Genomic DNA, 44,772 nt, shown 5'->3' on the forward strand with positions numbered 1-44,772 from the left:
CAATTGGATTTCTGTAATGGAATCTGTTTTCGATTGAATTCATTCGTAAGGCGCCAAAAGAATAAGTTTGAAAGAGAACAGAGGAAGCTATTTGAACGAAAATGGTTGAACGAATATGTTTTATTTGTGTGCAAAAGGAAGCTGAGACCGGATAAAACGTGACCTGGAAAAAGCCAGGGCAGTAGACAATGGAAGAGATGGCACCATTCATTCGTGAGGGATAGGTGCTTTTTTTCTTGCCAAAAATAAGATGGTGAGTGGATGAACTGTTTTTTGTGTGGAAAGATTGGAAATTGACAACTGTGTCATTATAGGCTATTATGTCAATAAATGATAAAAAAATATGCAAATATTGGCATTTTGGACATGAGGGAGATCAAACATGAGGATTATCAAAAAATATACACTTCTCACACTTGTAGGGATTTTTGCGTTGACTGGATGCGGTAAAGCTGCTCAGAATACTCAGGAAGACGTAAACAGTGCTTCGGATGCAACCCATCTTGATGCGGATTTTAAAAAGAATTTTGATACGATTGAGTTAAATGGAAGCACATATAAACTTCCAATGGAGTATTCCGTTATGGAAGAACTGGGCTTTTCAGATTCAATGGATCCTGCTGCCGAGCTGACAAAGGGAAAACCGGTAGCGACTGTGTTTTCAGATGAAACCGGACGGGAGATTACAGGATATATCGCATATGCAGGAAGCGGAGAATCCGGATATAAAATTGACAGCAAAGTGATCGCGATACTGGCATCAAAAGAGACGGCAAAAGATCTGGGGCTGAAATTCTATAAGGGGATTTCCCTGGACTCAACAGAGGATGAAGTGGCGGCTGTTCTGGACCATATGCAGTCCGGGGACAATGGTGCATTGTACGGGATCCGGATGGGGGATTATGAGTATCTGTCCGTAAGTTTAAAAGACGGATCCGTGAATGATATCATGGTCATCAATGGAACAGACTTCTTTGGTCATGCGCAGAAGTGATCGTGATCATCTGGAAAAACTATGAATGCTCCACTCACATGCGGTGCAGCGGCTCCTATGGACGTAGTACTCTGCCTGAATTTATAGAAATACTGGAGAAATCATCAAAACTGGTTGCGCTTCTTGGAAAAATAAGATATACTGATTATATCAGTTAGTTGTTATTATCGTACAGGGCATATTAGGTCGGAAATAATCTAGGTTATTTCCGACCTTTTTTGTGTGAAAAAACAGGAACTGAAAGAACTGTCCGCTATGCGGACGAAATAATGCACATTACCTGATAGAGGATGTGTAAATAAATACACAAAAGGAGAAAAACATATGAGAGTTGCAAAAGTAACAGAGCAAGAGTGGAGAACGCTCCAGAAAGGCAGAAGGAGAAAAGTTCATAGATATTTGAGATGCCAGAAGTTCTCCAGACTGAATAGGGAATTCTTCCAGTGGTTCAAAGCCTGGGGAAGACCGGCAGTTCAGCGACTGCTTGGAGGGCTTTGCGTTGTCGGCGGCTTAGCAGTGTACTGCATGATGCACGGTCAGCCAGACTGCGGAGAGATTATGTTCTCGGTGGTGGCTGTACTGGCTGTTGGAGTATATGTGCTTTGCACCAGAAAGGAGCTTTTTGTATGATGTGAGTTGGAAAGACCTGCTGCATTGGCAGCAGGTCTTTCTGCGTTTAACAGGAAAAATCTTGTGGTCCAGACATCAACGCCAGGATTATTGTAGGCATATAATCTCAGCCTTATAAAAAAGATCGTGGAAACCCCATTTCTCCCTGAAAAATCACAATTGCATTGATGAAAATCACAGAAAATGATTACACGGTTAATTATGGTTAATTGAGTTAATTCATAATTAAGAATGATTGCATTGACACGGAATATGTGCTATTATATGCTTATAAACACACGGAACGTATAGAAATGGAGAAATGCATATGGCAAACTTTGCAGTTAATTGTCCGGACGAGGTGATCAGCCGTGGAAACGCACTGATCGCTAAAATGGCGGAAGGTACGGATGAAAAAAAGGCGGAAACACTGAATCGCATATTCGCAATCGTTGAGAAAAGCATGGATGATGTGATCATGCAGGAAAATGGAATAGATACAAAGGGATTGGATGCGGCTTTAAACGATATTCGCAGAATGTTCCAGACTGCGTCCAGTAATCGTGAAAGACTTCTCGATGAGAAGGAACAGCAAATTATTAAGCTGAAAATGGAAAAAGCTTCATTAAAAAGTACATTCCAAAATCAGTTGCAAGCTGCTATGGAAGAAAAAGAGGTTGCGATGCAGTCTGCGAAAAAGGCAGAAGAGGATGCTTTAATGGCTAAGAAGCAGGCTGATACAGCTGAATCTTTGGCAGCAGAAAAAGAAAAATTCAACACAATCCTCATGACAAGATGGAAAGAAGCAAAAGAAAAACTTGCTGGATATAATGACTTGAAAGCGTCAGAACAGGCGGCAAAAGAGAAAATCGCGGATTTACAACGTGAACTGGAACAGATAAAAAAGGATCACGCTTCTGAATTATCGACTCAGCAGAAAGATGCAGCGATTGCTTTAAATCATGCCGTAGCAGAAAAAGAGCGAGAAATGCAGGAAAAATATAATGAGCTGGAAGCTTATAATAAAGAACAGAACGAAAAGCTCTTAGATTTGCAAAGGGAAATCGATCAGCTGAAAAAGGAGCATATTTTTGAGATTGCCAGTCAACAAAAAGATGCTGCAATTGCTTTGGAACGTGCCGTAGCAGAAAAAGAGCGTGAAATGCAAGGCAAGATCCAGTCTGCGGAACTTGAGACTGTACGCATGTCTGGGAAGATTGAAGTGCTTGAGGCGAGAATCAGAGAATTGATGGATAAAGATCGGGACGTGAGCATAAGGGGCAAAAAGAATGAGCTTGGGCTATAAAAACAATATCAATGCGGCGATGACTGCTGTTTCCAATATATTTATTGACGAATATATGGAGACCGCCAATGGGGAATATGTAAAAGTATATCTTTATCTTCTCCGTCACGAGGGAGAGAACATGGAAATCCCGGATATCGCGGATACACTGAACCATACAGAGTCTGATGTCCGCCGCGCACTGGCGTACTGGGAACGGGCTGGTGTTCTTGCACCAGAAAGAGAACTCATGGAAGAGGCAGAAAATTCAGGTGCGAAATCCGCAGAAAACCTGCAGAATGCGGGAGCCACATCCAGGCTGGGAAAAATGAATGAACAGAAATCAGGGACAGCTGTTCCGATGGATGAATGGTCATCCCAGAATGTGCCGTCCATGGAAAAAACTGCGATCCCGGATGCAGGAAACAGTTATGACCGGATGAAGCGCCTGTCTGCGGATGAGGAATTCTCTGCGCTTCTCTATGCGGTCCAGCAGTATCTCGGAAAGACGTTCAGCACGATCGAGTGCGAGAAATTCGCCTATTTTTATGATGTGCTCCATATGTCCTGCGAACTTCTCGAATATCTCGCGGAGTACTGCGCCGAGGGTGGTCACACGAGTATCCGCTACATAGAAAAGGTGGCGTTAAACTGGTATCAAGCTGGAATTCATACTCAGGACGAGGCGAGAGAACACTCAATGAAATACTCGAAAGATACGTCCGCTGTCATGAAAGCGTTCGGCATCATGGGAAGAAATGCGGGGACGGCGGAACAGGAATTTATGCGCCGCTGGTTTAAGGAATTTGATTTTGATTCCGCAATCGTCACGGAGGCATGCAACAGGACGCTCACAACCACAGGTTCAGCAAGTTTCCCATACGCGGATAAAATCCTCACCGGCTGGAAGGAAAACGGCGTGAGGACCTTACAGGACGTGGAAATACTGGACAAACGCCGCCAGGAGAAACAGAAGAAATCTGCTGGGACACCGAAACAGAACCGGAATACGTCCGGGAATCGCTTCAACAACTTTGAACAGAGGTCCTATAATTATGACAATTATGTCTGGGCGGATATCAGGAAGAGGGAAAAATCCTAAGAACACTGGACAATTGATCCAGAAAGTCGTATGATGGATGTATCAGTTATGTGAATGATTTGTACGAGGAAAAAAGAGTCAACACCGTTTTGGGTGAATTGGCTCTTTTTTTGTGCAAAAATAGAAAGTATTATAACTGAATTAAATTTAAGGAGAGTGATAAAAAATGTAAGTATTTAAAATGCTTGTATTTGCAAGCAAAAACGTATATGATATCAATAAGGAGGAATATACTATGGCAAATACATCAGTTATATATGCAAGAATCGACTCGGATCTTAAGGACAATGCAGAAGGAATTCTCTCACAACTCGGAATTTCGCCATCAAGTGCAATTCAGATGTTATACAGCCAGATTGTACTAAAAAAAGGAATTCCGTTTGAGTTGCGTCTTCCATCAAAGCATCCAACGATAGACACAATGACGCGGGAACAGCTTGATGCGGAACTTCAAAAGGGCATGGATTCTATTGAAGCAGGAAAAGTATACTCTGCTGCTGAAGTAGAAGCGGCACTTGCAAAGGAGTTTGGCATATGATAAGTAGCTATGAGGTTGGATACTCGACAGACGCATACAACGATTTGCGAGAAATTTATGCCTATATTGCAAACGAACTTCTTGTTCCGGATACTGCTGCCACCCAGCTAAGACGTATCCAGAAGAAAATCTTGTCGTTGGATTTTCTACCATCTCGTTATGCGTTGGTCGAATGGGAACCTTGGCATTCCAAGAAAGTACATCAGCTTCCGGTAGATAACTATATTGTATATTATGTGGTTAAAGAAGAACAAAAGACGGTCACAGTGGTCAGAATATTCTACAGTGGTCAGAATGTTGAGAACATTGTAAATTCGAAAGAAACACTGGACAACTGATGCAGAAAGTCTTATGATATACATATCAGTTATGTGAACGATTTGTGTACGAGGAAAAAAGAGTCAACACCGTTTTTCGCGGTAGGTTGGCTCTTTTTTTGTGCAAAAAAACAGAATAGCGTAGCTGAAATAATAAATGAGGTGAAAAGAATGAAAGAGATGAAAACTAAAACAAGGTTGTCTTGCGGAGAATCGAGCACTACTGAGGCGGGTAACAAAACATTCCCCATTGTAGGCGTACAGTTTTGTGCAGACGATTATCTGACATCTGCCGGAATGCAGAAAATGATGTCACTTTTGAATTCGGACGAATTTGAGATCCGGCAGATAGATGGAAAATGCAATACCATTGCATATTTTCTGATCTCTGCGGAACTTTACGATTCGCTGGAAACAGCAGATGTTCATGAGATGGAGGCATTTATCGGAGTGGTCTTGGATGATGTGGAAGAAGAATCTCCAGATGGAGAGTATACATGGCGTGACCATCGAATGCATCTTGAGTATCAGTAACGTATACAGCCAGGGAACAAGATTCCATGGCGTGAAAAATAAGAGAAAGGAAAAACTACTATGGAAAAAAAGAAAATTAAAACATCAAAACGAGGACTGACATTTTCATTCTCCGGTCTTAAGCGCTTCTCTCCGGGAAGACATTACCGATATATCCTGGATGTAGAGTTCAATAACCTGATCCTTCTTCCGGCAAAGGACGGACTTATGGTTTCGAGGAAGAAGACCAAAAGCGGTCAGATCAAATCCTTGATCGATCTCAGAAACCGAGAGATCCGGAATGCGATCAAGCATGCGGATTTCCTTGAGATCGAGATGAAGGAAGACAGCATCCTGGTATCATCCCTGGAGCGTGAGGATATCCGGAACAGAAGCTTAAAAAACGAGAAGATCATAAGCCTGGATAGATATGTGAACCGGACCTGCGAGATAGAGGTAAGCAAAACGCTTCTCCGGGCAGCAGGAGATACCGGAAACATATCAACAGACTATCACCAGATGAGCTTTGCAGAAATATTTGGGAGCCTGGTAGATCGTGATCCGGATGTACCGAAAAAAGTGTCCAGAGAAATAAAAGACGTGATCCGGGTGATTTCCCTGTTTTCCGGAGCCGGAATGTTAGATTACCCATTTGCCGGGGATAAAAACTTCAAGATTGTGGCAGCCTTTGAACATGATGAGGAAGCGATTCTGACGTACCGGCATAATATCGGGGACCATATCAGGAATGTGGATATCCGATCGTTAAAGGCAAGCGATCTGCCAGAGGCAGATGTTATAATCGGCGGTCCGCCATGCCAGCCTTATTCAAGAGCAAATCCATCCAAAGAAAAACGAGGGATTTATCATGAAGAGGGGGACATGTTCAAGGAATACATTCGGCTGGTCAAAGAGACTGGAATCCGGGTATTTCTTATCGAGAATGTTCCGCAGTTATTGACGGATTCCTACGGGGAAAATATGGATTATCTGCGCGGAGAGCTGGAAAAGGACTACTGCATTGAGGCAAGGGTGATCTGTGATGCGGACGTGGGAGGATATACCACCCGCAAACGGGCGTTTATTCTCGGCATACGGCGGCAGAAAGAACCGCTTTCAAACATCTTCCCCAATCTGCTCCTAAGACCGGTTAAAACGGCTGGTGAAGCGATCAGAAAGGTCACGAAAGCCTGGAAAAACTTCTTTGATGTGAGCATTCCAGGAGCAAGAACGAAGGAGAAAATCGCTCTGGTCCCGGAGGGTGGAAACTGGCATGATCTTCCAGAAGAATACAGGACAAAAAGTGTCCATTCGAACATGTATCGGCGTTTGGATCGGAATAAGCCGAGCATAACGATCTGCAACTGGAGAAAAGCCGTGATCATCCCGCCTCGATTTGATAACAGCGGATACTGGGACCGGATTCTCACGGTGGCAGAAGCAGCAGCCTTATCCGGTCTGGATGAGGAGTTTGAGTTTCTCGGAAGGTTGTCTGCAAAGCAGCAGCAGTGTGGAAACGGGGTCCCGATCGCAATGGGACGATACTGTATGCAGATGATCAAGAAGTATTTTGCTTCACAGCCAGATTATGTCATGGCGTGACAAGCCGCATTCGAACTTTAGTGTGGTTTAGGATGTGGGATAAATCTTGTAGATACAACTTTACTGTGGGATTGAAATATACTATAATGCAGAAGAGGAAATATTTGTAAATATCAAAAGTATGAGTAAAACATTAAGTTTAGCAGATATAACATCATATCGAGAAGAGTCTATAAAATGTGGCAAGTCAGAAGACTATATAACTGCCTTGTCAGATTTAACATTGTTCGCCAAGAATTCCCCCATCTCTATAGGTGGCGGGATGAATTGGCATCAAAACTGAACATTGTATAGAAATTACATTTTAGCCGCATTTTTGCGGCTTTTTGCATTTTCTTATGGATGATTATGAGATTATGGTATTTTTGCTCTATATATGGTATAATCAGAACATACGTTTGATATTGCTTTTTGCATCAAACACATTCAAGCACATTTATTACGACAGAAAGGAGGACCCCCCATGGACAGAAAGAAATCATCCACACCAAAACCTCCAGTGGAACGTATTGCGTATCGTTTCTACGGTGTTCCAACTGCGAATGATGCCGCACTGGAAGCAAAGACCTTTGGCTGTTGCAGGTATTTATGGAACCGGATGCTTGGTGATCGTAATACCCTGTATCAGGAAATCGGCGAAGCTCCGGATAATACACCGGCTGATTACAAAGATCTGGATGAGTGTAACTGGCTGAAAGAAGTAGACTCCCTCGCACTTGCCAATGTCCAGCTCAACCTTGAAACAGCATTCAGCCGTTTCTTCAAGGGTACATCCCGGTATCCGAAATTCAAATCAAAAAAGTTCAGTCGGAAATCGTATACCACAAACGTTGTTTGTGCTAAGAACGGGAAATCCAACATTGTCCTGGATGAGAAAAACGGACTTCTGAAGCTCCCAAAACACAAAGACTGGATCCGGCTGAAGATGCACCGGAACATTCGTCCTGGCGGAGTCATCAAATCTGTCACTGTTACTATGGAACCGGATGAAAAAACGTATTACTCAATCCTGATGGAATATCCAAAAACTGCTGTTGCCAAAACAAAGCCAAAGACTATGATCGGACTGGATATGTCCCTTCCGAATCTGTATGTGGACAGCAATGGCAATACTCCGGATTTTCCAAAGCCATATCGTAAAATCGAACCGGCACTTGTAAAGGAACAGAAACGTCTTTCCCGTAAGAAGAAAGGCTCCAAGCGGTATGAGGCACAGCGTCTGAAAATCGCAAAGCTGCATGCGAAAGCCAAACATCAGCGGAGTGATTTCCTGCATAAGCTGTCTGCATCCCTGACTGATACTTATGACCTGATCGCGCTCGAAGATCTTGATATGTCTGCTATCAGACGTTCCCTGAAATTCGGAAAATCCACATCTGATAACGGATGGGGCATGTTTGTGGAAATGCTGACCTATAAGGCTGAACGGAAGGGAAAACAGCTGGTAAAGATTGACCGCTGGTTTCCGTCCAGTAAGACCTGCTGTCAGTGTGGTCATGTTCATAAGGAGCTGACTCTGTCTGACCGTACCTATATCTGCCCGGTATGCGGGCATGTGATGGACCGCGATAAACAGGCTGCAATCAATATCCTGAAAGAAGCAATCCGTATGCTGCAAATCGCAGCTTAAAGATAAAACGGTGGGTACTCCCGGAATGTACCAGAACCGGTCGGAACACCGGGATTAGCCTGGCTGTACTTTGTTGTATGTAAGGTTCGGATGGTCGCAGTCATCCGGTAAAATTGACTCCTCGTAACCAGGAAAATAGACGTTCTCCGGGACGGAAGCCCCCACTTCAAGTTGTGCAGTGCCTAAGTGGTGGGTAGGTTCACGAATGAAAAGAGGAAAAACAAATGAATAGAAACTCTGATTTGGCATCGAAAATATATGCTATTTTTATAGCCGTAATTAAATGTTTTATTTTAGCTTGTGGCATATCTTTATTATTATTTTTCTTTTATGATAATGAGTTGGAATTTACAAAAGATAATATCAAATGTGTAGTGGGTTCAATACATGCATTATTATTGGCAGTGGTAGGAGTATTGAATTTGCTTAGTGCAAAAATGTGGAGCGTTGAACATTCTTCCACTACCGCTAGTGATGTTATAAAGCCATTTGGAAAAGCTATAATAAGTAATAAAGAAAAAACACATGAATATACAAGAAGGGTGGTTACTGTTCATGAAGCGGGTCATGCAGTAATGGCTTATTTAAGAAACGCAAATACAATCGTTGTGACAGCTTCTCTTTGCAAACCAAATGTGGCAACAGGATATGATACATTTGGGAATGTAGAAGATGTGAAAAGCATGATACTTGTTAAATACGCAGGGGCAATAGCAGAAGAGTTAATATTTGGGCATTATCATATGGGTAGTTTTCTTGGAGATAATTCAGATTTTAAAAGTGCAACGGAATTGATTAAAGGTTATATTACTATGATCAATTCAGAGATGAGCAAAACACTATTAGATAAGGAATTGGAATCTCAACTTATAGATATATCAAAAGCTTTTTACCAAGAAAGCAAGGAACTGCTTAGTTCAAATATAAAATTAGTTGAGCATTTATCTAGCGTATTAACAGATAGGGAAGAATTAACCACAGAAGAAGTATTTGCAATAATAAACGATTTTAAAGACAAGGAAGAGAATGCTAATCCCACAAATTCGTAACATTCTGCAAAATGTGGAATTTTAAAATATCCCACAGTAAAATTCGAATAGCCGTGACAAGCAAAATGTTGACAGTAAGCTCATGGTGCTGTATACTGAAAAAGTAGTATAGTCAACTATTAAATGTCATCGGAGTATTAAGTCACATCAATCCCTTCGGGGATTGTATGTGACTTTTTTTGTACAAAAAAATAAGAATGCGACTCCGATGAAACACCAAAAGGAGGAAAAAATATGATTGCACAGGCAGCAAAGACATGGAACGTGTTACAGTTTGTGAAGATGGTGGAGCATGGAACGATTACGTTCAGCAATATCTACCAGAGATCCTATGTATGGGATAAGGACCGGGAGTGTAAGTTATTTGCTTCACTCGTAGAATCGTTCCCGATCCCGGCGATCAATGCATCCCGGCATACGGCAGAGAAAAAAGGAGATCCTGGAGTCTATGATCTGCTTAATGGTAAACAGAGGGTAACGGCATTGACGAAGATCTTCGGAGGTGAGGTACGGTGTCAGAACTTATGGCGTTTGCGGCTGAATCCGGAAGATCCGATCGATCTTACGGATGAGGAGAAAGAGTTCCTGAAGTATGGGGAAGAGTACGATGAAGGACAGCTTATCCATACGATCGATGTGAACGGGCTGACCTATAATGAATTACCGTTAAGCATAAGAACGGTGATGGCAAGTCGTATGATGCGCATCGAGTATTACGACAATCTCACCAGGGAAGAGGAACGGCGGATCATTATCAATGCCAACTCTGGAAAAGGAATGTCAGCAATCGAACGTACCAGGATCGAGATGCGATCGTTCGAAACCCTCTTAAGGCTTTCCAAACATCCGATTTTTAATTGCTTGTCGGAAAGCGCAATAAAAGGGTATGTGAACGAAGACATCTGCTTAAAGATGTGGATCGTGTTATATACGGAAGATCCGTCTCTGGAAACCAAAGAAGTTCGTCCGCTGGCAAGGACTGCCATCATCACGGAAGAGCAGATGAAGGAGATCTGGTCCATTTTGTGCAGACTGGAGGAGATCGCAAAACGGGTAGACAAGCCGAATGTGAAAAAGCGCATCTTAGCCAGACTTCACATGAGTACGCTCGCTCCGATCGTTAAGCGCAGCATCAATGACCAGATAAGCATCGAAGAGATGACGGACTGGCTGAGTCACTTCTTTAGCGGAACGAAACGTGCTTCTATTAACGAGAAGTATAACGAAGCCGCAAGAATCTCCACGGCGCAGAGAGGAAGCGTGAGAACACGTCTTCATGAGCTGGAAGAGGCATATGAAAACAGGTTCGGCAAAAGAAGTTAGGAGAATATTGACACCAAATACGATACCACATATAATGGAAACAGGAGGTATATCCTATGTCACAATGGGATAAATTGATAGCGCGTATCTGCAACTTATCGAAAGATCTTCGGTTTGATGAGCTGCGAAAAGTGTTGGAAAGTTACGGATATGTGATGGATGCTCCAAGAAGCGGAAGCAGCCATTATACATTTAGAAAACCAGGCTGTATGCCAATCACAATACCAAAGCACGAACCTATCAAAAAGGTATATGTGGAAATGGTAAAACAGGTGGTTGAAAGTGAGGCGAAGAATAATGAAGACAAAGACATTGAGTGATTATATGGCAATGCCCTATCGCATGGAGATTGTAGAGGATAAGGATGAAGGAGGATTTGTTGTTTCCTATCCGGATCTGCCGGGATGTATCACTTGTGGAGAAACGGTAGAGAGTGCAGTAACAAATGCGATTGATGCAAAAAAAACGTGGCTTGAAGCTGCACTGGAAGACGGAGTGGAGATTCATGAACCGGACAGTCTGGAAGATTATTCCGGACAGTTTAAAGTAAGACTCCCGAGAAGTCTGCACAGATCACTGGCAGAACATTCTCAGAGAGAAGGAATCAGCATGAACCAGTATTGCGTATATCTTCTCTCCAGGAATGATGCATTATACTCGAAGAAGTGAACTTACCCACCACGTAGGCACTACATGCCTTGAAGTAAAATTTTTGTTCTGATATGTGAGGACTGCTGCCGGCATTTGCTGGCAGCAGTCCTCTTTTGCATCATGGTTGTAGAACCGGAACTCAATCTGATATTGAATTCGCACTCCGGATATGATATAATGCGGAATATAAAGTTACGGTTGTTATTGTTTTTTGGAGGATGAGTCGCTGAATAAAAAGTTTGGCGGCTTTTTTTGTTGAAAAAAATTGAAATTCGGGAGAAGCTATGGTACACTTAAGACAGTTTAAAGTGTACCTGGAAGAAAAGTCACAGATGTGGAATGCATTTGTGGCTTTTTTTGCGTTTTCCCACAGAGAAAGGGGTAGGCTTATGGCAGCAGAATTAAGAAAAGAAAAAGATGAAAGGATCCAGGGAAACGACCGGATGCTCCTGGACCAGCTCCACAATAAACTGTGGATCCGCTATAATAATAAGCGGATGGTCCCGATGGAAGCGCTGACCGGGAAATATAAGGTTGCCTGGGACCGCTTGAATAAAGAGATCAATGATCTTCTGGTGGCATTCCTTACAGCAAATCTTTACCGGAAAGTGACTCCGGAAGACAATAAATTTTATATGCGGTTTATCCAGCTCCTTTTTGATAAGTATAAGAGCCGGTATAACGCCGCATTAAAATGTATCCCGCTGGAAAGAAGAGAGAAGATCCTTCTGGATATCCGGGATGAGATGGGAGCCTGTGAAAGCTCCTTCTGTGAGTTATTGTTCCAGAAGCGGCAGGCAGGAAAAGAAAAGAATGCGGATGAGAAAACCATACGATTCGAGGTGATCAAAGCCTGGAACGAGGAGATCAATCCACAAACAGGAATAACCGTAGCGTGACAAACGACAGAGGGCGGACAGGATTATTCCTGTCTGCCCTCTGTTATTTTTTATTGATATTATTTTTCTGTCATGCTAATATAAGTGCAGAATTTGATGCTCAGGGGGAGGATGATATTTATGATTTCAAAACCGTTTGCATTCCCCGTTTCGCAATGGGGACTGATCGATGAGAAGCCCATTTCAAGCGATGCGGGGAGAGAGGAGTACCGGGTCGCTATTGGAGAGGTAAAGAATGAAAAGAAAGAGACGATCCGTTATATCGAGGAAAATATATATAAGGATATCTTAAATTGCCTGATCAGCGAGGATGAGAAGGTAAAGAAGCGGTACCGTTTGTACCAGAACTTAAATCAGGTACCGCCGATCATTGTAAAATATGAAAAAGATGTGATCATGCATAACAGCGCGGTCCAGAATTACTATATGAAGATCAAGACGGCACTGGAAGATATTTCCACGGATATTCTGATAAAAGCCATTGCGGAAGCCAAAAGCAGCAGCCGCTGGAGTGCAAAGAAGGGAGACGGGATCCGCGCCCTGGAAGCTCTGGTACGTGCAAAAACCGGCGTAAATTATCACACGGAATTGATCCTGTATACGGTAAAGTGTTCGATCTTAGAGACAGAAGAAGATCCTCTGAAAATTCATACAATCCTTAGCCAGATGACCGAGGATCAGATCGTGGATTTCATTGGAGCTGTAAAAGAATACAGTATCGCAGAAGAGATGAGCAACGAGACGCTTGGAAAGCTTTTGGACACCTACAAAATAGAAGAGATTGAGGCAGAGGTCAACAAGGCAGTGACAACCAGATATTTCCTTGGGCTGCTGGCATGACGTGGTGATAAATTTATGAAAAAAGAAACGATTTTAGGAGCAATCGCGGCATTATGCATTGCTTTTGCAAGTCCAGTCTGTGTGTATGCAGACGCAGCACCAACGATTACGATTTTAAAAGGAAATCCATCCAGTCCGACAGATCCGCCGTATACGTTTACCTTCCGGGTATCGGATTCTGAGGGAATCACATCCATTAAGGTGAACGGACGGGAACTTGGTGCCAACGGAGCGGATGAATATGATATTGACTGGAGTACGTCCTATAATGGTACGTTTACTCTCACGGCAACCAATACAAACGGCGGGACCAGTTCGAAGAATCTGGAGCTGACGAACATCAGGAGCGGAGCAGCGGCTGGGGCATCCAGACCGGCAGAGATCCCCGCAGTAACAGCGGCACCGACTCCTGCTGCCACAACTGCTCCTGCAACCCAGGCACCGCAAACTGCTCCTGCGACCCAGGCGGTCCCGCCAACGACTCGTGCAGCAGCAACGACCCAGGCTGCGCCAACCCAGGCACCAACAGAGACACAGACAGAGCCGGAAAGCACTGCTCCGGAGACAGAATCGAGCTTGGAAGAATATACGGAACCGGAAAGTGAGTCGGCTGAGGAGAGTATGGAGGAGTCCACGGCAGCAGAAGAGACCTTGCCGGAAAGCGAACCTACGACAAAAGAAACAGAGACAGTCGAAGAGACCGAAGAAGAATATCCGCCGGATTCTTACCGCTTATATCCCGGAGGAAAGACCAACCGGACAATCCCGTACCTCTTAGCAACGGCTTGTCTTTTTGTCTCAATTTACTGTGTCATCACGCTCTCTCTCAATAAAAAGAGGCTGAGACTCTATAAAGAGCTTCTGACGGCATTAGAACGCCGGAAGAAACATAAGCGATGGGAATAATACAAAGGACAGCACTGGAGTGAAACCATGGGGAACTGTTCGGAAGAAAAACCAGGATCCTGTATCCCGGCGAATACGGTATACGGACCCTACATGATTTATCCGGATGCCACGATCATCGATATAGGAAAAAAGAAAAAAATCAAGAAGGTTCTCCGGAATGGCAAGTATTATGTAGGACTGCGTCTGCAGAACGAAGAGAATCTGAGATACTACAGCCTATACCGGATCTTATATGAAGCATTTGTGGACCCTTCGATCGGAGCGCAGGATTACATTATTCCGGCAGATGGGGATTATAAAAATCTGGATATTTCAAATTTGAAAAAAGTCAGCGCAAGTGAATTTCATAAGGTACATCCTTCTGGGAGAAAGAAAAAGATAACAAAGAAGGAATATGAAGAGATCTGTGAATTGAGAAAAAACGGATTGTCGTATCGGGCAATCGCGGCAAAATACAGGGTGTCGCATTATGTGATCCAGAAGCTATTGCGAAATGGATTTTATACGAAAGGGGATTGATACCATATGCTTATAAAGCATCAGATAAGAAAGAAAAAGGGAAAACTCCTGGCGATCGGAGTTGCAATGGGGCTTATGTCCTGCACGATTACAGGATGTTCTGCGATTATTCAGCAAGAAGAAGTTGTCCTGGATATTCCGGAATATAAGGAAAGTGATCTGCCGGATGGAGTCTTTTTGAAGGTAGACGATACCTTCTATGCTCCCTATAATGAAGGAAAAACATACGGACAAACAGCAATGAACAGTTCTCCGGACCGGGTAATCTGGTACCTGGAGGGAGAAGAAAAGCATATCCCGACATTCAAAAACGGATATCAGATCGTATACAAAAACAAATCGGAACTGCCGGATCAGTTCAGCCTGGAAGGATTTGAATATGTCTGCGACAGCGTTGGCATAAAGGATATCCGGCTGGATGATAAGGGAAGATATACCTTATATGCAGCCACACTCAAAGAGGGAAGCGATGCGGAAACCGCATTGCAGGATCTGATCGGAGATACATCCGTGATCCTTGACAACGTGGATGGAAATCCCGTAAACAGCAACATCATCACCAGGACCGGATCGATCAATGGATTGGAACTGGGAAAGACTTACACACTGGGCTTTTACATTGGTACGGAATACAGAGAGTGCCAGGTAAAGGCGGACACGCAGATCTATGTATCAAAAAGCGTCAACACGATCGTACATTACGAGCTGACGAAGAGCGGGTACATGATCCTACAGATGCCGGATCTTATGACTCCGGGATATTATGATATCGATAATTCCGGAGTTGTAAATTATACCGGAATCCTGGAGAACGGAGACAAATAGCATGCAGTCAGGGATGATTATTAAGAAAATGGCAGCAGGAAACTTTGGAATAAATGAAGTGATTGCAGCAATCGTGATCCTGATCTTTTTGTACAACATCAGACAGGGATATAAAAAAGGATTCCTGAAACAGGCAGCATTTTACATCAATACGGTGATCGCGCTGGTGCTGGCACCGATTGCAATGCCGGTTTTCATCACAGGCTTAAATGCGTTCGGAATCACGCATGAGCTGGAAAAGATGATTCAAGGGTACATTGATATGTATACATACAGCCATTCCATGGCAGGAGTCAGACTGGCTGAAATAAACGCAAGCAATGCAGCACTGATCTCACAGGATGAGATCACGAAGTACATTGTTGCGCAAAATGGGGGCATCATTGCACGAAATATCGTAAGGACCCTGTCCTATGCGATGGGATATTCAGCGATCCGGTTCCTTATGAATTTTTTGACGGTTTCAACAAAGATAATTACGGCATTCCCGGTGATCCATGAATGCGACAAAGCGTTGGGAGCTGTGGCAGCAGGAATTCTGACACTACTTGTTTTGTGGCTGATCCTTGCAGGAATTTCTGTACTTTCCTTCATTCCGCCGGTCGCATATGTCGATGCTATGTTATCGAACATTCCGATTCTTGCACAGATAAAATTACTTAATCCGCTGCAACTTCTTATGAGCGGATTGGAACATATTTCCCACCATTAACGAAAAAAGAGTCTGATCATTTTATCATTTGTGATCAGACTCTTTTTTCTTCCAGATAGCATAGTCCCGTCTTTTTATACCATCTGATACGCATTACAAGGAGTTTTTTCTGCCAGCTGCTCAAATCCACACATTCTCTATAAATTCAGGCAGAGTACCACGTCCATAGGAGCCGCTGCACCGCATGGGAGTGGAGCATTCATGGAGAATGAGACAAAAGCAGGATAGCAAGTCTTTGGCAATACAGACGCACAGCCTAAAATCCACGCATCCCGTGTGGGATGCGACTATATCTGGAGCGGATTCGATCGAAGTCAACTATGCTAAAATCCACGCATCCCACGGGGGATGCGACACGCTCTCTTTTATGACAATTGATTCGCGCTAATGCTAAAATCCACGCATCCCACGGGGGGATGCGACTCGAATTCCCCAAAAAAATTGAATATTTATCTTGCTAAAATCCACGCATCCCACGGGGGGATGCGACCAATAATCATGAGAGCACGCTGACATTCAAAAAGGCTAAAATCCACGCATCCCACGGGGGGATGCGACAAAAGGTCAGAGCATTCAGTTAAATGCAAAAGTTGCTAAAATCCACGCATCCCACGGGGGGATGCGACCGCAAAATATAGTGTCTGCTCATGCAAAAAGGCTATAGTTCGCACAAATATACTCTATTTTTTCTCATCCAACCAGATAGGATGAATAGAAAACGGGGGGTATTTTATCTTTTCCGGTGCGAATCGCCCAGGGAAATTCTGAGCACTTGAGGTTCGCACGTTTCACTCGTGATCATCTCCGCCCCGTTGCATCTATTGTACATGACAGCTCCTATGATGTCAAATGGATCGCTTTTCCAATAACAATTCGCTTCGCATCGTTTCAGTTTGTCTACAGAATCAGTGGACAATTTCCTGAAGGGCTGATATAATATGCTTATCAGTGTTTGTATTGTGTATGTCAATGGATATTAGGTTCATAGCTCCTTTATGGGAGCTGTGGACCTTTTTTTGTGCAAAAACTGAAAATCATTGAGAAGGAGGGTAGCAGCACTACTAAGCAACCAAAAAGAAGTAGGGATATGATCCGATCATATTCAGCTGTTGATCAAATAAAAAGGAGAAGAATTATGGAGTTTGATATTTTCGAAGGAAACATGGAACGATTAAGAGAAAAAATGAAAAAGATGGAGAAAAAGTGCGCTAAGTATGGAAATCCATTCCACTATGAAGAAAAGGGAGAAACATTTAAAACGGTGGATGTCTTAGTGCCTGGGACGAATGAGACAGAAAAAAGGGTACTTCGGTACATTGTAGTCGATGTCAGTGGATCTCCGATCATCAATAATTGGAAATTCATTGCATCCTGCACACATACAGCCTACGGGAACATCTTTGGAAAGGCATGTTGGGATGTTGAAATTCCGAAGAGATATTATCATTCGGATTGCGTATGTGAGCACTGCAATAGCCGGAGAATCCGAAAAGAGACCTACATCATAAAGAATGAAGAGACTGGTGAGTTCAAGCAGGTAGGAAAGAGCTGTCTGAAGGATTATACCAATGGAATGTCATCCGAAATGGTGGCAGCTTATATCAGCCTTTACGATGAGGTCATCAGCTATGAGGCACCACCGCTAGGCTATGAACATAAAAAACGCTATGCGGAGCTAAGGGAAGCATTGCTCTACATAGCAGAGACCATAAGACATTATGGGTATGTACGATCATCCGAGGAAGAGGCGGACAGCACAAAACGGATGTCTTACGGCTTTTATGCGGCAGATCATGGCTGGATAGATGGTAGATTATGCCAGGAGTACTGGAATAATATGGAGCGGATCAGCTTCACGTTCGATCTGGACGCAAACAAAGCACTGGTAAAGGAAGCACTGGAGTGGATAAAGACACAGGAAGAGGAGAACAACTATATGCATAACCTCAAAACGGTATGCCAGCAGGAATATATAGATTATTCAAACTGGGGAATTCTCTGCAGCCTGTTTCCATCCTATTATCGGAGTAAGAAAAGAGATGGGGAAAAAGAAGAAACAGTGAAACGAAGCCAGTATGTCGGACAAATTGGCGAGAGGATCACCATTGAAGCGAAGGATGTCTCCGTTGTAGCCAGGTGGGACACCATGTTCGGAGAAACACAGCTGTATCAGATCCTTGGAAAGGATGGAAATGTGTTTGTCTGGAAAACCGGCACCAACGGAAGAATCCAGAGCCATTCGCTGATTCTCGGCACCATAAAGGACCATAGAAAATACCATGGAATCATGCAGACGGAACTCACACGCTGCAAAACGATACGACTTTTGAAGCATGAAGAGAATGACTCAGAGGAATCCGGCGAAACGGGTGATTCGGAATCAGCAGCAGTGTAGAACAGTCGGGGCTTATCGCATACCGGAAGAAAGAATACTTTCTTTCTTCTGGTTCATGTGATAGGATAGGATAAGAGGTGAACCTATGTATACATCGAAAGATGCCATAAAGGTGCGGGTATATGAAACATACCTTGCGAAAGAGAAAATGAATTCAGATCTCTTCGACTTCCAGGTCCGGCTTCCTAAATGTCTGTTACTGGAGACATATGCAGAGATACTGCATGTCATAGAACCGGATTCCATGGTGGTTCAGTTAAGTAATGTCAAAATCATAAAAAATGACTATGAAAAACTGATCGCTGGAGATCGGATTGAACCAGGGTTCCTGGCGGTAGGAGATGAAGTCTTTAAGGGCAACTACAAGAACTTCATGTTCAGCCTGGTCGGAAAAGAGGCAGAAACTGGGATTTACCGCATCAGTAGTCCGGTGTTTGAAGAAAATCGTGTAAGAGGGTTCCAGTACCCCCTTATCGAATGATCCGGCATTTGTGGTAAGTATCGGCAGACAGCAACAAAGTGGTTGAAATTTTTCCTGTCGGAAGGTATAATACTATATAGTAGTTGTTCGATGTCGTAGTCAATGTCAAAGGAAAAAAGGTCTATATCCCATATGGGGGATATGGACCTTTTTTTGTTGAAAAAATAAAAAGAAAGGAGAAGCAGACAAAAAGATTTCGATGCAACTGCAAAAAATAAAAAATCAGGAGGAAAATATGAACAAGGCACCACGTTTTATGAAAGAATATGCAAAGTATAAGACTTTAAATATTCTCAGAAATGAACTGATGAAGGAGGAGTTTAAGAATAAGGGGACCAAAACAATCCAGGGAGCATTAAGAGCCTATGAGAAGGGCATGATTACCGTGGATGAAACAATGAACCTTATCAATAACTGCTTTGAATAAGAAAGGAGATCAGAATGAGCTGTTCAATTAGAGTACTGACAAATGTAGACGAGTGGAGCAAAGAGACTTTGTCGGATCCGGAGACAAGAAAAAAGGCGGCTGAAGAGATCAGAGAATCGCTCAGGATAAATCTCGAAGAAGAATATCCGGGTGAAATCTGGTATGTCAGAGAGTGTATGCCGGATGTGAGTCTGGACAGCGATGAACTGATCTTTGGATTCGAACGTCCGGAGGCAATCTGTAAGACTGTAGAAAACTGGAATCTGAAAAGCACAAAAAACTGTATCAACCAGATGAAAAAATTGGAGGATCAGGCGCGTGATAAGGGATTTCAGACACTCTCAGCCTATCTGGAGTCTGCCATTAACGATGATGGAAATATCAGCGGTGTGTCCCTGTATTCATTGCGGAAAGCTTTGGATGCAGCAGACGATATGCTTTCCGCTGAATCACCATATCTGGCACAGATTCAGTACAAGGATATCAAAAGCGCGTATTCATACGATTATAAAGGTGTCCGCTTGGATCCGGAAGCAAAAGCTTATATTCTGGAACATCCGGAAGAGTACGTGCTGATTGAGATTGCTTATGATTAAATATAGCAATTCTACTCAGAGAGGTAGTTTGTGTATGAATAGGAGGGAAAACTATGGTACTGACACCAGAGTATACAAAAACATTGAATTTCAAAAAGGAGCTGAAAAAACCGGACGAATGCAGCCTGGAGCTGTTTTTTGAAAAGATAAAAGAAGCCATCCGGTCCACGGATGACGGAGAGAAAGCATTAAGATCCATGGAATATTTCCATGCTGGAGGCAATATGAAAATGATTCGCCCTGGCAGCAGAGAAACCTTCTATGCGGATATTCAACCTGGAGGATGCGAAGGAATCTTGGTGTGCTTTTACTACTCGCCGGACGGAACAAGGGACACTGCAGCCTATATTGGATCTGCGAAAACCCTGGAAGAAGATAGTTCGGGATACATACACATAGGATCCATAGCCGGATTGTTTATCCGATTTGCCTATATGATCATGTACCTGAACTTCAACTAAAAAAGGAGGGTACAGAATGGTAAAGAGGACATGGTACCAGGATTGCTACAATGAAAAGAAGACCTGGGAAGTCGTAAAAATGAATGGTGCCTATTATTTGCGCCAGTACATCAATGAACGGCAATTCGGAAGAGGTCTTCGTACCACAAAGAAATACCTGGAAAGCACAGGGATTCTGGAGTTCGAAAAAATAAGATAATGAGCTGCCGGAAGACGGAAGACGAGGCAGCAGAAAGAGGAAGATATGGCAAACTTTTATGAGCTGGCAGATCTCATATCACAGAAAGCAGTCCAGGAACTCCCGAAGATCCTGGATGATATGGGATATGCAGGAAAATACGAAATCAAGAAAATATGGGGAATCGATTACTTGTCGATCAATTCGAACTACAAGGTCGTTTCCAGAGCACTGAAAAAGGCAGAAGAGGCTGCTCACGGGGAAGCAGGACGCTTGATCAAAATCAAGCAGACAACATTCGCAGAACTGTGGGTGCCGGAATCAGAAGCCAAGACCCTGAAAGAAGCCTATGAAACGGTACTTCAGGCAGTTGAAAACGGCTGGAAAGTTGATAACGATCCGGTTGTTGAAGTAAAATGCGCGGAAGACAATGAATACCGTGATGAGTATAGTCTGGAGAAACTGTAGAAAGGTGGCAGGCTGGTGGTTCTTAATGGAATTACCAGCCTGCCTGATGATATGTTTCAGGCTCTGGACGAGTACGTGAAGAAACACGGATTCCATTATGACCAGCCTAATTATGGGTGGATGCACAAGTCATACCAGGAACATATCGCAAAGAAAAATAAGTAATAAGGAGAAAAAAACATGTATACAATCAGATATGAAAAATATTATAATGATTATAGAAAATCCCAGGAGGTTAAAACATTCCGTAGCTTAGAGGAAGTTGCTGACTGGTTATTTGGAATGGTTCGAGGCGAATACAGCAAATCAGTGCTTTTTTTTGTTGACTTGGACAATACATGGAGCAGAATTGAACGTCTGGATCCTAGCTGCATTCAGTCTGGGGACGGAAAATGGACGTATAGTATTGAGCAGATCGAGAAAGATGGAGTGATCATCTATTCCTGCGGCACGTTTACGAATGGAATCCGGCATTGCAATGAGGAAGTCAAGCAATGGCTCAAAGAGTGCCGGAAGAGAAAGGAACATCCTCAGTTCAACTTCGGATAATCTGATATTGGCATTTCAAATCCGTCCTCTATGATAGGGGACGGAATCTGGAATAGTGGTAGAATATAAAACCGGATATCGCCCGATATCTGCTACAAAGAAAGGGATAAAGCATGACAGAAGAAAACATCAGAAAAATGGTAGAGAAATATGAAATCAGAGATAACCGTGATGGACGTATTTGCGCTTATCATGTAAAAACAGACGAGGAGAAAAAACAGATTGGTGAGCATAAGGCTGAGATCCTGGCATATCTGAAAAGGGAAGAAGAGAAGAAAAAAGAGGAGTATTTGAGAAAAACCTCTTTTTTCGAGTCGATTCCTGGGGTGAAGGAAATCCGGAAAGCCCGTGAGGAATGGGGGGATTACCAGTTTGAGTTCCAGAGAGCATTTGAGCGTGGAACCGGACGGTACCCGGACAGCCCTTCCATTGATGCAGCAGGAATTAAGAAACTGGAGGAGCAGTATCCGGAAGCAGTGTTTGCACTGGATATGGAATATAAAAAGGACAGTGCCAATTATGAGTTGGCTGGCATTGCCGAAAAGGCTTATAACGCCTTATGCAATGGAGAAGCCTGGGAGGCAGTCAAAAAGCAGTACGATAAAGATAATGACGAATTTGTATTACGTCATGTATGGGATTGATTATAGGAGGTCTGGATATGATGAAGTGCGAAAATTGCAAATACTTCTTTTACGATTCTTCAGTAGGGATTTCGGAATGCGGACAGTATGACAACATGACCGAAGAAGAGACAGATAAGTATTATGTGGAGGGGGAAGCAAACTGTCCTTATTGGAAGGAAGATGATCAATAATGATCAATAATGATCAATAAGGATAATGATAATGATTAACAGGCAGCAGAAGTTGACACAACAGCTGGTACATAGTATAATACTCATATCAGTAATTGTGTTTTAAAAATGTAAAGGGAAGATAAGGTTCATGCTCTCTGCGGAGAGCGTGGACCTTTTTTTGTACCTACAAACAGAATTACTTTGACATAGATCCCCGAATATCCAGGCTGGGGACCTGGTTTATATAGATAGCAAACAGGCGGCATTACCCAAAGACTCTGAGGTCTGAGGGATGCTAGCAAAAATCCTAGAAGATAGGTCAGCGGAGATAGAGATCGATGCTGTATATGGAGGTTTTTATGAATAAATATAAAAAAATAACATTTATTCTGATGGTAGCGGTGGTGCTAGCTATTATCAGCTCCCCTAATGCGTCAAGGAGAATCATAAAGCACATAAGAATGGCAGCAGGAAGAGGAATAAATGCCATTCTTTCAAACAAGTGGACGGTATGTGCTTCTGTGTTTTTGGTGGCAATAGTACATATCGCCGTGATGGCAGTTACAGCTCTGGTATTCGGATGGAGCGCAGGAAAGATCCTGACAGTAAAATTCGGAGACTGGGGATTTGCAGCCGGACTCGGCATGTATCCGGCAAGCTTTCACATCATGGTGCAGATCTTGCTTAAGATGAGAGAACGCGCTGCAACATGCCAGAATCCTGCATTAAAGCAGCTCATCCTTGAGACTGTAAAGACATGGGGGGATGGCTACGAATGCACATCCAGACTATTTAAAAAAATTAACAAGAGCAAGTTTTACATTTATATTGTTCCAAGTATCATCAAGATGCCATACGAAATGTGGCTGGAACAGTTAGGAAAGCTTGCGTAAAATAACAATGTGAGATCGGGCAGGATGCGAAGTGCATTCTGCCCGTTTGCTTATTAAAATCAGGAGGAATAACAATATGAAAATCTTAAAAGAAATGGAAACCGGATATGGAAAATGGATTTTAGCTGACATGGGCGATGAGTTCTATGGATACGGAACCCCTACAGACTTCAAGTCCATATATGGACTTCCGGTCAATCAGTGTGGATCCAGAGCGGAAGTTATTGAGAGTCTGTCTTCCAGTGCATCATGCTGTAAAAAGATGCTCTCCAAATATCAGATGGAGTTCAAAAGAAGCTTCTCAGAAGGTTGGAAACAGCTGATGCATATAGAGGAAAAAGAACTGGAGATGCTGCTTACATTTGCCAGAACATTAAGAGAAAACGAGACAGAAGCAGCTAGTGTGCGTGAAAGCCTCACAATCAAGCTTAATGGAAGAATGCATAAGATCTGTATTCCGATCGATGAAAGTCAGTTAAACGAGCTTCTGGGGGATCAGAGAAGCGTTTTTGTTGCAGATTGGGAAGGACCGTATCCCATTCTGGATGACTACGTGGATATTCGAAAAATCAACCAGGACTTTCGGGAAATCAATGCTCAGGGACTGGAAGAAGGAGAAGTAAGAGCTTTATTCCAGGCATCCGATCTTTCAGGAGAAGAAACGGCAGAGAAAATTTTAAAAGGAGAGTATTTCCTTTTGGAACTTGGAGCTGATACAGATTCCTGGACGATGGGGCTGAAGCAAAAAGCTGCATTGGCAATTTGCTCCTCCTACCAGGCGATTCCGGCACTTGCAGAAGCCTTTGAAGCGAATGGAGGAGAAATTCCGGATGAACTCATAGGCTACATTGCTTGGGACCGTGTGTGGCGTGAATGTGTGCTTGCCGGATGGAAACTGGTACGTGATAATAGAACCGGAACATACTGGGTATGCAATATCTAAACGAAAGTAGTGAATAAATAAGAAAATTTTGGTATAATAAAAAAACAGAAAAGGAGACGGATATAATGACTAATACAGAAGCTTGGGATTATGCGATCGGAATGATTAGGGTAGATGGACTTGAGCCTACTGCTGATTTTAAAGAATACATTGAAAAAGAAAAAAGCGGAAAGGTAACCATGGAGGATGTAAAGAAATTTTTGGATAAAAAATATAAAATGAAGGAGTCTGCTAATGCGTGATCCATATTTATATGAAGACAGTGATGTGTTAAAAAACAAACTGGATATCAAAACGCAAGATGGGCTAAATGATGCAGAGGCGGATTATGTGCGCGATCGAGCAGAAAAAAAACTTTTGATGAAATTACAGAAAGCTGAAGAAGCGGTGAAGGATGGCGAAGGCTGGTTGAGTTTAGCTGAGGTGAAATCACTTGTTAGCAAAAATAAGGAATAGGCACTTTACAATAATTCATAAGAATGATATGCTAAAAACGTGGACATCATTCTGAAAAGAAGGTGCCTGCGATATCCGATTAGACATTTTTCGGGAAATAGCCTCTGCAAAACAGGGGCTATTTTTCCGTTTTATGGTAAACACTAAATCCGATAATGTCAACGGCTATCACGCAAGATGTGATGGAACCATGACATTAAGAAACGCGAAAGACGGAGCAGCTATCACCGAGATGAAGAAAGGGCTGAACAAAGTATTGAAAAAATATTTTGTCAACTACGATTTTTGTCTCGACGGAGATTATGTTGACCTCTGGATAGAGGATCGGTACGAAGAAGAGTATATTATGGAACTCCTTAATACACTTTCTCCGTACATCACGAAAGGCAAATTTGCGTGTGTCGGACAGGATACCAGTGCATGGAGATTTGTCTTCAATCCAGAGGAAAATCAGTGGAACTGCGAAGAGGGAAGCATCGTGTACGGATTTGGAAGCTATACAGACGAAGCCTTAATCGAAGAAATGAAAAGGAGGGGATATAAAGTAACAAAATAATCGTACACGTATGAAAATCATCATAGTGATAGGAAAATCACCATGGAAGGATAATCATACGATACGATCATTTCCTGGAGAGGAGAAAAGGCTGTCACATTGTGGCAGCCTTTTTTGCATGATAAGAGAAATAAAATTCTGGAATCACAAAGGATCATCAGTTCCCGGAAAATAATTTAAAATTGCAAAACGGACGGGGAATTGCTATAATAGGGACAGATCGTGGCAGCAAGCGGTCTACCCTTGTCAAATTGCTGCAAAGGAGAAGAAACCGAAAGGACAGCCTGTCCCGGTTTCTTCTTTTTTTTGTTGCGAAAACCTAGCCTTGGTCAGCCCCTGGTCCTGCTGCCGCCACTGCCGCAAATATTCGCCTTATAACAATACTCATAACATTCCAATCCCACATCCCCCTATTATGTAATATATATTCGCCTTATATCATTAAGGAATACCACTCACCAGCCTCGTTCCTTCTCTCCCCGCATCCATTTTCTCTCCCTTCCACTGCTCGATAATTTCCTTGTGGCAGCCTCTATTTTTTTGTCGAATTTTTTTATTTTGTATTCTTTTTTTTGTGTATTTCATTATTTCTTTTATTTATTTGCGCGCCCCTTTTGCGCCTGGCGGCGGATATAAAAAATGCTGAAAGAGAAGAATTCGAAAAGATAAGAATACAAGAATATAAAAGGATGAGGCTGGAAGGGAGTAGAGGGAGAGCAGTATCGGCATGGAGCCACCAGGAAATATCTGCGCCCGCAAGGGCAGCAGGAGTGCGTAGAAAAGCCAGGTGCATTCAGAGGGAAGCCAGGGCAGCAGAAGGGAGATGAGGATGTGTGTTCCTTAGTGATATAAGGCGAATAAGTTTTACATAACTGCCACTCTCCTGTTTTCGGGTGCCTGGGGTAAAATGTCAAGTAATTGCATGGATATTATTCGATTATTGACAAAAATTATTGCATTTGCTTATATCCTGACCTATAATAGCCATATCATATTCTGAGGGGGACTGCTATGGATGCTCTCGAATTCCGCATGGAAAAGATCATCAACCATATAATTTCCACGACCTATCCGGACAAGCATTTCGCCAGGCTGCATGTGGTCTTTCTGCGAAAAGATACGAAATCCTTCCACGGAACCTATGATCCGAAAAAGCAGCTTGCCAGGATCGGTAATCTCTCCAGATCACCGGCGCACATCATCGCAACTCTTCTGCAAGAGGCGGCACATCACTGCGAATTCCTATTATCCGGACAGACCGGTCACCAGAGGTCCTTCTATCTGATCTATCACGATCTCATGGTCTCTGCGATCCGTATGGGGCTTCTTTCCTATGAGGCGGTAAAGGATGTCTCGGATTCTGCTTCGATCCGGCAGCTGGAACGATACTTTGGACCAATTACGGAGACTGCGGATCCAACCTTCCGCTATCTGCCGGGGAAAGCGCTTCTTTATGCGTTCAATGGATTTTCCCATAAGGACACCCTGAAGCCTCGCGGATATCATTACAATTCCAGGGCGAAAGCCTGGGAACGCGTCATCGATCGATCGGCGCTCAAGGATGAACTCTCTTTCTTACGGTCCCTTCCGGGTATCATTCCCTACGCTACGGATGATTTCCTGGATCTCACGGTTCTGGCTTCCATTGTGGTCTCCGGAGATACCTATTCCAAAAAGGATATTCTCCGGTCCCTCAATTTCTCGTACCGGAAGAAACTTCCCGGAACGGATCACAGCGGCTGGATCAAATATGTCCGATCGGAAGAGATCCCGGACTACAAAAATGCAATTCAGATCTTACAAGGAACCCCTGGGATCCTTGTTAAGGTCCGCTATTAAATGCACGTTCCCTGGATGGAACCTCTCAGCAAATACGAAAAGAAAGGCTTACTATGAAAAAAGAAAAACCAACTCACAGCACTGATGCCAGCTCATCACAGAAGTATACGATCCCGATCGTCACGGAAAAGGAAGTCAGGATCCGCATCATCAAGGATTTCCTGATCTTTATACTCCCGATCCTGCTGCTCCTTGTGATTTTCCGCTTTTTCTTTATGATCGGTCTGGTCCCCTCAGAAAGCATGTACCCGCTCATGACTACGAATTCTGCCATCATCGCAAACCGCATTGCCTATGATTTCACGGAACCAAGCCGGGGAGATGTGATCATCTTCCGGAACGGCTCCAGCTACATGACAAAGCGGATCATCGGAATTCCAGAAGATAAAGTCTCCATCCAGAACGGCATCGTCTATATCAATGAGCAGCCGGTCACGGAAAGCTATCTTTCCCCGGATGTTCACACCTTGCCGCTAAATGGACGGAATTATTTTGAGGTCCCAGACAGCAGCTACTTTGTCCTGGGCGATAACCGGGAACACTCCTACGACTCCCGTGCATGGGATGATCCATACGTTCCCATTGATCACATTGCAGGAAAGGTCCTTTGCGTGTTCTCCCTTCACCCGGTTTCCTACCGGGGTGTGACGGAGATTGCGATCGAACCGATCCACTCCGGTGCTCCGGCTTATGATCCGGATAACATCGTGACGGAAGCGACCGGGACGGCAGCAGGAACAGATTCCCTTACGCCAGACCCGAATTCGGCAGCAACACTCCCCGTGGAGACGATCGCACCGGAAGATGTGACAGAACCTGTCACCGAAGAGGAAACATCCGAGGAAACATCCGAAGAAGCTTCTGGAGAGACGGCGGCAGCAGAAGAGAGCAGTGCTGATTCCGAGACAGACAGTACCGCAGAAACGGAATAGGAGAGAAAAAACATTATGAACAGAAAAAAAGCTATCATTTATTTATGCAGCCTTGCGATTGCCACTGCCGCATTTTCAGCCGGCTGCACCAGGCTTTCGGAAGGATCCGAGAATTCAGACGTATCTTTTGAAGCGAATGCCGAAAACCTGGAAGAAGGATCCGTTGCAAAAGCGGAAAATTGTGTGAAGAACTTTATCAATGCCATCAACACCCAGAATTTTGACGGAATCGCCGATATGATCTACCTTCCGGAGAATGCATTCGTGTCCGATAAGAACGTAGAGTGGTATCTGCAAAGAAGCGGCGTGTCGGACATTACCGGTGTCAAAATCAAGAATTTTGACGTGGAGATTTCCGATGGTGCTCTGACGAAGGATGCGACTGTTTATATCAATAAGTCTGGCTACCAGCTTTCACTTGCCATGGATACAGACAATCAGTGGAAGATCGTCATGAATGATATGTTTGTTGAAAACTGGAGCTTAAAAGTTCCGAAAGGCTGCACGATCACCGTGGATGGCGTGGATGTGGATCAGTATAAGATCCCGGCTACTGCGATTGATGTGTATGATACCTATACCTTCCCGGCAATCACCAAACAGTCCGTACAGGTTGACACGAAAAGCTCCCTCTTTGGAAGCTTTACACAGACGATCACACCAAGCGCCGATTCCGAAACGGTACCGCTCATCTGCAAGATCAACGATGCGGAAACCACCAACATCCTGCGTCAGATCCAGAACGTCTGGAATGCCCTCTATACCGATTATACGAACGGGGTGGACATTGAGTCCGTAAAGAAATACTTTACCGATGACTTTGATAACAGCGTCATCACGGATATCATGTTCAATTATTTCCAGGCTCTGGAAAAGCCCGCAGAGAGCGAGGATCAGGTGTCGTACTCGAATTTTTATATGAAGGAAGCGATCCCATGGACTACAAACAATTACGGTTGTGCGATCCTCAACACATCCGACTCTGTCCTCGTAAACTTTGGGTATCGTCTGGACTTCACCTCCACAAACGGTGGTTCGTACACGCTGAAAAAGATCAGTCAGATTACGATGGCATACGACTCTGCAGAGTCCACTTATAAGATCAAGCAGGTCAACGATCCCAAACTTTTCTACAACAACGACTACACATTAAATGATTATTGATATGAGGTGATCTCTTGAAAATACCATCCGGGCGGGACGATCGCGTCCTCAAATATAATCAGATTTTTGCAAAACGTATGAAAGCAAGAAGACAGGAATGTTCCATCAGCCAACAGAAACTTGCAAATGCTATCGGAGTGCAGCAACCGGCAATCTCAAGCTATGAGTCCGGATTGATCTTTCCCCAGCCTCAGAAGCTGGTTGCGATTTGCCTTTGTCTCCAAACTTCGGCAGATTATCTGATTGGATTATCCGATGATCCCATGGGACCGTCTTCGATAAATTCCAATTTCATCCAGTCTGTCTATGATCTGGATGAATGCTCTTCCTATAATCCTTAATCGTATGGGAGATATCTTGCATTGCCATGAAAAATAACAAAAAAAACACAGACCAGAAAGATGGAAAGAAAGAAGCTCGATATGTGATCATCCGGCTATTATTTGCCATCAGCAGCTTTATATTTGCGATGTGGTTCCTCTATATGTGTGCCGCATATGTGATCCAGACGGTTGACGAGTCAATCCTGAAGCAAAAATATGAACAGGCTGAGACCGTCACAGCAACACTTTCCGATGCTTTAGAGGAGAGCATAGAATCGGATGAAACATCCCCAATTACCGATGCACAGACAGGGGACGGAAAGCAGCTGGAGCCGATTTCCAGCTCAGCTGCCGCAGAACTTTATCTGAAACAGCCGCAAAAACAGGTTGATCATGCCGGACTCAGCGCAAGCAATCGGGATTACCGATTCTGGATCGATATTCCGGGAACCAGGATCAGCTACCCGGTCGTGAAGTCCCAGGATAATACGGATTATCTTAAGAAAAATTTTGATGGGACCAGAAGAGGCAGTGGTTCGATTTTCATCGATGCCGGAATCCGGGACTACCAGAAATCCAGGAATCTCATCATCCACGGACACGATATGAAGAGCGGTTCGATGTTCGGCACCCTGTCCTCGTATGGCAACCTGTCTTTCTATAATAAGCATCCGTTCATCTATCTGTATACTCCGGATTCTACTCTGGTATACCAGGTATTTGCCGCATATGTGGTTCCAAAAGACATTGATGCCAATCTGGTATATCGGATTGCATTTGCAAACACCGAGGCATATGAAGCGTTTCTGGAAACCTTGACAGAGCGCTCCGTGATTCAGACCGGGGTCGTTCCATCCAGCGACCGTCAGATCCTTACCTTATCCACCTGTGCCAATCGCGGAAAAAACCGGTTCATCGTTCATGCGATCCGGTACCAGTAACTCACAAATCAAGAGAGGAGCGTTCGATGAAAAAGCGTTTGAAGAAAAAGCAGTTCAAAAAAGCAAAAACCGCAGAAAAAAAGATTCCAGGAATCTGCGATCATATCTGCCCGATCTGCGGGCGGCACTTATTTAAAATCAAGGATCATTTTTTGTGCTCCGTCTGCCACAAGTTCTATTCTATTTCCGAAACCTCCATCTCTTCGGATCCGTTGATTTCGGAAGAGCAGAAGGAAATCATAACTGCATATAAGCTTTATCATATGTGTTAGGTGCTTCCCAAAGCCTCTGGCATATTTATGATCGTATCAAAGCATCCCGTTTGAGTTTCGCGCAAACCGGGATGCTTTGATTTTTTTGTCTATATTTGCATGGTTTTTCTGTGAATATTGTCATTTTTGTTGACAGGAAACGATTTCTATTATATCATTTAAACAGTTATAAAATATTAAATAAATTTATAGAAGGGATGCGTTCGCATGAGTGAAAATACACCCTACAAGTATTTGGATTTCCATGTTTGGGGCGATTATGCGCTCTTTTCCAATCCTATTACATCGCTGTCCGGAGAGCTGTGCAGCTATCAGGTACCTACTTTCAGCGCATTAAGGGGGATTACAGAATCCATATACTGGAAGCCTACAATTTCATGGAGACCAGTTTCTGTACGCATTATGAATCCGATCCGATTTGAAGCGCGTTCAAGGAAACTGCCGAACTATTATGGTCCCGGATGCGATCTGGGATACCGTACCTATCTAAAGGATGTTTCCTATCAGGTACGTGTTGCGCTTAATTGGTCCTTGGATGAAAATTACAAGGAAGACCGAAATTTTGCCAAACACATGGAAAGCGCAAGGCGCTGGACTGAGCGAGGCGGCAGGATGCCGATCGTACTTGGAACCAGTGACTGCACAGGATATGTGAAGCCTTGTACCTTTGGATCTGGAGCCGGCTACTATGATGGAATCGATATGTCCATGGGGCTGATGTTTCACTCCCATACCTATCCGAACCAGGCATACAATAAAGCGACAACCAAAAAGCTCACAACGAATATGTGGAACTGTGATATGAATAACGGCATTATTACATTCCCGGATCCAAAAGATTGCCCCATTCATCGCGTCCTTCATGATGCAAAGCCGATTTGGGTCAAACCAAAACAAATTGAAACACAGACAGAATAGAGGAGCATAGCAAATGAATCTATTATATGATCTTGAAAAAGTCTACGATTCTAACAAAGATAAGATTGGTGAAACAATCGTTGTCAATGAGAAAATCAACCGAACAGCTATCCTTCTTCCAATTTTCCATTCCCTTATGTCAGGACATATTACTGTCTCTATCGACATGCAAGGAAATTTTCTGGATGTTGTTTTCGCCGGTCCGGATGACGATATCAAAACGATCATTCCCGTAACCTTGGATTCTGATTCGAGAACCAGCGGAATTGCCCCCCATGCACTCAATGACCGCATCGATTATATTACTGGAGATTTGAAATCCTATTATATTCTAAAAGATGGCGGAAAATCCAATGAGAACCGGCATGATGCCTATATCAAACAGCTTGAGAAATGGGCGGAGAGTCCATTTGCCACACCGCAGGTACAGGCTGTACTGGAATATACCTCCAATCATTCTCTCATAGAAGATATCGCATCTCGTGGATTATTACTTCAAAAAGATGGTGGATATTTTGACGAATCACAGAAAATACGAAACACCGATATTTTGAGTTGCAATGTCCGTTTTATCGTTCAAGGGGATGACTCTGCAGACTCAGATTATATTCCGGAAACATGGCTTGATCCTACGATGTATCGATCCTATATTGAATACTATAACAATCTGATCAATCAAACATTTCCGCATGATTATTGTTACGTTTCCGGGGAAAATATTCCAATCACATTAAAGCACTCTAATGGAATTCGGGCTACATCCGATTTTGGTAAGCTGATCTCATCAAATGAAAAGCTCCAGATCGTGTATTCATCAGAACGATATTTATCTGCCTCCGATGTTGCCACGATTGGATATATCACATCCTGTAAGGCACACAATGCTCTGAAATGGTTAATCGCGCTGCAAGGGCTTTCTTATAATGGAAATGAGGATATTTCTCTTGCCTGGCATGATAATGGATCTCCAATCGTAATTCCATTCTATGCCAATACTCCGAATACCTTCGGAAAAAGCATGGCAAAAAGCTTTTCTAATCGTACCGAGTATCTGGAAGCGATGGACGAAGCGTTCAATCAGATTTTCCAGGATAACGAGGATTCATGCAATGGTGTGATTCATTATTTGCAGCTGGGTAGTTCCTTAAAGGGAAGCCTTAAAGGAAGGATATCTGTTCTGGATTACAGAATTATCACAGCTCAGGAATTTTATAAAAATATCTTAACCTGGCACAAAACTTATTTTTGGTATTTGAGCTATGGCTCCTTCGATTTTGTCGGAGCACCATCCGTATATGATGTCGTAAGGGCAGCATATGGACATGAAGATTCCAAAGGGCAGTTATCCGTTGCTTCGAAAGCCCTTGTGGCAAAGGCAATCTCACGAATTAGTGATTGCCTCATTGAAAATCGACCACTTCCGGCAGATATACAGAAGAATCTTTTCGCACATGCAACGCATCCGGAGCACTACAAAAATGCTTGGAATTCTGTATTTTCGATTGCCTGTGCCGTAATAAATGGAACCAAATTCAAAGGAGGAGAGATCATGCTCGATTATGATCGTACCGACCGAGATTACCTCTTCGGTCGCTTGCTTGCAATCGCAAACTACGCAGAGCGTAAAACCTTTACAAGTACGGATTCCGATCGCGAAACAAATGCGATCCGCTATATGTCGGATTTTGTCAAACGTCCTGCAACTACATGGGAACAGCTTTTCCGCAAGTTGCAGATTTATCTGAGAAAGCTTAATAAATACGGATCAAGCGATGGAGAATACTACAAAGATATGATCAATGGTATCCTCTCATCCATGAATCCTTCTGACTTCACGAACACGCCATTGGGTGCCACATACCTTTTAGGATATTCCAGTCAGTCGAATTATTTTTCAAGAAGAGACTACGCAAGAAGCAATGCAGCCGGCACAGATTCGGCTTCTAGTGAATCAGAGAATACAGAAGTATAAGGAGTTCAGTCATGAGAAAATATGATTTTGTCGCGTTATTAAATGTTAAAAACTGCAATCCAAACGGGGATCCTTTGAACGAAGGAAAGCCGCGCACAAATCTTGAAGGATATGGAGAGATTTCTGCTGAATGCATCAAGAGAAAACTCCGCAATCGTTTACAGGATATGGGCGAATCGATTTTTGTGCAGAGCCAGGACCGCTGTGATGACGGCTATGATTCTCTGCATGCAAGAGCTGCGGATGTTTTAAAAAACGAATTCAAGGATGGAGCTGCCGATAAGATCACAGCCGCTGCTTGTGAGAAATGGATCGATGTGCGTTTGTTTGGTAATCTGTTCGCATACAGCGGATCTAAAATTTCTGTTGGCATTCGCAGTGCCGTAACGATTGAGCACACCATCAGTACAGATGTTGTCGAGATCAAGGATATCCAGATCACAAAATCCGTAAACGGAGAGAGTACCAAAAATGGCAAACGTGCCAGTGACACAATGGGAATGAAGAGTATCGTTGGCGATGCAGTATATGTTCTTCGTGGCAGCATCAATCCGATTCGTGCAGAGAAAAACCACGTTACAGAGAAGGACATTGCTCTCTTTAAGAAAGCTTTATGCTCCTTATTTGAAAACGATGAGTCTTGCGCACGTCCGGCTGGAAGCATGGATGTAAAGCAGGTATACTGGTTCTCCCAAGATGAAACCAATTATATCTCCACTGCCAAAGTCTTCGACCTGGTAGATATCGACACAGATGGCAATGCAGCTCTGAAAAAGATTCCGGAATCAGTTTCTCTTGAAGAACTGATCTAGTCTTGCAAAAGACAGCCGCCATAGAAAAATGGCGGCTGTCGATTTAAGACCAATGGAAAGTGTTGTCAATTATAACAGCGCCTTTTCTTATCGGCAATAAGGGAAGGGGTGTTGTTTTTTCTTCCGTTATTCACCTAGTTATAATATTTTTTAGCAGCATCACCTTTTATCGGTATTCATAGGAGTTGTGTTTCATTTTCTTGTACGATATAATAGGTGCGGATTTAAGCATGGACGTGGTTCCTCCAACATTCATTGACAGTCCCAGTCTTTTTCATAAATATATGATAAGGTGCCGTATTCGCAATCATGAATTGCGTGGATTTAAGACAGACTCAGGGAGATTTCATGGCGTAGCAAAAAACATATTTCGCCTTTTTTGCATACTGTATATGCGTGGATTTAAGAATTTATTATTTTATCACTGTTACAACAGCCCTTACCGGAAATAAGATGCTTAGATCTTTGATTCTGGAGAAGGGATCTATACACAGAAAATAGACTGGGAAAACGAAAATAGGAGAGGAGAGCATCTATGGGACGCGAGACTATTTTATATCTTGTAATTGGCGTGATATACTGCGTTGCGCCTGTTCCATAGCGGAATGGGAATTGAGACTATCAGTCAAATAATTGAAGAACCAGTTTCCTTAGTCTCCACTTGGATTAAAGGAACAAATGATACTGATCAGCTCTAATAGCAAGGCTGTTCATAACATTGGAAACAGAAGCAGACGCGAGGAATTGATATGCTATATTTGAAAATATTATTTTGTTTCGTACTATATGCATATATAATATTTCGCCTACTTGATCCGAATAAGAGCATCCCTAATTATTTGTGGATATCACTCGGTGCTATACAAGTCGGCATATTGCCCCACATATTTATGGGCGAACCATATCATTCTATTCTGGGCATTACGGCAATCAAAATTATTAACCTGCACTTTAGGGTCATGGGATTTCTATTTTTGATTATCGGGTTATGCAAGATTTTTCGAAATATCTACGAAAGAAAGTATCAATGTAGGTAAACTTATCACAAATATAATTCTGAAAAAATAGTAGAAAAGTGGGATTTACATGTGATTGTGATAAGTGTCCTACATCTTTGTGACATGTTTACCTACATCGACAAGATAGAAGAGCGGTATATTATATATGTTCTATCACACCTATAACTATTCGTGAAATACCGCTTTAACGAATAGTTATAGGTAAAAAAATGGAGCCGCACTTGCGACCCTATATAAAATATATTTTAAGCAATATTTTTTATACTCACTACATTCCATTCATTTTCTCCTGTTCAATAAATGCATCTAATGCAATTCCATAATCTCTGCATCCCTCTGGAAACATTTTAATTCAATAAAATCAAAGAATTTTAAAGTCAGCTTTCCCAACAAAAAAGCTGCCACATAATGTGACAGCTTTTTACTTTAATTAAGACAAAACGGCATAGCACCCGGAGCATTCATACGAATGTCCTCTAGGTTCATATCCAGACAATAGAGTCTGGTACCATCTACCGTCTCCCACACTACATCTGGATGATCCACTGTTTCATCAGTGAACCACGGGAGATGGAATCTCTTATTTTCTACAGTTACATCCACCATATTCATGTGGAGGATGTTTGCATCATCTGTCTTCTGTCGTGTCGGCACAGCAAATGCTGTCTGGCACATCATAACGCTCATGATTACTACAACTACAAAAGTTACAAGTTTTTTCATAATTTCCTTTCAGCTCTTGATACTATCTCCGCTGACCTAAACATAGGATTTTGTCCGATAGCCATCTATGGTAATATCGGTTGCTTCTGCGTTACGTAACGCAATGTTAATGGTGACTTTATATAAACCAGTTAACCCACGTCTGGATAAAAGGGTTTTATATGAAAGTTCTCATTCTTTTTGTCTTTTATGTGCAAAAAAAGCCCACTATCCCTGTCGAGATAAATGGACTTAATACTCCTAAAAACAAAATAGAATTATAAACTGATGCTGATATTTTAACCTATAATCTCCATATTTGCAACACCTTTTTCTATTTTTTCAAAAAAATTTTTAGGAACAGACTGGATAATTAACTTTTTTCAAGCAAAAAACTCCCCAGTAATTACCAGGGAGTTTTCCATTTCACATTCCATGAATTCTGCTGCCCGCCTGCACCGCAACTCACGGTTACAGACAGACGCATGAATCCAATCTATGGCTTGCTTTCAAACCATCCACTCCTGCTGCCCCACCATCTCAGGAACCCTCAATAGTCAGGACATGCAGCCACTACTCGATCTCTGGATCCAGTTCAAACCCGAAATGGCACCAGCCAGTCTGATCTGAGATGTAATCGGAGATCTCCTCCTCATCTTCCATTCCTTCAGGAATGTCCATTTCTTTCGGCAGACTCTCAAGCACGTCCATATCGCCGTCTGTATCCCATTTAATATTAAAAGCTCTCATAATATTACCTTCCTTCATTTTTTTAATGTTTTCAGAATTCTTTATGTATCATCCTTTCAGAGCAGATACATGAACTGCATCCGGATCGATTGTGATCAGGTATGGAAACTCTCCCAGTCTATCCCTCGGAGCCACATTGTTTTCATTGACATCTCTGATGGTATTTCGAATGACTTCCTCATCATCTGCGCAATCGCTGTATCTTATAAGAAGAAACTCGTGAACACTAGAGGGAATTGCTATAAATTTCCGGCAGTCGATTTTTTCTCCAAAATCACGAAGTGTTTCATCATTCAAGATAGATGCCGCTCCATAATTAGCGGCTGCATTTGTTATAACGTATAATTCCGGTTCTGACATTGTAAGTCCCGGATATTCCTCAGCAAGCACATCCTTCACACGCTTGATCACGCATGCCCCCTCAACATTCCTGTATACATTTTCCCATGCATCATCCTGTGGGATTCCAATTTCCTGCAGCATTTCCGGAGTTAAATATGCACCTATTATAGTATCTGCAGTTTCACGGATCTTCAGAAATAAAAAACTCCTGATTTCCTCGAACTTTGTATCCCTGCTAATTCTCCCAGGTCTGCAACGTTCTTCCTGCGGCAATACCCGTACCGTTAAATGCTCTTTTACCCAGTCCTTATTTTTTAATAATTCTGTAAGGTTATTTGGGACCTCATTAGGCTCTTTATATTCCCGGCTCAGTTCATTTACATAATCAGTCAGGCTCATCTCTCTTATGCCTTTTAAAACATCCATTGCATCTACTCCTACAAGAGCTTTTCCATGTCCAAAATATAACTGCCAATCCTCAATGTCTTCGCTATTAAAGGTCATAATTTTTATCCTGAACCCACGTTCCTTTAAGTTTTCAGCAACACGGTTTAAGATCTTCATCACGGACTCATTATAGTTTATCATATATATTTCCTACCTTTCCTTTATGTATCACCTTTTCAGTGTATTCAGTACAGATACCCGAACTGCATCTGGCTCGATTGCGATCAGATATGGCGTGTCTCCCAGTCTATCTTCCGGAATTATGTCCTCTTCATTGATAGTCCTAATGATATTTTTGAGATTCCACTCAGCGTTCAAATTACTGTATCTCATAAGAAGGAACTCGTGAACGCTAGAAGGAATTGCCACAAGTTTCCGGCAGTCAATTCTTTCTCCAAAGTCACGAAGCGTTGCATCGTTCAAGATAGAAGCTGCTCCATAAGAACCAGACGTGTTCGTGATGACATATAATTCCGGTTCGAACATTTCAGAAGCCGGAGAAGCCATAGCAATATCTGCACCATACTTTTTCGATTCCCTAGCAATGACATTGCTTAAGCTCTCTATCTCGCATGCCGCCTCCACGTTCTTGTATGCAATTTCCCATGCTTCATCCTGTGAAATTCCTGCCTCCTTCAGAGTCTCCAGAGTCAAATATCCTCCCATTACAGTATCACCTTCTTCACGAATTATAAGATATAAAAAGCTCCAGATTCCCTCAAACTTTGTATCTCGGCTAATTTTTTCAGGATTGTGACTTTCTTTCTGAGACAATACCCGTACTGTTAAATGTTCCTTAATCCACTTCTCATCCTTTAACAGCTCAGTGATGTTACTTGGAACCTGATCCGGTTCTACATATTCCCGGTTCAGTTGATCTGCATAACCAGTCAAGGTTTTTTCTTTTGTTCCCTTTAAAATGTCTAATACATCTACTCCTACAAGAACTTTCCCATATCCATAGTATAATTTCCAGTCTATAAAGTTTTCGCTAGAGTTCGTAATACATGTCTTGAACCCATATTCCTCTAATTTTTCCGCAACACTGTTTAATACCTTCATCACGGACTCATTATAGTTTATCATATATCTCATATATATTTCCTACCTTTCTTGTTTCAAGCCCCCGTTTAAGGAACCGCATCATTTTATCACTGCTGAACCTTCCAACAAGAAAGGAACCCTTTCGGATTCCTTTCTACTTAGGTTATTCTATTATTTCGACATGCATCTCGCCGTCCTTCAGTCTGACAACATACGGCTTATCGCCCAATTCTTCTTCCGGAGTTGGTGCGCCATTCGCCTCTTTAAAATAGCCTGCTGCCATATCAATTGTAAATGGCGGCTTTAATGCCACCATAAACATTGTATGGACGTTCGCCGGGAACAGCACGAATGCATCGCACTTTTCTTTTTCCGCGATCCGAGAGAGTTTTTCTTTATCCAGGATCGCAGTCGCTCCATTAAATAGCTTCGAGTTAGTGGCTACATAAATATCCGAAGTTTCAATACCAGGGATCTTGATTGTTGGTCCTGGATAAAAGAGATCCAGCGGCACTATGATGCTCTTTTTGAAGGTATTTTTGTATGCTTCCCTCCAGGCACCTGAGATGCAAAGACCAGCCTCTTTCAGATATTCAGTCACCTCATCCTCGATATCTTTATGGGAGCGTTTATTCAATGATACGATTTTATGATCGACCGCCAAATACACTTCGATTCCTTCAAATGGAGATTCCTTCTTCTGTGCCGAAGGTTCCGAAGTTGACTTTCTCAAGCGAATTCCAAGTTCCATGACATCTTCAGAAGCTGAAGGTTTAAAAATCTCTTCACACTGTTTAAACGTTTCTTCGACCCCCAGTTTTTCCACTGATGCCCTAATGAAATCCAACGGCAACACAAGCGGTGGCATTCCATTTTTTTTGACATAAAATGCCATCACCTGCGTTCCATCCTTCATCTGGTGCATTCCGGTCATAACACTATATCCTTTTCTCACTAACTTTACTGTGAGTTTATTGACACTCCTATTCATTCACTACCTCCTCAAATACACCACTGCGGATCATATCATGAAGCCATATAGAGAATTCCGGATATTCTTTTTTATCCACCCGAACCTCATATACTTCTTGCATCTGTTCCAAGGTGAAGCTCTCACCCTTCAGCGGCTCTTCGTATGTGATGTATTTTTTTACTTTCATTTTTTTATCCATTCCTTTCTTATTTCCCGTAATATGCCATACACTCCGGTTCCGTATGAACCCAGGTGTCGAAGCTTACAGCGATCTTACGCTCCCCGCAGATATCTCCCAGTATAAGCCGGTCCTTTACACCAAGCTCCATGGGACTCCAGTCACGCTCATACACTGCTCTGGATATTTCAGCTGCACACGTCATGCCGATATCATATCCAAACAGCGTATTCAGCCATGCATAATCATCTGCATCTGCGATGGACCAGCCTGCCTTATAGCATTTCCACTGGAACTCCACCATTTCTTCCGGGCTGGATGTATCCAAGTGGATGAGCCGGCAGCAGAAGTTTTTGTTCAGAATATCCCGTTTCTCACAAAGCGTAATGCGCCGATCGGCAGCAGGTTCACGTTTGTCGTTCATCCTAGTTCTTCTCCTTTCTTTATTTTTCGGTTGCGCTTTGGCGCTGCTACCCTCCTTCTCATTTATTTCAGTTTTGCACAAAAAAAGGTTCACGGCTCCCGAAGGAGTCATGAACCTAATTTCCTCAAACAAATAGTACAATAAACTGATAGTCTTATTATATCAGCTTTATTTTGAAATGTCTATAATTATTCCAAAGAAACACCACCTGGAAATCTATATAGTGGAAGAGGATCTTCTCCACGATTTGTTTCCTGCACACCGCATAAAACTCCTCTATCTTCCCCGTGCCATACTTCTAATTTCCAATTATATTTTTCTGCAAATTTTTTCAATTCTTCATTCATTTTTTCTACTCCAATCTTATGTTTACCGTTTTATGTATTATGATACCTAATAGGTTCTTCACCCCTGTTTATCAACGCCTGTCACAATGCTTCTACTGAAATATATCCCGGAATTGGCTGTTCACAAGAGATCATTAGTCATCTCCATATTCATCTACTGCCATATTCCATTCATCAGTCAGAATTTTTACTGCATCATAAATACTGTCATAATACCCAGAAATGTTGATATATTCTGAATTTACAAATAGATTAAAAGTATACACAGTATGGTCTGTTTCAAGCCCTGCTTGCTCATAGCTTATCCCTATGCTCATTTTTCCATCAAAATGGAATTCGTAAATTCCCGCATCAACTTCAAGCAATTCTAATGAAATTTCTGTTTTCAGAATTTCTTCCATTTCTGTCTCTGTTAATTTTGACATTTTAACCTCCACAATTTCATAACTCTCTCCCTTCATCATTATTTTTTTCGCTCAATTCCGCTTTTATGTATTCAAACGGTTCTGTTTTATACATCGTCCTCCGTTTTTTTACATTTTCTTTAATATCGCTTGGGTTTCCTTCAACGATGTACCCCTCACCTTCGATTAAATATCCGTTTTTTTCTTTCTCGTAATAAATAATGCCTTTTTCCCATCCTTCCAATGGTTCAATTATCATTACAAAATAACCTTTCGGATTATTTTTTCCCTGATAGCATTTATCCCAATTAAGTTCTGATATATATAATCCGGATTTATTTAATCTGCTCACCTTCATGATTCCTTTCATGAGCCACACTCCTTATTTTTTTAGTAATTTTATTATTTCTTCTTTATATACAGATTTCCCATCTACCCTGATTTCTTTAACAAAATCAATCAAGGACATAGGTACGCTGCTCCTGATCTGCCACGAATACATTTTTATCCAGCTCATCAACAGGTCAAACATAGAATAGTTCTGAAATGGACACCCTTTGGGATATACCCGTTCCAGCTGTTCCTTTGTCCCCGTTGAAACAGAAACCATTACGTGTCCATCGCTTCTTGCTAAAAGATAGTCTTTCATAACATGCCTCCACATTTACCATTCATATACTGGAAGTCCTTCGACCTCATCGGCATCCCGATCCAACCAGACAAGGCTTGCACCCAATTTTCTGGCATAATTCAGAATTGTCAGCAAATCTTCTGGAAGCTCATCATATTTTTTTCTCGTCTGAGCATCTGTATGATCAAGATCCAGAACACTGATAAATACACCTTCGTCGTAGATGACACAGTAGGGAACATCCATAATCTCCAGTGCAGCAATAGTTGCCTCTTTTAAATGAGCTGTGCTCATTTTTAAGTATCTGTTTACCATAATTTTTTTCCTCTTTTCTTTGATTGTTTCTGCGGTTTTGTTTGCACGATTTTTGTGCGCCTACCCTCCCTCTCATTTATTTCAGTTTTTTTGTACAAAAAAAGGTCCACGGCTCCCGAAGGAGTCATGAACCTAGTTTCCGTTTACACATAAAGCAATTAACTGATATTCCCATTATATCAGCTGTTAATGAAATTGTCTACTCTCTTGGTTCAAACAATTCAAGATTTCGTTCTCTCATACTGAAGTAAAAATTTCCACCCCTGTCATCTGATCCAATGATAATATGGTCAAGCAATGGGATTCCCATTGTTTTTCCCACCTCAATATGGCGCTCAGTAGCAGCCATATCCTCTTGTGATGGAGTTGGATCGCCACTCGGATGGTTATGTACCAAAATGAAGCTAACAGCTCCGCATAAAAAGAGCCTTATAAAGACTTCTCTTGGTCTCAGAATGGATAAGTCCACAGCTCCATGAGATATCTCAAATAGACCAATGAGTCTATTTTTGGTATTGAAGGCAAGCAGCCATATATACTCTTCTGCTAATCTGTTTGCCTGCAACACCTCGTTGCACATCTGCACAATTTTCTCAGGAGAATTTAAAACTCCTCCTGCACAATAATAAAGTTGTGCGTTTTCCTTGACCAACACATTTTTATTATCCTCATTCAAAAGGACTTTATATTTTACAATTTTCATTCTTTTCCTCTACTTTCCCCAGGTCAAAAGCTGACACGCTATCGTGCAGTCTTCCATGACCTCAGTATTTATATTACCTCTGTCGGGATCCAGTTCATCCAGGAACACGCCATTGATACAGCTATGCCCGATTTCCCGTTCCTGCTTTGCTCTACGGGCAAAAACATCAGGAAAATCTCTCCGGATTTTATTCCAATATCCCATGCCACCTTTCACACAGCCGAGGCAATTGTTATTTTTATAGCCCATATCATATAAAATTGGACGTTTCAGACCGGGTTTATATGCAATTCCATGTGCTTCTTCCTTCGTAAGATTATTCTCAATCAGTGGAAACTCATGGTCGTAATCACTCAATGCTTTTTCAATGCTCTCCGCACGGTCTTTCTCGGTCACATCAAATCCCCACACATATGTATGGTGATCTGGATGTTCCCGCTCCCATTTCATACGGACACGTTTCTTTAAGCGTTCCGTACAGGGTGCTCCATAAGGAGTATTGATGCATCGGGTTCTCTCTATTACTTCATCCACGTCTTTATAGTCTTCCGACTGGATAATCGTAATTTTGCGCCCTAGAAGTTTTTCGCAATCATGCAAAAATCTTTCACTGTCCGGGTGCTGATTTGCTACTCGTGTATATATAATTTCATCTACATCTTTCGCGAGATAACATGCCACAAAACTACTAATTCCAGTTGAAAACCAACATACTTTCATACCAGCCACTAACCAAATCCTGGATAATGGCAATACGGTAATCGGCTTGGATGCATTATTAAGTGCTTAGCGAGGCACAGCCGCTCCGCCGTATTTTACAAGGCATTCCTGCCTACGGTAACAAAAAATACGTCCTGTTATTCAGGGCGCATCACTTAGTACCGTTATAGATTTACCATACGAATCTCTATACAACCTCATTTCATGAGGATAGGTATTACTCCTTCCTTGTCTCTACATTCTTATTTTCTTTTTCTGTTTTTCCGTTATAAATGTACTCTACTGCTTTTTCTGCCTTGCGTGCTGCAGATACAATGAATTTCGAGTCATTTTTCAACAATGCCAGCCAACTCTGAATATAGCCGGCATTGTTCCTAATTGTATCGGAAGTTTCAATTCCTGTCCGACCAAGAATCATTGCGCTTCCACTTTCAGCAACCAATTCTTCTTTGCTGTACTCAGTTCCACCAAAAGCTGCAGCAACCCCGGTCTCTAGCCGATCCAGCCTGGACTTATGCCCGGTACTATGCACCATTTCGTGAAACATCGTACCATAGTACTCCGCCGCATCCATATACTGATCAAGCCTGGGAACGACGATACAGTCCTGATGAGGACTGTAGAATGCCTTATCTGAATGCTCGATCCGGAGTGTCAAAGATGGTTCCCTTGAAAGATAAGTGTCTTTCACCTTCTCTGCTTCCTCAAGTGGCTCCAGCTCTATCTCCTCTTCGGCTAGTGGCTCTACACCATCCACCTGGGAGATATGGAATACATTGTAGTATCTGAGCACTGGCTTCATTGGGACTTCTTCGTCCTCTTTCTTTTCTGTATTTTTTACCGGAACCCAGTTCCAATAAACTACAATATCAGAGGTTTCACCTTTCCGAACATGTCCTCCGATACTTTCCCACTGTTTAAAAGTGGCATATTCTCCTGGATGAGACAACAACATGCTGTTCAATGCAGAATACGGCTTCCGGCTGATTCTATTGAACGCCATTTTATTGCCGCTCTCCCATGGCTTCTTCCATGGGATTATTCCAGCTTCCAACTGTTTAATGATCCTGGACGTTACAAT

57 protein-coding genes and 1 CRISPR repeat array are annotated in these 44,772 nt (G+C 42.6%); of the genes, 42 read left to right on the forward strand and 15 right to left on the reverse strand.

Features of this window, described 5'->3' with window-relative positions; all coding sequences use genetic code 11:
• Window positions 1-382: 382 nt before the first annotated feature.
• The 42 genes from DXA87_RS03755 (at window position 383) to cas7c (ending at window position 34,692) form a co-directional block, all read left to right on the forward strand.
• Window positions 383-994 (forward strand): hypothetical protein, encoded by a 612-nt coding sequence (locus DXA87_RS03755; RefSeq protein ID WP_117503312.1) that lies wholly within the window; start codon window positions 383-385, stop codon window positions 992-994.
• A 324-nt stretch (window positions 995-1,318) separates the two neighbouring features.
• On the forward strand, window positions 1,319-1,624 hold the full coding sequence (locus DXA87_RS03760; RefSeq protein WP_117503313.1) for a hypothetical protein: 306 nt from the start codon (window positions 1,319-1,321) through the stop codon (window positions 1,622-1,624).
• A 307-nt stretch (window positions 1,625-1,931) separates the two neighbouring features.
• Window positions 1,932-2,909, forward strand: coding sequence for a hypothetical protein (locus DXA87_RS03765; RefSeq protein WP_117503314.1), 978 nt, complete (start codon window positions 1,932-1,934; stop codon window positions 2,907-2,909).
• The gene (locus DXA87_RS03770; RefSeq protein ID WP_117503315.1) at window positions 2,893-3,990 is read left to right on the forward strand and encodes a DnaD domain protein; all 1,098 of its coding nucleotides are present in this window, start codon (window positions 2,893-2,895) and stop codon (window positions 3,988-3,990) included. Before DXA87_RS03765 ends, DXA87_RS03770 begins: the two co-directional genes overlap by 17 nt.
• Window positions 3,991-4,225: 235 nt before the next feature.
• Window positions 4,226-4,528 (forward strand): type II toxin-antitoxin system RelB/DinJ family antitoxin, encoded by a 303-nt coding sequence (locus DXA87_RS03775; protein WP_117503363.1) that lies wholly within the window; start codon window positions 4,226-4,228, stop codon window positions 4,526-4,528.
• Window positions 4,525-4,866 (forward strand): type II toxin-antitoxin system RelE/ParE family toxin, encoded by a 342-nt coding sequence (locus tag DXA87_RS03780; RefSeq protein ID WP_117503316.1) that lies wholly within the window; start codon window positions 4,525-4,527, stop codon window positions 4,864-4,866. The genes DXA87_RS03775 and DXA87_RS03780 overlap by 4 nt, the downstream gene beginning before the upstream one ends.
• Window positions 4,867-5,016: 150 nt before the next feature.
• On the forward strand, window positions 5,017-5,379 hold the full coding sequence (locus DXA87_RS03785) for a hypothetical protein (RefSeq protein ID WP_117503317.1): 363 nt from the start codon (window positions 5,017-5,019) through the stop codon (window positions 5,377-5,379).
• A 60-nt stretch (window positions 5,380-5,439) separates the two neighbouring features.
• Window positions 5,440-6,960 carry a DNA cytosine methyltransferase gene (locus DXA87_RS03790; protein ID WP_117503318.1) on the forward strand — a complete coding sequence of 507 codons (1,521 nt, stop codon included), beginning with the start codon at window positions 5,440-5,442 and terminating at the stop codon, window positions 6,958-6,960.
• Between the two features lie 463 nt (window positions 6,961-7,423).
• Window positions 7,424-8,590, forward strand: coding sequence for an RNA-guided endonuclease TnpB family protein (locus DXA87_RS03795; RefSeq protein WP_117503319.1), 1,167 nt, complete (start codon window positions 7,424-7,426; stop codon window positions 8,588-8,590).
• Between the two features lie 224 nt (window positions 8,591-8,814).
• Window positions 8,815-9,639, forward strand: coding sequence for an ATP-dependent Zn protease (locus DXA87_RS03800; protein ID WP_117503320.1), 825 nt, complete (start codon window positions 8,815-8,817; stop codon window positions 9,637-9,639).
• A 234-nt stretch (window positions 9,640-9,873) separates the two neighbouring features.
• Complete coding sequence (locus tag DXA87_RS03805) at window positions 9,874-10,962, forward strand: DUF262 domain-containing protein (RefSeq protein WP_117503321.1); 1,089 nt, start codon at window positions 9,874-9,876, stop codon at window positions 10,960-10,962.
• Between the two features lie 56 nt (window positions 10,963-11,018).
• The gene (locus DXA87_RS03810; RefSeq protein WP_117503322.1) at window positions 11,019-11,282 is read left to right on the forward strand and encodes a type II toxin-antitoxin system HicA family toxin; all 264 of its coding nucleotides are present in this window, start codon (window positions 11,019-11,021) and stop codon (window positions 11,280-11,282) included.
• Window positions 11,260-11,631, forward strand: coding sequence for a type II toxin-antitoxin system HicB family antitoxin (locus DXA87_RS03815; RefSeq protein WP_117503323.1), 372 nt, complete (start codon window positions 11,260-11,262; stop codon window positions 11,629-11,631). The genes DXA87_RS03810 and DXA87_RS03815 overlap by 23 nt, the downstream gene beginning before the upstream one ends.
• Before the next feature lie 371 nt (window positions 11,632-12,002).
• Window positions 12,003-12,512, forward strand: a complete 510-nt coding sequence (locus DXA87_RS03820; protein WP_147326514.1) for a hypothetical protein — start codon at window positions 12,003-12,005, stop codon at window positions 12,510-12,512.
• A 120-nt stretch (window positions 12,513-12,632) separates the two neighbouring features.
• Window positions 12,633-13,352 carry a hypothetical protein gene (locus tag DXA87_RS03825; RefSeq protein WP_117503325.1) on the forward strand — a complete coding sequence of 240 codons (720 nt, stop codon included), beginning with the start codon at window positions 12,633-12,635 and terminating at the stop codon, window positions 13,350-13,352.
• Between the two features lie 15 nt (window positions 13,353-13,367).
• Window positions 13,368-14,258 carry an Ig-like domain-containing protein gene (locus DXA87_RS03830; RefSeq protein ID WP_117503326.1) on the forward strand — a complete coding sequence of 297 codons (891 nt, stop codon included), beginning with the start codon at window positions 13,368-13,370 and terminating at the stop codon, window positions 14,256-14,258.
• A 27-nt stretch (window positions 14,259-14,285) separates the two neighbouring features.
• On the forward strand, window positions 14,286-14,780 hold the full coding sequence (locus DXA87_RS03835) for a hypothetical protein (protein WP_117503327.1): 495 nt from the start codon (window positions 14,286-14,288) through the stop codon (window positions 14,778-14,780).
• A 6-nt stretch (window positions 14,781-14,786) separates the two neighbouring features.
• Complete coding sequence (locus DXA87_RS03840; RefSeq protein ID WP_117503328.1) at window positions 14,787-15,605, forward strand: hypothetical protein; 819 nt, start codon at window positions 14,787-14,789, stop codon at window positions 15,603-15,605.
• A 1-nt stretch (window position 15,606) separates the two neighbouring features.
• Complete coding sequence (locus DXA87_RS03845) at window positions 15,607-16,317, forward strand: hypothetical protein (protein ID WP_117503329.1); 711 nt, start codon at window positions 15,607-15,609, stop codon at window positions 16,315-16,317.
• Window positions 16,318-16,572: 255 nt separating this feature from the next.
• Window positions 16,573-16,943: a CRISPR direct-repeat array (repeat unit 26 nt; unit sequence GCTAAAATCCACGCATCCCACGGGGG).
• 509 nt (window positions 16,944-17,452) lie between these two features.
• The gene (locus DXA87_RS03850) at window positions 17,453-18,712 is read left to right on the forward strand and encodes a hypothetical protein (RefSeq protein WP_117503330.1); all 1,260 of its coding nucleotides are present in this window, start codon (window positions 17,453-17,455) and stop codon (window positions 18,710-18,712) included.
• A gap of 85 nt (window positions 18,713-18,797) precedes the next feature.
• Window positions 18,798-19,193, forward strand: a complete 396-nt coding sequence (locus DXA87_RS03855) for a hypothetical protein (protein ID WP_117503331.1) — start codon at window positions 18,798-18,800, stop codon at window positions 19,191-19,193.
• Window positions 19,194-19,428: 235 nt separating this feature from the next.
• On the forward strand, window positions 19,429-19,620 hold the full coding sequence (locus DXA87_RS03860; RefSeq protein ID WP_117503332.1) for a hypothetical protein: 192 nt from the start codon (window positions 19,429-19,431) through the stop codon (window positions 19,618-19,620).
• A 14-nt stretch (window positions 19,621-19,634) separates the two neighbouring features.
• Window positions 19,635-20,216, forward strand: coding sequence for a hypothetical protein (locus DXA87_RS03865; RefSeq protein ID WP_117503333.1), 582 nt, complete (start codon window positions 19,635-19,637; stop codon window positions 20,214-20,216).
• Window positions 20,217-20,269: 53 nt separating this feature from the next.
• Window positions 20,270-20,677 carry a hypothetical protein gene (locus DXA87_RS03870; RefSeq protein WP_117503334.1) on the forward strand — a complete coding sequence of 136 codons (408 nt, stop codon included), beginning with the start codon at window positions 20,270-20,272 and terminating at the stop codon, window positions 20,675-20,677.
• A 16-nt stretch (window positions 20,678-20,693) separates the two neighbouring features.
• Window positions 20,694-20,876: a hypothetical protein gene (locus DXA87_RS03875; protein WP_117503335.1), complete on the forward strand. Its 183-nt coding sequence runs from the start codon at window positions 20,694-20,696 to the stop codon at window positions 20,874-20,876.
• A gap of 45 nt (window positions 20,877-20,921) precedes the next feature.
• Window positions 20,922-21,323, forward strand: a complete 402-nt coding sequence (locus DXA87_RS03880; RefSeq protein WP_117503336.1) for a hypothetical protein — start codon at window positions 20,922-20,924, stop codon at window positions 21,321-21,323.
• A gap of 15 nt (window positions 21,324-21,338) precedes the next feature.
• Window positions 21,339-21,488, forward strand: coding sequence for a hypothetical protein (locus tag DXA87_RS17890; protein WP_158553012.1), 150 nt, complete (start codon window positions 21,339-21,341; stop codon window positions 21,486-21,488).
• A gap of 15 nt (window positions 21,489-21,503) precedes the next feature.
• Complete coding sequence (locus DXA87_RS03885) at window positions 21,504-21,872, forward strand: hypothetical protein (RefSeq protein ID WP_117503337.1); 369 nt, start codon at window positions 21,504-21,506, stop codon at window positions 21,870-21,872.
• A gap of 113 nt (window positions 21,873-21,985) precedes the next feature.
• A complete protein-coding gene (locus DXA87_RS03890; protein WP_117503338.1) occupies window positions 21,986-22,516 on the forward strand; it encodes a hypothetical protein in 531 nt (176 codons plus the stop codon).
• A gap of 17 nt (window positions 22,517-22,533) precedes the next feature.
• On the forward strand, window positions 22,534-22,689 hold the full coding sequence (locus DXA87_RS17895) for a DUF6472 family protein (RefSeq protein ID WP_158553013.1): 156 nt from the start codon (window positions 22,534-22,536) through the stop codon (window positions 22,687-22,689).
• Between the two features lie 341 nt (window positions 22,690-23,030).
• Complete coding sequence (locus tag DXA87_RS03895) at window positions 23,031-23,564, forward strand: hypothetical protein (RefSeq protein WP_147326515.1); 534 nt, start codon at window positions 23,031-23,033, stop codon at window positions 23,562-23,564.
• A 76-nt stretch (window positions 23,565-23,640) separates the two neighbouring features.
• Window positions 23,641-24,507: a hypothetical protein gene (locus DXA87_RS03900; protein ID WP_117503340.1), complete on the forward strand. Its 867-nt coding sequence runs from the start codon at window positions 23,641-23,643 to the stop codon at window positions 24,505-24,507.
• Between the two features lie 65 nt (window positions 24,508-24,572).
• Window positions 24,573-24,749 (forward strand): hypothetical protein, encoded by a 177-nt coding sequence (locus DXA87_RS18100; protein WP_199537901.1) that lies wholly within the window; start codon window positions 24,573-24,575, stop codon window positions 24,747-24,749.
• Entirely contained in the window at window positions 24,742-24,963 is a 222-nt protein-coding gene (locus tag DXA87_RS03905; RefSeq protein WP_242998007.1) for a hypothetical protein, read from the forward strand. Before DXA87_RS18100 ends, DXA87_RS03905 begins: the two co-directional genes overlap by 8 nt.
• Before the next feature lie 133 nt (window positions 24,964-25,096).
• Window positions 25,097-25,519 (forward strand): hypothetical protein, encoded by a 423-nt coding sequence (locus tag DXA87_RS03910; protein WP_117503341.1) that lies wholly within the window; start codon window positions 25,097-25,099, stop codon window positions 25,517-25,519.
• Window positions 25,520-26,530: 1,011 nt separating this feature from the next.
• The gene (locus DXA87_RS03915) at window positions 26,531-27,358 is read left to right on the forward strand and encodes a hypothetical protein (RefSeq protein ID WP_117503342.1); all 828 of its coding nucleotides are present in this window, start codon (window positions 26,531-26,533) and stop codon (window positions 27,356-27,358) included.
• A gap of 53 nt (window positions 27,359-27,411) precedes the next feature.
• Complete coding sequence (lepB, locus tag DXA87_RS03920) at window positions 27,412-28,290, forward strand: signal peptidase I (RefSeq protein ID WP_117503343.1); 879 nt, start codon at window positions 27,412-27,414, stop codon at window positions 28,288-28,290.
• 15 nt (window positions 28,291-28,305) lie between these two features.
• Entirely contained in the window at window positions 28,306-29,454 is a 1,149-nt protein-coding gene (locus DXA87_RS03925; protein WP_117503344.1) for a hypothetical protein, read from the forward strand.
• A gap of 367 nt (window positions 29,455-29,821) precedes the next feature.
• The gene (srtB, locus tag DXA87_RS03935) at window positions 29,822-30,718 is read left to right on the forward strand and encodes a class B sortase (protein ID WP_117503345.1); all 897 of its coding nucleotides are present in this window, start codon (window positions 29,822-29,824) and stop codon (window positions 30,716-30,718) included.
• A 479-nt stretch (window positions 30,719-31,197) separates the two neighbouring features.
• Window positions 31,198-31,908 (forward strand): type I-C CRISPR-associated protein Cas5c, encoded by a 711-nt coding sequence (gene cas5c / locus DXA87_RS03945; RefSeq protein ID WP_117503347.1) that lies wholly within the window; start codon window positions 31,198-31,200, stop codon window positions 31,906-31,908.
• Window positions 31,909-31,921: 13 nt separating this feature from the next.
• The gene (gene cas8c, locus DXA87_RS03950; RefSeq protein WP_117503348.1) at window positions 31,922-33,880 is read left to right on the forward strand and encodes a type I-C CRISPR-associated protein Cas8c/Csd1; all 1,959 of its coding nucleotides are present in this window, start codon (window positions 31,922-31,924) and stop codon (window positions 33,878-33,880) included.
• 11 nt (window positions 33,881-33,891) lie between these two features.
• Window positions 33,892-34,692: a type I-C CRISPR-associated protein Cas7/Csd2 gene (gene cas7c, locus DXA87_RS03955; RefSeq protein ID WP_117503349.1), complete on the forward strand. Its 801-nt coding sequence runs from the start codon at window positions 33,892-33,894 to the stop codon at window positions 34,690-34,692.
• Window positions 34,693-36,137: 1,445 nt separating this feature from the next.
• Here cas7c and DXA87_RS03965 read toward each other — a convergent pair.
• The 15 genes from DXA87_RS03965 to DXA87_RS04025 all read right to left on the reverse strand — a co-directional run.
• Window positions 36,138-36,434 carry a hypothetical protein gene (locus DXA87_RS03965; protein WP_117503351.1) on the reverse strand — a complete coding sequence of 99 codons (297 nt, stop codon included), beginning with the start codon at window positions 36,432-36,434 and terminating at the stop codon, window positions 36,138-36,140.
• A 552-nt stretch (window positions 36,435-36,986) separates the two neighbouring features.
• On the reverse strand, window positions 36,987-37,163 hold the full coding sequence (locus tag DXA87_RS17900) for a hypothetical protein (protein ID WP_158553014.1): 177 nt from the start codon (window positions 37,161-37,163) through the stop codon (window positions 36,987-36,989).
• A 48-nt stretch (window positions 37,164-37,211) separates the two neighbouring features.
• The gene (locus DXA87_RS03970; RefSeq protein WP_117503352.1) at window positions 37,212-38,093 is read right to left on the reverse strand and encodes a DUF5688 family protein; all 882 of its coding nucleotides are present in this window, start codon (window positions 38,091-38,093) and stop codon (window positions 37,212-37,214) included.
• Between the two features lie 27 nt (window positions 38,094-38,120).
• Window positions 38,121-39,047: a DUF5688 family protein gene (locus DXA87_RS03975; RefSeq protein WP_117503353.1), complete on the reverse strand. Its 927-nt coding sequence runs from the start codon at window positions 39,045-39,047 to the stop codon at window positions 38,121-38,123.
• 112 nt (window positions 39,048-39,159) lie between these two features.
• Complete coding sequence (locus tag DXA87_RS03980; protein ID WP_117503354.1) at window positions 39,160-39,987, reverse strand: DUF5688 family protein; 828 nt, start codon at window positions 39,985-39,987, stop codon at window positions 39,160-39,162.
• Entirely contained in the window at window positions 39,980-40,156 is a 177-nt protein-coding gene (locus tag DXA87_RS03985) for a hypothetical protein (RefSeq protein WP_242998008.1), read from the reverse strand. The genes DXA87_RS03980 and DXA87_RS03985 overlap by 8 nt, the downstream gene beginning before the upstream one ends.
• 19 nt (window positions 40,157-40,175) lie before the next feature.
• Window positions 40,176-40,571: a hypothetical protein gene (locus DXA87_RS03990; protein WP_117503356.1), complete on the reverse strand. Its 396-nt coding sequence runs from the start codon at window positions 40,569-40,571 to the stop codon at window positions 40,176-40,178.
• Window positions 40,572-40,759: 188 nt separating this feature from the next.
• Complete coding sequence (locus DXA87_RS17905) at window positions 40,760-40,918, reverse strand: hypothetical protein (protein ID WP_158553015.1); 159 nt, start codon at window positions 40,916-40,918, stop codon at window positions 40,760-40,762.
• Between the two features lie 134 nt (window positions 40,919-41,052).
• Entirely contained in the window at window positions 41,053-41,343 is a 291-nt protein-coding gene (locus DXA87_RS03995) for a hypothetical protein (protein WP_117503357.1), read from the reverse strand.
• Window positions 41,344-41,359: 16 nt separating this feature from the next.
• Window positions 41,360-41,692 carry a hypothetical protein gene (locus tag DXA87_RS04000; RefSeq protein ID WP_117503358.1) on the reverse strand — a complete coding sequence of 111 codons (333 nt, stop codon included), beginning with the start codon at window positions 41,690-41,692 and terminating at the stop codon, window positions 41,360-41,362.
• Between the two features lie 12 nt (window positions 41,693-41,704).
• Window positions 41,705-41,971, reverse strand: a complete 267-nt coding sequence (locus DXA87_RS04005; protein ID WP_117503359.1) for a hypothetical protein — start codon at window positions 41,969-41,971, stop codon at window positions 41,705-41,707.
• A 15-nt stretch (window positions 41,972-41,986) separates the two neighbouring features.
• The gene (locus DXA87_RS04010; protein ID WP_117503360.1) at window positions 41,987-42,268 is read right to left on the reverse strand and encodes a hypothetical protein; all 282 of its coding nucleotides are present in this window, start codon (window positions 42,266-42,268) and stop codon (window positions 41,987-41,989) included.
• Window positions 42,269-42,467: 199 nt separating this feature from the next.
• A complete protein-coding gene (locus DXA87_RS04015; RefSeq protein ID WP_117503361.1) occupies window positions 42,468-42,971 on the reverse strand; it encodes a JAB domain-containing protein in 504 nt (167 codons plus the stop codon).
• Between the two features lie 9 nt (window positions 42,972-42,980).
• Window positions 42,981-43,691 carry a phosphoadenosine phosphosulfate reductase gene (locus DXA87_RS04020; protein WP_117503366.1) on the reverse strand — a complete coding sequence of 237 codons (711 nt, stop codon included), beginning with the start codon at window positions 43,689-43,691 and terminating at the stop codon, window positions 42,981-42,983.
• A 217-nt stretch (window positions 43,692-43,908) separates the two neighbouring features.
• Window positions 43,909-44,772, reverse strand: an 864-nt coding sequence (locus DXA87_RS04025; RefSeq protein ID WP_117503362.1) for a zincin-like metallopeptidase domain-containing protein, incomplete at its 5' end; no start/stop codon positions are given.

It is taken from the genome of Desulfotomaculum sp. OF05-3 (assembly GCF_003435535.1).
GTDB classification, from domain to species: Bacteria; Bacillota; Clostridia; order Lachnospirales; family Lachnospiraceae; genus Pilosibacter; species Pilosibacter fragilis.

Excerpts from the sequence above, each read along its gene's own strand:
- DXA87_RS03970 (WP_117503352.1), bottom strand. The coding sequence starts at position 38,093 with ATGATAAACTATAATGAGTCCGTGATGAAGATCTTAAACCGTGTTGCT.
- DXA87_RS03760 (WP_117503313.1), top strand. The coding sequence starts at position 1,319 with ATGAGAGTTGCAAAAGTAACAGAGCAAGAGTGGAGAACGCTCCAGAAA.
- DXA87_RS03755 (WP_117503312.1), top strand. The coding sequence starts at position 383 with ATGAGGATTATCAAAAAATATACACTTCTCACACTTGTAGGGATTTTT.
- DXA87_RS03865 (WP_117503333.1), top strand. The coding sequence starts at position 19,635 with ATGAGCTGTTCAATTAGAGTACTGACAAATGTAGACGAGTGGAGCAAA.
- DXA87_RS03850 (WP_117503330.1), top strand. The coding sequence starts at position 17,453 with ATGGAGTTTGATATTTTCGAAGGAAACATGGAACGATTAAGAGAAAAA.
- DXA87_RS17895 (WP_158553013.1), top strand. The coding sequence starts at position 22,534 with ATGATGAAGTGCGAAAATTGCAAATACTTCTTTTACGATTCTTCAGTA.
- DXA87_RS04015 (WP_117503361.1), bottom strand. The coding sequence starts at position 42,971 with ATGAAAATTGTAAAATATAAAGTCCTTTTGAATGAGGATAATAAAAAT.
- DXA87_RS03880 (WP_117503336.1), top strand. The coding sequence starts at position 20,922 with ATGGCAAACTTTTATGAGCTGGCAGATCTCATATCACAGAAAGCAGTC.
- DXA87_RS04005 (WP_117503359.1), bottom strand. The coding sequence starts at position 41,971 with ATGAAAGACTATCTTTTAGCAAGAAGCGATGGACACGTAATGGTTTCT.
- DXA87_RS03805 (WP_117503321.1), top strand. The coding sequence starts at position 9,874 with ATGATTGCACAGGCAGCAAAGACATGGAACGTGTTACAGTTTGTGAAG.
- DXA87_RS03790 (WP_117503318.1), top strand. The coding sequence starts at position 5,440 with ATGGAAAAAAAGAAAATTAAAACATCAAAACGAGGACTGACATTTTCA.
- DXA87_RS03820 (WP_147326514.1), top strand. The coding sequence starts at position 12,003 with ATGGCAGCAGAATTAAGAAAAGAAAAAGATGAAAGGATCCAGGGAAAC.
- DXA87_RS04000 (WP_117503358.1), bottom strand. The coding sequence starts at position 41,692 with ATGAAAGGAATCATGAAGGTGAGCAGATTAAATAAATCCGGATTATAT.
- cas7c (WP_117503349.1), top strand. The coding sequence starts at position 33,892 with ATGAGAAAATATGATTTTGTCGCGTTATTAAATGTTAAAAACTGCAAT.
- DXA87_RS03870 (WP_117503334.1), top strand. The coding sequence starts at position 20,270 with ATGGTACTGACACCAGAGTATACAAAAACATTGAATTTCAAAAAGGAG.
- DXA87_RS03770 (WP_117503315.1), top strand. The coding sequence starts at position 2,893 with ATGAGCTTGGGCTATAAAAACAATATCAATGCGGCGATGACTGCTGTT.
- cas5c (WP_117503347.1), top strand. The coding sequence starts at position 31,198 with ATGAGTGAAAATACACCCTACAAGTATTTGGATTTCCATGTTTGGGGC.
- DXA87_RS03905 (WP_242998007.1), top strand. The coding sequence starts at position 24,742 with ATGCGTGATCCATATTTATATGAAGACAGTGATGTGTTAAAAAACAAA.
- DXA87_RS03785 (WP_117503317.1), top strand. The coding sequence starts at position 5,017 with ATGAAAGAGATGAAAACTAAAACAAGGTTGTCTTGCGGAGAATCGAGC.
- DXA87_RS03990 (WP_117503356.1), bottom strand. The coding sequence starts at position 40,571 with ATGAACGACAAACGTGAACCTGCTGCCGATCGGCGCATTACGCTTTGT.
- DXA87_RS03875 (WP_117503335.1), top strand. The coding sequence starts at position 20,694 with ATGGTAAAGAGGACATGGTACCAGGATTGCTACAATGAAAAGAAGACC.
- DXA87_RS03795 (WP_117503319.1), top strand. The coding sequence starts at position 7,424 with ATGGACAGAAAGAAATCATCCACACCAAAACCTCCAGTGGAACGTATT.
- DXA87_RS03825 (WP_117503325.1), top strand. The coding sequence starts at position 12,633 with ATGATTTCAAAACCGTTTGCATTCCCCGTTTCGCAATGGGGACTGATC.
- DXA87_RS03860 (WP_117503332.1), top strand. The coding sequence starts at position 19,429 with ATGAACAAGGCACCACGTTTTATGAAAGAATATGCAAAGTATAAGACT.
- DXA87_RS03765 (WP_117503314.1), top strand. The coding sequence starts at position 1,932 with ATGGCAAACTTTGCAGTTAATTGTCCGGACGAGGTGATCAGCCGTGGA.
- DXA87_RS03895 (WP_147326515.1), top strand. The coding sequence starts at position 23,031 with ATGAATAAATATAAAAAAATAACATTTATTCTGATGGTAGCGGTGGTG.
- DXA87_RS03815 (WP_117503323.1), top strand. The coding sequence starts at position 11,260 with ATGAAGACAAAGACATTGAGTGATTATATGGCAATGCCCTATCGCATG.
- DXA87_RS03900 (WP_117503340.1), top strand. The coding sequence starts at position 23,641 with ATGAAAATCTTAAAAGAAATGGAAACCGGATATGGAAAATGGATTTTA.
- DXA87_RS03925 (WP_117503344.1), top strand. The coding sequence starts at position 28,306 with ATGAACAGAAAAAAAGCTATCATTTATTTATGCAGCCTTGCGATTGCC.
- DXA87_RS03975 (WP_117503353.1), bottom strand. The coding sequence starts at position 39,047 with ATGAGATATATGATAAACTATAATGAGTCCGTGATGAAGGTATTAAAC.
- DXA87_RS03780 (WP_117503316.1), top strand. The coding sequence starts at position 4,525 with ATGATAAGTAGCTATGAGGTTGGATACTCGACAGACGCATACAACGAT.
- lepB (WP_117503343.1), top strand. The coding sequence starts at position 27,412 with ATGAAAAAAGAAAAACCAACTCACAGCACTGATGCCAGCTCATCACAG.
- DXA87_RS03995 (WP_117503357.1), bottom strand. The coding sequence starts at position 41,343 with ATGTCAAAATTAACAGAGACAGAAATGGAAGAAATTCTGAAAACAGAA.
- DXA87_RS17900 (WP_158553014.1), bottom strand. The coding sequence starts at position 37,163 with ATGAGAGCTTTTAATATTAAATGGGATACAGACGGCGATATGGACGTG.
- DXA87_RS03810 (WP_117503322.1), top strand. The coding sequence starts at position 11,019 with ATGTCACAATGGGATAAATTGATAGCGCGTATCTGCAACTTATCGAAA.
- DXA87_RS03980 (WP_117503354.1), bottom strand. The coding sequence starts at position 39,987 with ATGAATAGGAGTGTCAATAAACTCACAGTAAAGTTAGTGAGAAAAGGA.
- DXA87_RS03775 (WP_117503363.1), top strand. The coding sequence starts at position 4,226 with ATGGCAAATACATCAGTTATATATGCAAGAATCGACTCGGATCTTAAG.
- DXA87_RS03965 (WP_117503351.1), bottom strand. The coding sequence starts at position 36,434 with ATGAAAAAACTTGTAACTTTTGTAGTTGTAGTAATCATGAGCGTTATG.
- DXA87_RS03890 (WP_117503338.1), top strand. The coding sequence starts at position 21,986 with ATGACAGAAGAAAACATCAGAAAAATGGTAGAGAAATATGAAATCAGA.
- DXA87_RS04020 (WP_117503366.1), bottom strand. The coding sequence starts at position 43,691 with ATGAAAGTATGTTGGTTTTCAACTGGAATTAGTAGTTTTGTGGCATGT.
- srtB (WP_117503345.1), top strand. The coding sequence starts at position 29,822 with ATGAAAAATAACAAAAAAAACACAGACCAGAAAGATGGAAAGAAAGAA.
- DXA87_RS03910 (WP_117503341.1), top strand. The coding sequence starts at position 25,097 with ATGGTAAACACTAAATCCGATAATGTCAACGGCTATCACGCAAGATGT.
- DXA87_RS04010 (WP_117503360.1), bottom strand. The coding sequence starts at position 42,268 with ATGGTAAACAGATACTTAAAAATGAGCACAGCTCATTTAAAAGAGGCA.
- DXA87_RS03915 (WP_117503342.1), top strand. The coding sequence starts at position 26,531 with ATGGATGCTCTCGAATTCCGCATGGAAAAGATCATCAACCATATAATT.
- DXA87_RS03845 (WP_117503329.1), top strand. The coding sequence starts at position 15,607 with ATGCAGTCAGGGATGATTATTAAGAAAATGGCAGCAGGAAACTTTGGA.
- cas8c (WP_117503348.1), top strand. The coding sequence starts at position 31,922 with ATGAATCTATTATATGATCTTGAAAAAGTCTACGATTCTAACAAAGAT.
- DXA87_RS03800 (WP_117503320.1), top strand. The coding sequence starts at position 8,815 with ATGAATAGAAACTCTGATTTGGCATCGAAAATATATGCTATTTTTATA.
- DXA87_RS03835 (WP_117503327.1), top strand. The coding sequence starts at position 14,286 with ATGGGGAACTGTTCGGAAGAAAAACCAGGATCCTGTATCCCGGCGAAT.
- DXA87_RS03830 (WP_117503326.1), top strand. The coding sequence starts at position 13,368 with ATGAAAAAAGAAACGATTTTAGGAGCAATCGCGGCATTATGCATTGCT.
- DXA87_RS03855 (WP_117503331.1), top strand. The coding sequence starts at position 18,798 with ATGTATACATCGAAAGATGCCATAAAGGTGCGGGTATATGAAACATAC.
- DXA87_RS17905 (WP_158553015.1), bottom strand. The coding sequence starts at position 40,918 with ATGAATGAAGAATTGAAAAAATTTGCAGAAAAATATAATTGGAAATTA.
- DXA87_RS03840 (WP_117503328.1), top strand. The coding sequence starts at position 14,787 with ATGCTTATAAAGCATCAGATAAGAAAGAAAAAGGGAAAACTCCTGGCG.
- DXA87_RS03985 (WP_242998008.1), bottom strand. The coding sequence starts at position 40,156 with ATGAAAGTAAAAAAATACATCACATACGAAGAGCCGCTGAAGGGTGAG.
- DXA87_RS03885 (WP_117503337.1), top strand. The coding sequence starts at position 21,504 with ATGTATACAATCAGATATGAAAAATATTATAATGATTATAGAAAATCC.
- DXA87_RS18100 (WP_199537901.1), top strand. The coding sequence starts at position 24,573 with ATGACTAATACAGAAGCTTGGGATTATGCGATCGGAATGATTAGGGTA.